At 69.1% G+C, this 54143-nt stretch carries 53 protein-coding genes, 2 tRNA genes and 1 other annotated feature (1 of these 56 running past the window's edge); of the genes, 28 read left to right on the top strand and 27 right to left on the bottom strand.

Annotated features, from left to right (window positions below; genetic code table 11):
* A protein-coding gene (gene aroA / locus Q8N19_RS11085) for a 3-phosphoshikimate 1-carboxyvinyltransferase (protein WP_305590695.1) crosses the window boundary here: on the bottom strand, nucleotides 1-955 show its 5' portion. It extends 392 nt beyond the left edge of the window; only the first 955 of its 1347 coding nucleotides appear in the window; its start codon is at nucleotides 953-955; the stop codon falls past the left edge of the window.
* Nucleotides 956-1074: 119 nt separating this feature from the next.
* On the opposite strand from aroA, the gene Q8N19_RS11080 reads away from it, so the two are divergent.
* The 6 genes from Q8N19_RS11080 (at nucleotide 1075) to Q8N19_RS11055 (ending at nucleotide 5246) form a co-directional block, all read left to right on the top strand.
* Entirely contained in the window at nucleotides 1075-1545 is a 471-nt protein-coding gene (locus tag Q8N19_RS11080) for a TIGR02300 family protein (protein ID WP_305590619.1), read from the top strand.
* Between the two features lie 105 nt (nucleotides 1546-1650).
* Nucleotides 1651-1726 (top strand) — tRNA-Ala (locus Q8N19_RS11075).
* 110 nt (nucleotides 1727-1836) lie between these two features.
* Nucleotides 1837-1889, top strand: a sequence feature (sul1 is cis-regulatory element that is thought to sense ions involved in sulfur or methionine metabolism; They are found in Alphaproteobacteria).
* A 64-nt stretch (nucleotides 1890-1953) separates the two neighbouring features.
* A complete protein-coding gene (locus Q8N19_RS11070) occupies nucleotides 1954-3432 on the top strand; it encodes a SulP family inorganic anion transporter (RefSeq protein ID WP_305590693.1) in 1479 nt (492 codons plus the stop codon).
* A 13-nt stretch (nucleotides 3433-3445) separates the two neighbouring features.
* Nucleotides 3446-4300, top strand: a complete 855-nt coding sequence (locus Q8N19_RS11065; RefSeq protein ID WP_305590617.1) for a universal stress protein — start codon at nucleotides 3446-3448, stop codon at nucleotides 4298-4300.
* A gap of 141 nt (nucleotides 4301-4441) precedes the next feature.
* The gene (locus tag Q8N19_RS11060; protein WP_305590615.1) at nucleotides 4442-4864 is read left to right on the top strand and encodes an Hsp20 family protein; all 423 of its coding nucleotides are present in this window, start codon (nucleotides 4442-4444) and stop codon (nucleotides 4862-4864) included.
* A gap of 124 nt (nucleotides 4865-4988) precedes the next feature.
* Nucleotides 4989-5246 carry a DUF1150 family protein gene (locus Q8N19_RS11055; RefSeq protein WP_305590613.1) on the top strand — a complete coding sequence of 86 codons (258 nt, stop codon included), beginning with the start codon at nucleotides 4989-4991 and terminating at the stop codon, nucleotides 5244-5246.
* A 31-nt stretch (nucleotides 5247-5277) separates the two neighbouring features.
* Here the strand turns inward: Q8N19_RS11055 and ptsN are convergent, their stop codons facing one another.
* From ptsN to Q8N19_RS11040, 3 genes are all read right to left on the bottom strand, one after another.
* A complete protein-coding gene (gene ptsN, locus Q8N19_RS11050; protein WP_305590611.1) occupies nucleotides 5278-5742 on the bottom strand; it encodes a PTS IIA-like nitrogen regulatory protein PtsN in 465 nt (154 codons plus the stop codon).
* Nucleotides 5743-5819: 77 nt separating this feature from the next.
* Entirely contained in the window at nucleotides 5820-6455 is a 636-nt protein-coding gene (hpf, locus tag Q8N19_RS11045) for a ribosome hibernation-promoting factor, HPF/YfiA family (RefSeq protein WP_305590609.1), read from the bottom strand.
* Nucleotides 6456-6496: 41 nt separating this feature from the next.
* Entirely contained in the window at nucleotides 6497-7087 is a 591-nt protein-coding gene (locus tag Q8N19_RS11040; RefSeq protein WP_305590607.1) for an exopolysaccharide biosynthesis protein, read from the bottom strand.
* A 44-nt stretch (nucleotides 7088-7131) separates the two neighbouring features.
* Between Q8N19_RS11040 and Q8N19_RS11035 the strand changes: the two genes are divergently transcribed.
* A complete protein-coding gene (locus Q8N19_RS11035) occupies nucleotides 7132-7302 on the top strand; it encodes a hypothetical protein (RefSeq protein ID WP_305590605.1) in 171 nt (56 codons plus the stop codon).
* A gap of 81 nt (nucleotides 7303-7383) precedes the next feature.
* Nucleotides 7384-8466 carry an aspartate-semialdehyde dehydrogenase gene (locus tag Q8N19_RS11030; protein ID WP_305590603.1) on the top strand — a complete coding sequence of 361 codons (1083 nt, stop codon included), beginning with the start codon at nucleotides 7384-7386 and terminating at the stop codon, nucleotides 8464-8466.
* Between the two features lie 52 nt (nucleotides 8467-8518).
* On the opposite strand, the gene rpoN is transcribed toward Q8N19_RS11030, so the two are convergent.
* On the bottom strand, nucleotides 8519-10021 hold the full coding sequence (rpoN, locus tag Q8N19_RS11025) for an RNA polymerase factor sigma-54 (protein ID WP_305590601.1): 1503 nt from the start codon (nucleotides 10019-10021) through the stop codon (nucleotides 8519-8521).
* Nucleotides 10022-10190: 169 nt separating this feature from the next.
* Here rpoN and Q8N19_RS11020 point away from each other — a divergent pair, with 169 nt between their 5' ends.
* Entirely contained in the window at nucleotides 10191-11474 is a 1284-nt protein-coding gene (locus Q8N19_RS11020) for an O-acetylhomoserine aminocarboxypropyltransferase (protein WP_305590599.1), read from the top strand.
* A gap of 261 nt (nucleotides 11475-11735) precedes the next feature.
* Here the strand turns inward: Q8N19_RS11020 and lptB are convergent, their stop codons facing one another.
* The 5 genes from lptB to Q8N19_RS10995 all read right to left on the bottom strand — a co-directional run bounded on the left by lptB (nucleotide 11736) and on the right by Q8N19_RS10995 (nucleotide 14558).
* A complete protein-coding gene (lptB, locus tag Q8N19_RS11015) occupies nucleotides 11736-12503 on the bottom strand; it encodes an LPS export ABC transporter ATP-binding protein (RefSeq protein ID WP_305590597.1) in 768 nt (255 codons plus the stop codon).
* 13 nt (nucleotides 12504-12516) lie between these two features.
* Nucleotides 12517-13095, bottom strand: a complete 579-nt coding sequence (locus Q8N19_RS11010; protein WP_305590595.1) for an LptA/OstA family protein — start codon at nucleotides 13093-13095, stop codon at nucleotides 12517-12519.
* Between the two features lie 20 nt (nucleotides 13096-13115).
* Nucleotides 13116-13745: an LPS export ABC transporter periplasmic protein LptC gene (gene lptC, locus Q8N19_RS11005; protein WP_305590593.1), complete on the bottom strand. Its 630-nt coding sequence runs from the start codon at nucleotides 13743-13745 to the stop codon at nucleotides 13116-13118.
* A gap of 7 nt (nucleotides 13746-13752) precedes the next feature.
* Nucleotides 13753-14370 (bottom strand): ribonuclease D, encoded by a 618-nt coding sequence (locus Q8N19_RS11000; RefSeq protein WP_305590591.1) that lies wholly within the window; start codon nucleotides 14368-14370, stop codon nucleotides 13753-13755.
* Between the two features lie 101 nt (nucleotides 14371-14471).
* Nucleotides 14472-14558: transfer RNA gene (locus Q8N19_RS10995), tRNA-Leu, on the bottom strand.
* 151 nt (nucleotides 14559-14709) lie between these two features.
* Between Q8N19_RS10995 and Q8N19_RS10990 the strand changes: the two genes are divergently transcribed.
* Nucleotides 14710-15690: a complex I NDUFA9 subunit family protein gene (locus Q8N19_RS10990; RefSeq protein ID WP_305590589.1), complete on the top strand. Its 981-nt coding sequence runs from the start codon at nucleotides 14710-14712 to the stop codon at nucleotides 15688-15690.
* Here the strand turns inward: Q8N19_RS10990 and Q8N19_RS10985 are convergent.
* On the bottom strand, nucleotides 15642-16817 hold the full coding sequence (locus tag Q8N19_RS10985) for a citrate synthase (RefSeq protein WP_305590587.1): 1176 nt from the start codon (nucleotides 16815-16817) through the stop codon (nucleotides 15642-15644). The genes Q8N19_RS10990 and Q8N19_RS10985 overlap by 49 nt on opposite strands.
* Before the next feature lie 88 nt (nucleotides 16818-16905).
* On the opposite strand from Q8N19_RS10985, the gene Q8N19_RS10980 reads away from it, so the two are divergent.
* The 4 genes from Q8N19_RS10980 to queG all read left to right on the top strand — a co-directional run bounded on the left by Q8N19_RS10980 (nucleotide 16906) and on the right by queG (nucleotide 20944).
* On the top strand, nucleotides 16906-18012 hold the full coding sequence (locus tag Q8N19_RS10980; protein WP_305590585.1) for a citrate synthase/methylcitrate synthase: 1107 nt from the start codon (nucleotides 16906-16908) through the stop codon (nucleotides 18010-18012).
* 70 nt (nucleotides 18013-18082) lie between these two features.
* On the top strand, nucleotides 18083-19027 hold the full coding sequence (locus Q8N19_RS10975) for a cation diffusion facilitator family transporter (RefSeq protein ID WP_305590583.1): 945 nt from the start codon (nucleotides 18083-18085) through the stop codon (nucleotides 19025-19027).
* A 116-nt stretch (nucleotides 19028-19143) separates the two neighbouring features.
* Nucleotides 19144-19830, top strand: a complete 687-nt coding sequence (locus Q8N19_RS10970) for a glutathione S-transferase family protein (protein WP_305590581.1) — start codon at nucleotides 19144-19146, stop codon at nucleotides 19828-19830.
* Nucleotides 19811-20944, top strand: coding sequence for a tRNA epoxyqueuosine(34) reductase QueG (gene queG / locus Q8N19_RS10965; RefSeq protein ID WP_305590579.1), 1134 nt, complete (start codon nucleotides 19811-19813; stop codon nucleotides 20942-20944). The genes Q8N19_RS10970 and queG overlap by 20 nt, the downstream gene beginning before the upstream one ends.
* Before the next feature lie 274 nt (nucleotides 20945-21218).
* Here queG and Q8N19_RS10960 read toward each other — a convergent pair whose 3' ends face one another.
* From Q8N19_RS10960 to rfbC, 3 genes are read right to left on the bottom strand one after another with little or no spacing between them, the layout of a single operon-like run.
* The gene (locus Q8N19_RS10960) at nucleotides 21219-22037 is read right to left on the bottom strand and encodes a crotonase/enoyl-CoA hydratase family protein (RefSeq protein ID WP_305590577.1); all 819 of its coding nucleotides are present in this window, start codon (nucleotides 22035-22037) and stop codon (nucleotides 21219-21221) included.
* A 59-nt stretch (nucleotides 22038-22096) separates the two neighbouring features.
* On the bottom strand, nucleotides 22097-22933 hold the full coding sequence (locus Q8N19_RS10955; RefSeq protein WP_305590575.1) for an acyl-CoA thioesterase II: 837 nt from the start codon (nucleotides 22931-22933) through the stop codon (nucleotides 22097-22099).
* Entirely contained in the window at nucleotides 22933-23490 is a 558-nt protein-coding gene (gene rfbC, locus Q8N19_RS10950; RefSeq protein ID WP_305590573.1) for a dTDP-4-dehydrorhamnose 3,5-epimerase, read from the bottom strand. Before rfbC ends, Q8N19_RS10955 begins: the two co-directional genes overlap by 1 nt.
* 36 nt (nucleotides 23491-23526) lie before the next feature.
* Here rfbC and Q8N19_RS10945 point away from each other — a divergent pair, with 36 nt between their 5' ends.
* Complete coding sequence (locus Q8N19_RS10945) at nucleotides 23527-24564, top strand: glycosyltransferase family 2 protein (protein WP_305590571.1); 1038 nt, start codon at nucleotides 23527-23529, stop codon at nucleotides 24562-24564.
* Here the strand turns inward: Q8N19_RS10945 and argE are convergent.
* On the bottom strand, nucleotides 24524-25702 hold the full coding sequence (argE, locus tag Q8N19_RS10940; RefSeq protein WP_305590569.1) for an acetylornithine deacetylase: 1179 nt from the start codon (nucleotides 25700-25702) through the stop codon (nucleotides 24524-24526). The two genes, Q8N19_RS10945 and argE, sit on opposite strands and share 41 nt — an antisense overlap.
* 203 nt (nucleotides 25703-25905) lie before the next feature.
* Here argE and Q8N19_RS10935 point away from each other — a divergent pair, with 203 nt between their 5' ends.
* Complete coding sequence (locus Q8N19_RS10935; protein ID WP_305590567.1) at nucleotides 25906-27624, top strand: ATP-binding protein; 1719 nt, start codon at nucleotides 25906-25908, stop codon at nucleotides 27622-27624.
* A 24-nt stretch (nucleotides 27625-27648) separates the two neighbouring features.
* Here the strand turns inward: Q8N19_RS10935 and Q8N19_RS10930 are convergent, their stop codons facing one another.
* The 4 genes from Q8N19_RS10930 to Q8N19_RS10915 all read right to left on the bottom strand — a co-directional run bounded on the left by Q8N19_RS10930 (nucleotide 27649) and on the right by Q8N19_RS10915 (nucleotide 32502).
* The gene (locus tag Q8N19_RS10930) at nucleotides 27649-28131 is read right to left on the bottom strand and encodes an FKBP-type peptidyl-prolyl cis-trans isomerase (RefSeq protein WP_305590565.1); all 483 of its coding nucleotides are present in this window, start codon (nucleotides 28129-28131) and stop codon (nucleotides 27649-27651) included.
* A gap of 38 nt (nucleotides 28132-28169) precedes the next feature.
* Nucleotides 28170-29378 carry a threonine ammonia-lyase gene (locus tag Q8N19_RS10925; RefSeq protein ID WP_305590563.1) on the bottom strand — a complete coding sequence of 403 codons (1209 nt, stop codon included), beginning with the start codon at nucleotides 29376-29378 and terminating at the stop codon, nucleotides 28170-28172.
* 83 nt (nucleotides 29379-29461) lie between these two features.
* Nucleotides 29462-30571: a GNAT family N-acetyltransferase gene (locus tag Q8N19_RS10920; RefSeq protein ID WP_305590561.1), complete on the bottom strand. Its 1110-nt coding sequence runs from the start codon at nucleotides 30569-30571 to the stop codon at nucleotides 29462-29464.
* A gap of 71 nt (nucleotides 30572-30642) precedes the next feature.
* The gene (locus tag Q8N19_RS10915) at nucleotides 30643-32502 is read right to left on the bottom strand and encodes a dipeptide ABC transporter ATP-binding protein (protein WP_305590559.1); all 1860 of its coding nucleotides are present in this window, start codon (nucleotides 32500-32502) and stop codon (nucleotides 30643-30645) included.
* Between the two features lie 107 nt (nucleotides 32503-32609).
* On the opposite strand from Q8N19_RS10915, the gene Q8N19_RS10910 reads away from it, so the two are divergent.
* Complete coding sequence (locus Q8N19_RS10910; RefSeq protein WP_305590557.1) at nucleotides 32610-33140, top strand: HAD family hydrolase; 531 nt, start codon at nucleotides 32610-32612, stop codon at nucleotides 33138-33140.
* Between the two features lie 245 nt (nucleotides 33141-33385).
* On the opposite strand, the gene Q8N19_RS10905 is transcribed toward Q8N19_RS10910, so the two are convergent.
* Entirely contained in the window at nucleotides 33386-35008 is a 1623-nt protein-coding gene (locus Q8N19_RS10905) for a cisplatin damage response ATP-dependent DNA ligase (protein ID WP_305590554.1), read from the bottom strand.
* A 92-nt stretch (nucleotides 35009-35100) separates the two neighbouring features.
* Here Q8N19_RS10905 and Q8N19_RS10900 point away from each other — a divergent pair, with 92 nt between their 5' ends.
* Nucleotides 35101-35367: a DUF3892 domain-containing protein gene (locus Q8N19_RS10900; protein ID WP_305590552.1), complete on the top strand. Its 267-nt coding sequence runs from the start codon at nucleotides 35101-35103 to the stop codon at nucleotides 35365-35367.
* Between the two features lie 11 nt (nucleotides 35368-35378).
* Here Q8N19_RS10900 and Q8N19_RS10895 read toward each other — a convergent pair whose 3' ends face one another.
* Nucleotides 35379-36389 (bottom strand): ligase-associated DNA damage response exonuclease, encoded by a 1011-nt coding sequence (locus Q8N19_RS10895; RefSeq protein ID WP_305590550.1) that lies wholly within the window; start codon nucleotides 36387-36389, stop codon nucleotides 35379-35381.
* A gap of 358 nt (nucleotides 36390-36747) precedes the next feature.
* Between Q8N19_RS10895 and Q8N19_RS10890 the strand changes: the two genes are divergently transcribed.
* The 3 genes from Q8N19_RS10890 (at nucleotide 36748) to Q8N19_RS10880 (ending at nucleotide 39611) form a co-directional block, all read left to right on the top strand.
* On the top strand, nucleotides 36748-37203 hold the full coding sequence (locus tag Q8N19_RS10890; protein WP_305590548.1) for a PaaI family thioesterase: 456 nt from the start codon (nucleotides 36748-36750) through the stop codon (nucleotides 37201-37203).
* On the top strand, nucleotides 37200-37625 hold the full coding sequence (locus Q8N19_RS10885; protein WP_305590547.1) for a PaaI family thioesterase: 426 nt from the start codon (nucleotides 37200-37202) through the stop codon (nucleotides 37623-37625). Before Q8N19_RS10890 ends, Q8N19_RS10885 begins: the two co-directional genes overlap by 4 nt.
* 303 nt (nucleotides 37626-37928) lie before the next feature.
* Nucleotides 37929-39611 (top strand): lysine--tRNA ligase, encoded by a 1683-nt coding sequence (locus Q8N19_RS10880; protein WP_305590691.1) that lies wholly within the window; start codon nucleotides 37929-37931, stop codon nucleotides 39609-39611.
* Nucleotides 39612-39759: 148 nt separating this feature from the next.
* Here Q8N19_RS10880 and Q8N19_RS10875 read toward each other — a convergent pair whose 3' ends face one another.
* The gene (locus Q8N19_RS10875) at nucleotides 39760-42216 is read right to left on the bottom strand and encodes a zinc-dependent metalloprotease (protein WP_305590545.1); all 2457 of its coding nucleotides are present in this window, start codon (nucleotides 42214-42216) and stop codon (nucleotides 39760-39762) included.
* Nucleotides 42217-42418: 202 nt separating this feature from the next.
* Between Q8N19_RS10875 and Q8N19_RS10870 the strand changes: the two genes are divergently transcribed.
* The 3 genes from Q8N19_RS10870 to Q8N19_RS10860 all read left to right on the top strand — a co-directional run bounded on the left by Q8N19_RS10870 (nucleotide 42419) and on the right by Q8N19_RS10860 (nucleotide 45209).
* Nucleotides 42419-42898, top strand: a complete 480-nt coding sequence (locus Q8N19_RS10870) for a MerR family DNA-binding transcriptional regulator (protein ID WP_293322234.1) — start codon at nucleotides 42419-42421, stop codon at nucleotides 42896-42898.
* 68 nt (nucleotides 42899-42966) lie between these two features.
* Entirely contained in the window at nucleotides 42967-44754 is a 1788-nt protein-coding gene (locus tag Q8N19_RS10865) for an acyl-CoA dehydrogenase C-terminal domain-containing protein (protein WP_305590543.1), read from the top strand.
* Nucleotides 44754-45209, top strand: a complete 456-nt coding sequence (locus Q8N19_RS10860) for an OsmC family protein (protein ID WP_305590541.1) — start codon at nucleotides 44754-44756, stop codon at nucleotides 45207-45209. Before Q8N19_RS10865 ends, Q8N19_RS10860 begins: the two co-directional genes overlap by 1 nt.
* A 75-nt stretch (nucleotides 45210-45284) precedes the next feature.
* Here the strand turns inward: Q8N19_RS10860 and Q8N19_RS10855 are convergent, their stop codons facing one another.
* The 3 genes from Q8N19_RS10855 to Q8N19_RS10845 all read right to left on the bottom strand — a co-directional run bounded on the left by Q8N19_RS10855 (nucleotide 45285) and on the right by Q8N19_RS10845 (nucleotide 47974).
* Nucleotides 45285-45746 (bottom strand): very short patch repair endonuclease, encoded by a 462-nt coding sequence (locus Q8N19_RS10855; RefSeq protein ID WP_305590539.1) that lies wholly within the window; start codon nucleotides 45744-45746, stop codon nucleotides 45285-45287.
* Nucleotides 45747-45766: 20 nt separating this feature from the next.
* On the bottom strand, nucleotides 45767-46756 hold the full coding sequence (gene cysK / locus Q8N19_RS10850) for a cysteine synthase A (protein ID WP_305590537.1): 990 nt from the start codon (nucleotides 46754-46756) through the stop codon (nucleotides 45767-45769).
* A gap of 75 nt (nucleotides 46757-46831) precedes the next feature.
* Nucleotides 46832-47974, bottom strand: coding sequence for a DNA cytosine methyltransferase (locus Q8N19_RS10845; RefSeq protein WP_305590535.1), 1143 nt, complete (start codon nucleotides 47972-47974; stop codon nucleotides 46832-46834).
* Between the two features lie 47 nt (nucleotides 47975-48021).
* On the opposite strand from Q8N19_RS10845, the gene Q8N19_RS10840 reads away from it, so the two are divergent.
* Nucleotides 48022-48525 (top strand): COG3650 family protein, encoded by a 504-nt coding sequence (locus Q8N19_RS10840; RefSeq protein ID WP_305590533.1) that lies wholly within the window; start codon nucleotides 48022-48024, stop codon nucleotides 48523-48525.
* Between the two features lie 20 nt (nucleotides 48526-48545).
* On the opposite strand, the gene Q8N19_RS10835 is transcribed toward Q8N19_RS10840, so the two are convergent.
* Nucleotides 48546-48677, bottom strand: coding sequence for a hypothetical protein (locus tag Q8N19_RS10835; RefSeq protein WP_305590532.1), 132 nt, complete (start codon nucleotides 48675-48677; stop codon nucleotides 48546-48548).
* A gap of 224 nt (nucleotides 48678-48901) precedes the next feature.
* Here Q8N19_RS10835 and Q8N19_RS10830 point away from each other — a divergent pair, with 224 nt between their 5' ends.
* The 3 genes from Q8N19_RS10830 to Q8N19_RS10820 all read left to right on the top strand — a co-directional run bounded on the left by Q8N19_RS10830 (nucleotide 48902) and on the right by Q8N19_RS10820 (nucleotide 53134).
* On the top strand, nucleotides 48902-50641 hold the full coding sequence (locus Q8N19_RS10830) for an amidohydrolase family protein (RefSeq protein ID WP_305590530.1): 1740 nt from the start codon (nucleotides 48902-48904) through the stop codon (nucleotides 50639-50641).
* 81 nt (nucleotides 50642-50722) lie between these two features.
* Entirely contained in the window at nucleotides 50723-52549 is a 1827-nt protein-coding gene (gene recQ, locus Q8N19_RS10825; protein ID WP_305590528.1) for a DNA helicase RecQ, read from the top strand.
* Nucleotides 52550-52609: 60 nt separating this feature from the next.
* Nucleotides 52610-53134: a tetratricopeptide repeat protein gene (locus tag Q8N19_RS10820; protein ID WP_305590526.1), complete on the top strand. Its 525-nt coding sequence runs from the start codon at nucleotides 52610-52612 to the stop codon at nucleotides 53132-53134.
* A 36-nt stretch (nucleotides 53135-53170) separates the two neighbouring features.
* Here Q8N19_RS10820 and Q8N19_RS10815 read toward each other — a convergent pair whose 3' ends face one another.
* Nucleotides 53171-53626, bottom strand: coding sequence for a hypothetical protein (locus tag Q8N19_RS10815; protein ID WP_305590524.1), 456 nt, complete (start codon nucleotides 53624-53626; stop codon nucleotides 53171-53173).
* Nucleotides 53627-54143 lie beyond the last annotated feature (517 nt).

Here is a 54143-nt window from a genome sequence, read left to right as displayed (position 1 = left end):
TCATGGCCGCCGCCCGCTCCGGGGGCGCCACGACGCCGCGCAGGGCCGAGTGTCGGGCGGTGACGTCACCCACCTGGTCGCCGCCCTCCTCGCGGACATTGGTGATGACCAGGTCGGCGCCCATTTCCTGCAGCGTCGTGAACAGAGCCGCGCGCAGGGGGTTGAGCAGCACGCCCTCCACCGTCACCTCCGAGCCCGGCGTGATCAGGGCCGCCACCAGCGGGAAGGCGGCCGAGGACGGATCACCCGGCACCACCACCTCTGTTCCGCTGAGCGCCTGGCCGCCGGGCACGATGATGCGCCGGGCGCCGTCGGCCATGGGCGCAATCTCCACCTGCGCCCCGAAGGCCCGCAGCATCCGCTCGGTATGGTCGCGGGTCGCCTCGGGCTCGATCACCTCGGCCCCGCCCGCAGCGTGTAGTCCGGCCAGCAGGACCGCGGACTTCACCTGGGCCGAGGGCTCAGGCAGACGATAGGCCGTGTGTTTCAACCCGCCGCCGCGCAGGGTGAGCGGCAGGCGCCCGCCCGACCGGGCGATCCAGCTCGCCCCCATCTCGCCGAGCGGCTTGAGCACCCGGTTCATGGGTCGGCCACGCAGGGAGGCGTCGCCGGTGAAGGTGGCGCTGAGGTCAAAGCCGGCCGCCGCCCCCATGATCAGCCGCACGCCGGTGCCGGCGTTGCCGCAGTCGATCACGTCGAGGGGCTCGGAGAAGCCGCCCCGACCTTCAACGCGCCAGCGACCTTCGCCCAGGCGTTCGACCCGCGCGCCGAAGGCGGCCATGGCGCCCGCCGTGCGTTTGACGTCCTCGCCCTCAAGCAGGCCGGTGATTTCCGTGGTTCCGCTGGCCATGGCGCCGAGGATCAGGGCGCGATGGGAAATGGACTTGTCGCCGGGAGCGCGCACACGGCCCCGCAGCGGGCCGCCGCGGGTCGCGGTCAGTCCAGCCGCCGTGATGGAAATGGACGCCTCCTAAAGGCCTTGGGTTTGTCCGAGGGGCTTTGCTTTTGACAGCCGCCCTGGCCCGTGGCAAGGGAGCCGGCTTCTGTCAAACCGCTCTTTAGGGGATCGCCCACGTGGCAAATCCAGAGTTGGGCGCCAAGCAGGTCTGCCCAAACTGCCAGGCCAAGTTCTACGACCTGACCAAGCGGCCGGCTGTGTGCCCCAAGTGCCATACCGAATTTGATCCGGATGAGGCGGTCAAGAACCGCCGGGTCCGCGGTCGCGCGCCGGCGCCTGAGCCCGAAGCCGAGGCCGAAGATCAGGTCAAGGCCCGTAGCGACGACGACGAGGACGAGGAAGAAGATCTCGGCGCGCCGGAAATCGACGAAATCGAAGACCCCGCCGTCGAAGACGACGAGGACGAGGACGCCGAACCCGTCGAACGAGTCGCCAAGAAGAAGTCCCCCGACGCCGATCTGGCCGGCTTCAGCGATGAAGACGACCTGGAGGACGACGACGACGAAGCCGTGCCCTTCCTCGAGGAAGAGGACGAGGATTTCGACGACGCCGACATCGAGGGAATCCCCGAACCGGACGAAGATTGAGGTCCCGGCGATCAGCCCTGAAAATGGTGCTTGATCGCCGCCAGACCTTTGACTAGGTTCCGCGCCTCTTCGGGAGGGCAAGCCCGCCCGAAGAACCCAGGACCTGGGGCTATAGCTCAGCTGGTAGAGCGCTTGAATGGCATTCAAGAGGTCAGCGGTTCGACTCCGCTTAGCTCCACCATGAAGGCCCGCAGTTGACGCTGCGGGCCTTCGCCTTTTCCCGGGCGCCGGTCTGGCGAAGGCGTCTGCTGGTTGCATTATTCGCCCAGGCAAGGCATAGCCGCCCCCATCGACGGACCCGGCTTGCCGGGTGGCTCGGCCGGGCGCCTATCCCCCGGACAACGAACGGCCCCCTGACGCACCTACCGCGCTGGGCCTGATGAACGACTGAAATCCGAACATATGAATCTGCTCGCTACTCTGAGGCGCGATTGGCTGTCCAATGTGCGCGGCGACGTCCTGGCCGGCATCGTGGTGGCCCTGGCCCTGATCCCGGAGGCCATCGGCTTTTCGGTGATCGCCGGGGTCGACCCCCGGGTCGGCCTCTACGCCTCATTCTCCATCGCCGTGATCATCGCCTTCACCGGCGGTCGCCCCGGCATGATCTCGGCCGCCACCGCGGCCATCGCCCTATTGATCGGCGACCTCGTCCGCGACCATGGGGTGGAATATCTGTTCGCCGCCACGGTGCTGATGGGGGTTCTGCAGATCGGCGCGGGTCTGGCCCGCCTGGGCGGACTGATGCGCTATGTGTCGCGCTCGGTGATCACAGGCTTCGTCAATGCGCTGGCCATCCTGATCTTCATGGCCCAACTGCCCGAGCTGATCGGCATGGGCTGGCAGACCTACGCCATGGTCGCGGCAGGGCTCGGGATCATCTATCTCTTTCCCCGTCTGACCCGGGCTATCCCCTCCCCCCTGGTGGCCATCGTGCTGCTCTCAGGCCTGGCCATCTATATGGGCCTGGATGTCCGTCGCGTGGGCGACCTGGGCGAACTGCCAACAGGCATCCCCTTCTTCCATCTGCCGCAGGTCCCGCTGACGCTTGAGACCCTGCAGATCATCTTCCCCTACGCCGCCACCATGGCCGTGGTCGGCCTGCTGGAAAGCCTGCTGACCGCCACCATCATCGATGACCTGACCGACACCGGCTCGGACAAGAACCGAGAGTGCCGCGGCCAGGGGATCGCCAATTTCGCCACCGGCTTCCTCGGCGGCATGGGCGGCTGCGCCATGATCGGCCAGTCCGTGATCAATGTGAAATCCGGCGGCCGCGGCCGGCTATCAGCCCTGGTTGCGGGGTCCTTCCTGCTGTTCCTGATCGTCGTGCTTGGACCCTGGGTGGCGCAGATCCCCATGGCCGCCCTGGTAGCGGTGATGATCATGGTCGCCATCGGCACCTTCAACTGGGGCTCGATCCGCAATCTGCGCAGCCATCCCTGGTCCTCGTCCGTGGTCATGGTCTCCACGGTGATCGTCGTGGTCGCCACCCATGACCTGGCCCGCGGGGTACTGGTGGGCGTGCTGCTCAGCGGCATCTTCTTCGCCCGCAAGGTGGCCCGGATCGTGGCCGTTCAGAGCACCCTCAGCGAAGACGGCCGAACCCGCACCTACAATGTCCAGGGGCAGATCTTCTTCGCCTCCGCCGACACATTCTCGGCCGCCTTCGACTTCAAGGAGGTGATCGAAAACGTGGTGATCGACGTCTCCCAGGCGCACTTCTGGGACATTTCCGCCGTGGGCGCCCTGGACCGGGCGGTGCTCAAGTTCCGCCGGGAGGGCGCGCAGGTGGAGGTGATCGGCCTGAACGCCGCCAGCGCCACCATGGTCGATCGCTTCGGCCGGCACGACAAGGACGGCGCCGAGATGCAACTCGGCGCCCACTGAGGAGGAACAGCCCATGCCCAAACTGCTTTGCGCTATCGACGCCTCGACCTACGGCCCCAGCCTCTGTGACCATGCCGCCTGGTTCGCCACCCGCCTGGGCGCCAGCGTGGACGTTCTCCACGTCCTCGACCGCGATGAGACCGCCGCCGGGGCCGGTCTCGACCTGTCCGGCAGCGTCGGCCTGGGCGCCAGCGAGGTTCTGCTGGAACAGCTGACCAAGGCCGACGAGGCCAGGGCCCAGGCCGCCCAGGCCCACGGCCGGGCCATGCTGGAGGGCGCCGCCCGGCGCCTGACAGAGGCCGGGGTGGCCGAGGTGGGGCTGATTCACCGGCATGGCGAAGTCGCCCAGACCATCATCGAGCTGGAGGCCGATTTCGACCTGGTGATCATCGGCAAGCGTGGCGAGGGCCGCAATTTCGAGGAGGGCCGCCTGGGCGCCAAGGTCGAGCGGGTGGTGCGCGGCAGTGTGCGGCCAGTCCTGGTGGCGCCCCGGGTCTTCATGCCCATCACCCGCGCCGTGGTCGCCTTTGACGGCGGCGCCAGCGCCACCAAGGCCCTCACCCATGTGCTGGCAAGCCAGGCCTTCGCCGGCCTGGAGGTCATCGTGGTGATCGTCGGAGATCCTGGTCCCCAGCGGAACGCCCGCGTTCAGACCGCCGAGGGCCTGCTGGCGGGTCGGGCGGAGGCTGTGATCAAGACCCTGGCTGGCGATGTCGAAGGCGCGCTCAAGGGCGAGCTCCGCCAGGGCCAGGGGGACCTATTGGTCATGGGCGCCTATGGGCAGTCGCGCATCCGCGAGCTGTTCGTCGGCTCCACCACGACGGCCATGGTGCGGACCGGCAAGGTTCCGGTGCTCCTGTTCCGCTGAGACGGCCCCTGATCCTCAGGGAGGGGCCAGATATTGAAACCTCTGCCCTCCATCGCCAGATAATCGTCAACCGGAAGACTCGCGCCGACCTGTTGGGCGGGCCTTCCGGGGAGTCGCTTTCTGATGAGGACTCGAGGACAGATGAGCCGGACGATCGTATTCGACAGCCCGTTTCTGCTCGGTTTTGAGCACACCCGCGCCCGGATCGAGCGCGCCGCCAAGGCCGCCGCCGAAGCCTATCCCCCCTACAATGTGGAGGACTGCGGCGAAGGGCGGTTGCGGATCACGCTTGCCGTGGCCGGCTTCAAGCCGGATCAGCTGCACGTCAATGTGGAGGATCGGCAACTCGTGATCGCCGGCGCCCGCAAGGATGACGGCGGCAAGGACGAGGACGCCTATCTGCATCGCGGCATCGCCGCCCGGGGCTTCCTGCGCACCTTCGTGCTGGCCGATGGCATGGTGGTCGAGGGCGCTGTCCTGGAGCACGGCCTGCTGCACATCGACCTGGCCCGGCCCGAACCCGAGACCGTCGTCAAGCGCATCCCCATCCGGACGGTCGGTTGAACCCCGATCACCGCTATCGTCCCTCATCCTTTCGGCCGGCCCTCCGGGGCGGCCGAGCAGACGTCAGGCGTCCGGCTGAACCGGCGTGCGCCCGGCGCGTTGCGAACCTGTGGAGGTGGTCATCATGACACCGATCTTATCGACTGAAGCTTTCGCCGCCCTGGGCGCACCGGACCTCGTCTATGTCCGCCCGGTGAAGGCCGCTGAAATCCTGGCCACCGTCCCCGTCCAGGGGGAGGCCATGCATCTGGACCTGGACCCGGACCAGACCTTCTATGCGGTCCACCGAGCCGACGGCGAGCGCCTGGCGGTCCTGACCGACCGCAACGCCGCCATGGCCGCGGCCCTGGCGCACGAGCTTGCGCCCGTCTCGGTCCACTGATGAGCTGACCGCCTAAGCGCCCTCCTTCGGCTCAGGCCGCGGAGGGCGCGGACTCCTGAACTAGCAGGGCGTGCAGGGCGTCCGGCGTGCGGGCCTGGCGGAGATGTTCACGCAGGTCGGCGTTGCGCAGCATGCGCGAGACCCGCGCCAGGGCGCGAAGATGCTCGGTTCCCGCTTCCGGCGGGGCCAGCAGGGCGAAGATGAGGTCGGCGGGCTGGTCGTCGATGGATTCGAACGCCACCGGCTGTTCAACCCGCAGAAACACCCCGCGAATCCGGTCCAGACCCTCGATCCGGGCATGGGGCACGGCGACGCCGTGGCCGATCCCGGTGGAGCCGGCCTGCTCACGCTCGCTCAGCGCGTCGAGAACCGTGCTCGCTTCCAGCCCGAAGTTGCGCGCCGCCAGCTCGGCCAGGTGGGCCAGGATCTGGCGCTTGTCGGTCGCGCTCACACGCAGCGCAATGGCGCCGCGATCCAGAATATCGCCGATCTGCATGCTTGCTTCGGAAGGCCTGTTCTACGGGTCCGAGGCCGCACGGGTCTCGGCGAGGGTCGGGGGTCGACGGGCCGCTGTCAGGCGGCGCCGTTGGAGCCCGTACCGTTCACCGGCCTCGTACGCTCGGGATCAATCCAGCCGATATTCCCATCGGGCCGGCGATATACCACGGACAAACCGCCATGCGCGGCGTTCCTGAACACGATTGTTTGAGCGCCGGTCATATCCAGCTCAAGCACCGCCATGGAAACCGTCATTTCACGGATCGGACGCTCGGTCTCGGCGATGACCATGGCCGCCGGCGCGCCCTCAGAGCCCTGATGGGCATCATCGTCCCAATCGGGCTCATCCTCGCCCTCGGGCGTGCGAAGCACGAAATAGGAGGCGGTCTCGGCCTGTTTGGCGAGCGCCTGCTGATGGTGATCCTTCAGCCGACGCTTATAGCGGCGGACCCGGGTCTCGATCTTCTGCAGGGCGGAATCGAAGGCCGTATGGGCGTCGGTTCCGGTGCCGTGGCTCTGGAGCTGTTGCCCCGAGGCCAGGGTCAGGGCGCAATCCACCTTGAAGGTGTAGCCCTCGCGGCTGACGACAACATCGGCCCCACCGCCCGCGCGGTCGATATATTTGCCAATGCTGTTGGTGAGTTCGTCGGTGACCCGCAGACGCAGGGCCTCTCCGACATCGACGTGTTTGCCGGTGACTTGGACTTGCATAGGTTCAAGAACGCGCCTGTCTCGGGTTGGTGTCAAGTGCGTCAAAGACTGCTCATGGCCACGATGAAAAGCCTGTGGATAACCCCGGCGGCGAGCGCCAGGACCCCCAGGCTCACCGCTGTAGCCACATAGCCCGCCAGGGCGAAAACTCCGTCCCGCTGGAGCAGGGCCACAGCGAACAGGCTGATCGCCGTGGCCGGCAGCAGATTGCCCAACGGCAGGGGCAGCATCAGCACGAAGGCCAGGACCGTGCAGCAGACGCCGATGAGGCGATCGCCGACCGGGCCGAACAGGAAGGTCAGCCGGGCGCTGGAGACCCGCTCCACCTGTTCAACCCTCGGGACCAGTTTCAGGAATGCGCCGCGCAGGACGCCCATGTCCAGCCGTTGAGCCCGCAACCCAGCCGGCATCCAGGGACTGGTCACCCCGAGCGCCAGCTGGGGCGCAAAAAGCAGCAGGGGCGCGCCCAGGAAGGTGGAAGATCCCGGCGGCAGCGGCAGCAGATTGGGCGCGGCGAACAGGAACAGCAGCGCCCCGAACGCCCGGCGGCCAAAGCGGCCGATGAGGGCCCCGAAGTCCTCGGTCTCATGGGACAGGTCACAGAGATCCCGGAGCATCGCCGAGAGGCTCATGCGCCGTTCCTGGTCAGGAATGCCCGTCGTCATGGGTCCCGGGTATGGGCGCGCGGCTCAAGCGGCGCAATCAGCCATGGGGCCAGACGCTTTACAGCGCCGCCGTCTGGGCCTATCGGGGGCGCATGCTGCATCATGCCGCCATGACCATGATTATTAAAACCACTGCGCTTGCGGGCGCAGGGGTCTGGTCGTGGCTGCCCGCAGCCGACTGACGATCCCTGCTTGACCCCGCCGGAAGGATGGGGTCGGCCAAGGAAAGCCAGCCTCCCTCCGGCCAGACCCCGGAGGCTCCCATGCCGCAGTCCCTCGCAACGTCCCTGGTCCGCCCGGCGCCCGCCAAGACCGACATGGCCCGTCCCCTGACCGTGGCCATTGTCGGCGCCACTGGCGCCGTGGGCGCCGAGCTGATCGGCTGCCTGGAGCGCCGGGACTTTCCCGTAAAGGCGCTGCGGCTGCTGGCCTCGCCCCGTTCGGCAGGAACGGTCCTGAGCTTTCGGGGGGCGCCGGTGACCGTCCAGGCCCTGGATGAAGCCAGTTTCGACGGCGTCGACCTCGCCTTCTTCTCCGCCGGCGCCACCCTGTCGCGCCGCTATGGTCCGCTTGCGGTCGCCGCCGGGGCCTGGGTGGTGGACAATTCCTCGGCCTTCCGCATGGACCCCGACACCCCCCTGGTGACGCCGGAGGTCAATGGCTGGCGGCTCGGCGAGATGGACGGCCGGCTGGTGGCCAATCCCAATTGCGTGGCGGCCATCGCCGCGGTGGTGCTGGCGCCGCTGCACGCGAGACGGCTGATCGTCCGGCTGATCGGCTCCACCTATCAGGCCGCCTCGGGCGCCGGGGCTGCGGCCATGGCCGAACTGCGGGACGCCACCGCAGCAGCCCTGGCCGGCCAGGCCTATGCGCCCCAGGTGCTCGCCCACCCCTACGCCTTCAACCTGTTCAGCCACGACGCCGGGATCGATCCGGAGACGGGATATAATGGCGAGGAACTGAAGGTGATGGCCGAGCTGCGCCGCCTGCTGGGCGCCGCCGACCTGCCGGCCAGCTTCACCTGTATCCGGGTGCCGACCCTGCGGGCCCACGCCATGGCCCTGACCGTACGGTTCGCCGAGCCGGTGAGCGTGGCCGAGGCCCGGGCATGGCTCTCGGCCGCAGACGGGGTCCGGGTGGTGGACGACCAGGCCGCCAACCACTTCCCCATGCCCGCCGAAGCGCAGGGCCAGGATGATGTGCTGGTGGGCCGCATCCGTACCGATCTGTCCGACCCGTCCGGCCGCAGCCTGTCCCTGTTCGTGGCGGGCGATCAGCTGCTGAAGGGGGCGGCGCTCAACGCCGTGCAGATCGCTGAAGCTCTGAGGTCGTCGGGGCGGCTCTAGAGCGCGTTCCGATAAGTGGGAACCGGTTATCGGATCAAAACGCGCTCAGGCTCTAGACCGCTTCCTTCATCGCCCGCCGGCGCTCCACCGAGGAGGGAATCCGCATGGCTTCCCGGTACTTGGCGACCGTCCGGCGGGCGATATCGACGCCGCCGGCCTTGAGGATTTCGACGATCTGGTCGTCGGAATGGACGCCGGCGCCCTGGGCTTCGGCGTCGATGAGCTGGCGGATCTTATGGCGCACGCTCTCGGCCGAATGGGCCTCGCCGCCGGAGGACGAGGCGATCGAGGAGGTGAAGAAGAACTTCAGCTCGAACAGGCCCCGGGGGGTGGCGATATACTTGTTCGACGTCACCCGGCTGACCGTGGATTCGTGCATGCCGATGGCCTCGGCGACGGTCTTCAGGTTCAGGGGCCGCAGGTGCTCCACCCCATAGGCCAGGAAGCCGTCCTGCTGGCGGACGATCTCGCTGGACACCTTGAGGATGGTCTTGGCCCGCTGGTCGAGGCTGCGGACCAGCCAGTTGGCCGTGGCCAGACAGTCGGCGACGAAGGTCTTTTCCTGGTCCGACCGCGCGCCGCCGGAAACCTTGGCGTGATAGCGCTGGTCCACCAGCAGGCGCGGCAGAGTGTCGCTGTTCAGCTCCACCAGCCACAGGCCCCCCGGGCCCTCGCGCACGAAGACATCGGGCGAGACCGGCTGGCTCGGCTCGCCGCCGAAGGCCGCGCCCGGCCGCGGCGTCAGGGCGCGCAGCTCGGCGAGCATGTCGCGCAGGTCCTCGTCATCGACGCCGCAGGCGCGCTTCAGACCCGCCATGTCCCGGCGGGCCAGCAGGTCGAGATTGTCCAGCAGCGCCGACATGGCAGGGTCGCAGCGATCACGCTCGACCAGTTGAAGCCGAAGGCATTCGGCGACATCGCGCGCAAAGACGCCGGTGGGCTCCAGGCCCTGCAGACGGGTGAGGACTCCCTCGACCAGGGCGAGCTCGCAGCCCAGGCGCTCGGTGGTCTCGGTCAGGTCGAGGCGCAGATAGCCGCCCTCGTCCACTCCGTCGATGAGCACCGCGGCGACCGCAGCCTGCGGCGGCGTGAAGCCCAGCAGGGCGGCCTGGTCCGTCAGATATTCGGCGAGGCTCTTTTCATGGGCGGCCAGGCCGTCAAGGCCATCCCCGTCGCCTTCGAAGGTTCTGCCCTTGCCGGCCTTGGACCAGTCGATGGCGCCGCCGGCTTCACCAGCCTCGCTCCCGTCGCCGGTGGCCCGCTCACCAGGCGAGACGTCGTCATGGGCGGCGTCCAGGTCGCTCTGGGCCGAACCGGCGGCCACCTCGTCCAGGGCCGCCTCGGCGCGGGCCTCGCCAGCGCCGTCGGCGATCTGCGGGGCGGGCTCTGCCTCCCCCTCGTCCCGGGCCAGCAGAGGGTTCCGCTCAAGCTCGCCCTCGACATAGGCCTCCAGCTCAAGGTTCGACAGCTGCAGCAGCTTGATGGCCTGCTGCAGCTGGGGGGTGATGACCAGCCCCTGCCCCTGACGGATCTCGAGTCGCGCGCTGAGCGCCAAGGTTCAGCCCTCCTGGCCTGCTTCTTGCTGGCAAGGCTAGACGGCCATCCCACACCGATTGGTTAACTCCGCGCGGGCCTGCGACGATTCAGGTCGGCGGTTTCGGCGTAGCCCCTCGGCATGCTAGGCGCAGACCCTCAGAACACGAGTTTCATAAGGGAAGACGCCAATGTCCGATTCTGCGCCCCTGCGCCCCGAAACCCTGGTCATTCACGCAGGCGCGACGCCTGATCCGGTGACCAAGGCGAGGGTCACGCCGATCTACCAGACCACCTCCTACGTGTTCGACGATTCCGATCACGCCGCGGCCCTGTTCAATCTCGAGGCGGCCGGCAACATCTATTCCCGCCTGGGCAACCCCACATCGGGTGTGCTGGAGGCCCGCCTGGCCACCCTGGAGGGCGGGGTCGCGGCGCTTGCCGTGGCCAGCGGTCATGCGGCCCAGCTGCTGGTCTTCCACACCCTGATGGAGCCCGGCTGCAATATCGTCGCCTCGCGCAAGCTCTATGGCGGGTCGATCACCCAGCTCAGCCAGAGCTTCAAGCGCATGGGCTGGGGCGTCACCTTCGTCGAGGAGCTGGAGCCGCAAGCCTTCGCCCAGGCGATCAACGACAAGACCCGGGCGGTCTTCATCGAGTCCATCGCCAATCCAGGCGGCGTGGTCATGGATATCGCCGGCATCGCCGACGTCGCCCATGCCGCGGGCGTGCCCCTGGTGGTCGATAATACGCTCGCCACCCCCTATCTCTGCCGGCCGCTGGATCACGGGGCCGACATCGTCGTCCACTCCCTGACCAAGTTCCTGGGCGGCCATGGCAACTCCATCGGCGGGGCCATCATCGACGGCGGCAAGTTCGACTGGACCAGCGGCCGCTGGCCCAATCTCAGCGCCCCCAATCCCCGCTATCACGGCAAGGTCTTCACCGAGGCCTTCGGTCCGGCCGCCTTCGTCGTCGCCTGCCGGGCGCTCGGCCTGCGCGACCTGGGGCCGGCCATCTCGCCGTTTAACGCCTTCATGATCCTCACCGGCATCGAGACCCTGGCCCTGCGGATGGAACGCCACTGCGCCAATGCCCAGACCGTCGCCGAGTGGCTGAAGGCCCACCCCAAGGTCGCCTGGGTCTCCTATGCGGGTCTGGCCGGCGATCCCAGCCATGAGCGGGCCAAGCGCTACGCGCCGAAGGGCGCCGGTGCGGTCTTCACCTTCGGCCTCAAGGACGGCTACGCCGCCGGCGTCAGGCTGGTGAGCGCGGTCAAGCTGTTCTCCCACCTAGCCAATATCGGCGACACCCGCAGCCTGATCATCCACCCGGCCTCGACCACCCACCGCCAGCTTGAAGAGGCCGATCAGATCGCCGCCGGCGCCGGGCCTGACGTGATCCGCCTCTCGGTGGGTCTGGAGCATGTGGACGACATCATCGCCGACCTGGACCAGGCCCTGGCCGGCCTCTGAGGTCCGCAAGCCGCCACCCCGCAACCGTCACCCTCGGGCTTGACCCGAGGGTCCATGCGCACAGCCGCTCGCCGGTGGTCATGGAGGGTCGGATCAAGTCCGACCATGACGGGAGAGGGGTTGTGCGACCGCCCTCGTCCTTCGAGGCCCTGCTGTCGCAGGGCGCCTCAGGATGAGGACGGAGTGAGACGCCCGCACCCACCTCCCTCAACCTGAGGTGTGAGCGAAGCGAGCCTCGAAGGACGCAAGGCCTGACCGCGGTCAGCCCCCGAAGCTGTCGCCCAGATAGACCCGGCGGACCTCGGCGTTGTCGATGATCTCAGACGGTGAGCCTTCGAACAGCAGCTCGCCCGCATGGATGATTGCGGCGCGGTCGATGATGTCGAGGGTCTCGCGGACATTGTGGTCGGTGATCAGGATGCCGATCCCCCGACCCTTCAGATAGGAGATGACCTCGCGGATGTCGGCGATGGCCAGGGGGTCGATGCCGGCGAAGGGCTCGTCCAGCAGCATGAAGGACGGCTCGCTGGCCAGAGCCCGGGCGATCTCCACGCGGCGGCGTTCACCGCCGGACAGGGAGATGGCCGGGGCGTCGCGCAGATGCTCGATGTGCAGCTCTTCCAGCAGCTGGTTCACCGTGGCGCGGGCCCGGGCGCCGTCGCGCTCGCGCAGCTCGACCACGGCCATGACGTTCTGGGCCACGGTCATGCCGCGGAAGATCGAGGTCTCCTGCGGCAGATAGCCCAGACCCATCCGGGCGCGCTGGTACATGGGCTGGGCGGTGATGTTCTCGCCGTCCAGATAGATGGCCCCGTAGTCGGCGGCGATCAGGCCGGTGATCATGTAGAAGCAGGTGGTCTTGCCCGCCCCGTTGGGACCGAGCAGGCCCACCACTTCGCCCCGGGCCAGGCGCAGGGAGACGCCCTTGACCACCGGACGGCCGCGATAGGACTTGCCGATATTGTCGACCACCAGGCCTTCGCCTGGCGCAAGGCCCTGCGCGCCGGCCGCCTGGGGTTTGTCGAGCACCTGGTCGGCCCCCTTAGCGCTTGGCCGCAGGCTGGCCCTGCGTCTGATTGGGATAGAAGACCCCGCGAACGCGGCCTGGCGTACCAGCGCCCCGGGCGCTGGTCTCCATCCGGGCCTGACCGGTGGCCACCTGGATCACCAGGCGCTCGCCACGCAGCACGTTCTGGCCCTGGGCGGCGACCACGTCGCCGGTCATGGTGATGGTGTCGCTGGCCGCGTCATAGACCGCCGCATTGGCCCGCACCCGCTGGGCGGGCGTCACGTAGTAGACCGAGCCCTGGGCGTCCAAGCCCTGGAGCGCGCCGCAGGAGGACTCCGCGCCCGTGCGCGCCGGACGGGCGGCGGCGTAACGAATGGTCAGCACGTCAGCCCGCAACCGGGAATTGTCCTGCAGGGCTTCAGCCGACCCACGCCAGATGGCCAGGCAGCGGGCGTTGATCACCTCCAGCTCATCGGCGGTGATGTCCACAGGCGCATTGGAGCCCGCCGCCAATTGGGCGTTCGCCGGGGTGGCCGGCGCCGCGAGCAGGGCGGCCGCCAGCATCAGGGCCGACAGGGGCGTCCGCTGGCTGGCTGCAGGGAGAAATGTCATCTCAAGACGCCTCTTTCGCATCATCGCGGCGAGTTCGGAGTGATGGTGCCGCTCACGCCGCCCTTGAAGACCATGCGCTCGCCCTTGTCGTACACGCCATAGGACTTTGCACGAATTTCTCCAAGGGGGCCGGCGCCGGTGATCAGGCCCTCGCCCTCGAGTACGCCGGTGGTGGTGTCGAACACCGCGCTGCCGGTGTCGAAGGCCGCATCCGGGTCGTTCAGGCTCACATCCCCCTGCAACCGCAGGAGGCCGTCGCCCTCGTGGAAGACGCCGGACTGGGCCGACAGGCGCATGGGGCTCAGACCCTCGCCATCCAGCACCATGGCCGGACGGTCCAGCACGACGCGCTGATAGTCATCCTCGTCGCGCACGGCGCTGTTGGCCGTGATGACGAAGGAGCGGCCCTGGGCGTCGCGGCCCATGAACCGCGGATTGACCAGCCGGATCGGCGCGTCGGACTCCTCCGGCTCGGCCGGGGCGCCGGCCAGGCTGTTATAGGTCACCAGTCCCGCGAGGCTGAGAACGATCACTGCGATGATCGCCGGCAACACCACCCTCAGCCGCAGAATCAGCTGCGAGCGACGTCGCCAGCGCCCCATGGCCAGGGCCGAGGCCGGCCCGCGGGCCTCATATGCCAGGGCGCTCACCAGGGCCTCATGTGTGGGCGAAGATGTCGGAGTCTTCCCATCCGGCCACGTCCAGCAGGGCCCGATGCGGCAGGAACTCGAAACAGGCCCGCGCCAGGCCATCGCGGCCCTCCCGGGCCAGCATGCCGTCGAGGCGGGCGCGAACAGCGTGCAGGTGCAGAACGTCGGAGGCGGCATAGGCCACCTGATCGTCGGAGAGGGTGGCCGCGCCCCAATCCGAGCTCTGCTGGGCCTTGGACAGGTCGACGCCCACCATCTCGCGGGTCACATCCTTTAGCCCATGCCGGTCGGTATAGGTCCGGGCCAGCTTGGAGGCGATCTTGGTGCAGTAGACGGGCGCGGTCATCACCCCCAGATGGAGATGGAACATGGCGATGTCGAATCGCCCGAAGTGGAAAATCTTGGTGATCGCGGGATTGGACAGCAGGGCCTTCAGGTTCGGCGCGTCATAGGTCGCCCGGTCCAGCTGGACCAGATGGGCGTCCCCGTCGCCTGCCGAGATCTGCACCACACAGAGCGGGTCGCGCCCCAGACGCAGGCCCATGGTCTCTGAATCAACCGCCACCGACTCGACGCCATCGAACAGGCCTGCCGGCAGGTCGCCCTTGTGAAGATGATTGGCCAAGACCGCTTGCTCCGCAGATGGCGCGGGCCTCGCCGCGCGGCTTTGGGATGTCCTGCGGGGGAGCAAAGGACGGCCACCCCCGCGGAGACCTGAGAAAGGGGTGGTGCCCAGGAGAGGACTCGAACCTCCACGGCCGTTAAGCCACTGGCACCTGAAGCCAGCGCGTCTACCAATTCCGCCACCTGGGCCCGGTCCGTCGGATCGGGAGGCGGGACTACTAGGGAAAAGCCAGACGGGCGTCAACGGACCTTTTCATCGGAAATTGAAGTCGCATTGCAGCAGGGGTCCGCATCGTCTATCCGGGCGGCTCGGGAAGTTTGCAAATCAACGGGCCGGGCCATGCAGGATCTCGTCACCGTCTTCGGCGGATCGGGCTTTGTGGGAAGTCAGGTGGTGCGGGCTCTGGCCCGGGCCGGGCATCGGGTGCGGGTGGCTGTGCGCCAGCCCGCCCGGGCCTATGACCTTCTGCTGCTTGGCGATGTGGGCCAGATCCAGGTGGTCCAGGCCAATATCCGCGACAAGGACTCCGTGGCCCGGGCGCTGGACGGGGCCAGCGCCTGCGTCAACCTGGTCGGCGTTCTCTATGAGAGCGGCCGTCAGAAGTTCGCCAGCCTACATGCCGAAGGCGCGCGCAACGTGGCCGAGGCGGCCAAGGCCGCCGGCGTCGCCCGTATGGTCCAGGTCTCGGCCATCGGCGCGGACGCGGGCAGCCCTTCGGTCTACGCCCGCACCAAGGCGGCCGGCGAAGCCGCCGTGCGCGAGGCCCTGCCTCAGGCGGTGATCCTACGGCCGTCCATCGTGTTCGGGCCGGAGGACGATTTCTTCAACCGCTTCGCCGCCATGGCCGTGCTGTCGCCGGCCCTGCCGCTGATCGGCGGCGGCAAGACGAAGTTCCAGCCGGTCTTTGTCGGCGACGTGGCCCGGGCCGTGGCCGCGGCCCTGGTCAATCCCGCCAGCGCGGGCCAGACCTATGAGCTTGGCGGTCCCGCCATCCTCACCTTCCGTCAGCTTCTGGAACTGGTGCTGAGCGAGACCCAGCGTCGCCGATTCCTGCTGCCCCTGCCCTTCGGCGTCGCCAGCCTGATCGGCCAGGTGGGCAATCTCGTGGCCCTGACCCCGATCGCCCCACCGCTGACCACCGACCAGGTGGCGCAGCTGAAGGTGGACAATGTCGCCAACCCGGCCCTGCCGGGCCTGGCCGAGTTGGGGGTCGAGGCCACCGCCGTGGAGTCTGTGGTGGGGTCCTATCTCTATCGCTACCGCAAGGGCGGTCAGTTCGCCGAGCCGCCGGAACTCGATATCGGCGCCACCCCGGCGTAGCGGGCGCGCGGCCGGATCAGGCCGCCGGTCTGCACCTGTTCGATGGCGTGGGCGATCCATCCCGCGCAGCGGGCGACCGCGAACAGGGCGAAGGGCGCGTCCTTCGGCAATCCCAGAACTTCCGAGAGCGCCACCAGGGCGAAATCCACATTGGGCCGCTGGCCGGTGGCGCCGGCCACCGCGACCCTCAGCGCCGCGAGGTCCGCCGGCGGCTCGAACCGGGCCAGCAGGGCCTCGGCGCGGGGATCGCCTTCCGGATAGAGGGCGTGGCCGAAGCCCGGCAGGCTGCGGTCCTGGGCCAGCCGCGCGGCGATGGCGGCGGCCGGCCCCAACTGCGCGGCCTCTGACGCCAGGGCGCGCATGGCGTCGCCAGCTCCCCCGTGCCGCGGCCCCGACAGGGCCGAGAGGCCCGCCAGCGCCGCGGCCGACAGGGACGCGCCGGTGGAAGCCGCCACCCGGGCGGCGAAGGTCGAGGCGTTCAGCTCATGGTCGGCCAGCAGCACCAGGGCCCGGCGGATCAGGTCGGCGCCGCCATCCCCCCGGGCGCAGCCCCAGGCCTGGCCCAGGCGCTCGTGGATGGCGCCGCTGGCCGGCGCCCCGGCCACAGCATCGGTGAGCACATCCAGCAGGGTGGCGGCCTCCACCGCCAGCGCCAGGGGATGGCGGCCGAGCGCCGGCGGATCGATCCCGGCCCGCTGGGCCAGGGCCGTAAAGGCCCGGGCCCGCATGTCGGAGCCGGTCGGCGACGCGCCCCGGGCGGTGCGCTTCAGGGCCGCCCCGTCGCCACCTCGCAACAGGCGGGCCACCGCCTCCAGGGTCTGGCTCTCGGCCAGTTCGGCGGCGTCGCGGCCGCGATAATAGAGGGTCCCGCCGATGACGGTGGTGATGGCCGAGTCCAGCACCGGCTCCCCCCAGGCGATGGCCCCGGCGGCCACCGCGGCGGCCTTGCGGCCCCGGACCTTTCGTTCCGCCAGGGCCGCCACATCGGCGGCGCGGTAGAGGCTGCGGCGGGGGTCGGCGGGATCTGGCCGGGCGGTCAGGCGCCCTCGGCTGGCATAGGCATAGAGGGTCTGGCTGCGGACATTGAGCCGGGCGCAGGCCTCGTCCGCGGCGATCCAGTCGGTCATGAGGTCTACATTGATTATATTGATCAAGATTGACGGTGGAGCCTGCCGGTCGAAATCCTCGCGCGCAAGTCGAAACCGGAGCCTCCCCATGAACGCCCATGCTTCTGCGCCCCCCGAAGGCCTCGAAGGCGTCGTCGCCGCCCGCACCGTCCTGTCGGAGGTGGACGGCCAGGCCGGCCGCCTGATCATCCGCGGCCGCTCCCTGGACGACCTGGCCGGCCACGCCACGTTTGAGGACCTCACCGCCCTGCTGTTCGGCGGTTTCTTCGAGGATCTGCCGTCTGATCTGGGCGCCGCCCTCGGCCAGGCCCGCGTCGAGGTGTTCGCCCAGGTGGCGCACCTGGATGAGGGTCTGGCCGCCCTTGAGCCGGTGGAGGCGGTCCGCGCCCTGATCGCCCGTCTCCCCGACGGGGATGATCTGGCCACCGCCCTCAGGCTGATCGCCGCGCCGGCGGTCTTCACCCCGGCCGTGGTCCGCGTCCAGGCCGGCCAGAGCCCCATCGCCCCGGATCCGGCGAAGCCCCATGCCGCGGACATCCTGCGCATGCTGACCGGCCAGACCCCCACCGCCGCCCAGGTCGCAGGCCTGGACGCCTATCTGGTGACCGTCTCCGACCATGGCCTGAACGCCTCGACCTTCGCCGCCCGGGTGGTGGCCTCGACCCGGGCCGGCCTGACCTCGGCGGTCCTGGCCGGGATCAGCGCGCTCAAAGGCCCGTTGCACGGGGGCGCGCCGGGGCCGGTGATCGAGATGCTGGACGGAATCGGCCAGCCGGAGAATGCGCGGGCCTGGATCGAGGCGGCCCTGGCCCGGGGCGAGCGGCTGATGGGCTTTGGCCACCGCATCTACCGGGTCCGCGACCCTCGGGCCGATGCGCTGAAGGGGCCGGTGAGGGCCCTGGCCCAGGACGCCGGCGCCCGCCCCGGCCGCGTGGCCTTCGCTGAGGCCGTCGAGGCCGCGGCCCTGGATATTCTCAAGACCCACAAGCCCGACCGGCCGCTGGACACCAATGTGGAGTTCTACACCGCCCTCCTGCTGGAAGCCCTGGACTTCCCGCCCCAGGCCTTCACCTGCGTCTTCGCCATGGGCCGGGTGGTGGGATGGCTGGCCCATGCCCGTGAGCAGCTGGCCGGCGGTCGGCTGGTGCGGCCCCAGTCGGTCTATGTGGGCCCAGAGCCTCGCAAGGCGGCCTGATCGACCACCGGCGTCGGCGGGGGCGGATTCTCCCGCTGGCGCCGGCTGAGCCAGGGGCTAGGATCGGGGGATGACCGCATCCGCCTCCACCCCGGCGCTGGCCCCGGCCCAGGCCGCCGCCCTGACCCGCAGGATCACCCTGCTGTCGGTGGCCGTCGCCCTGGTCCTGGTCGCCCTGAAGACCGGCGCCTGGGTGGCCAGCGGATCTGTAGCGGTGCTGGCCTCCCTGGCGGATTCCGGCCTCGATCTGATCGCCTCCCTGATCACCTTCTTCGCCGTCCGTTACGCGGTAGCCCCGCCCGACGCCGAGCACCGCTTCGGGCACGGCAAGGCCGAAGCCTTCGCCAGCCTGATGCAGGCGGGCCTGGTCTTCGCCTCGGCCGCCCTGGTGGGCCGGGAGGCCATAGCCAGCCTTCTGGACCCCCAGCCGATCACCCACGGGGGCTGGGCCATGGCCGTCATGGCCGCCTCGATCGCGCTCACCGGCCTTCTGGTGGCCGCCCAGACCCGGGTGCTGCGCCAGACCCGGTCCGTGGCCGTCTCCGGCGACCGGGCGCACTATTTCTCGGACCTCGCCTCCAATCTCGCCGCCCTCCTGGGCGTGGCCGGCGCCGCCTTGCTGGGCTTTGTCAGCCTGGATGGGGTCGCGAGTCTCATCGTCGCGGCCCTGCTGGTCTGGGCGGCCATCGGCGTCTTCCGCGAGGCCGCCCACCAGCTGATGGATCACGAACTGCCGGAGGATCAGCGGGCGCTGATCGTTCGGCTGATGACGCAGGACGACCGCCTGACCGACATCCACCAGCTGCGCACCCGCGCCTCAGGCCCCTATGTCCACATCCAGATGCACGCCGACCTGGATCCGGACCTGACCCTGGACGCCGCCCACCAGGTCATCGTCGAGGCCGAGAATCGCCTTCTGAAGCACTTCCCGGCCGCCGACATCCTGATCCATGCCGACCCGAGGGGCCGGGCCGAGCCCCACGGTGGCGCGTTTGCAGAAACCGCCGCGACTTGAAGCCGCAGAGTCACCCAGATGGGGCGGCGCCGCAGGCTTCGTAAACGCGCCCTTAAGGCCCCCCAGGCCTTATCGAGACCTGATCAAACTGTCCGCATTCGCGGCGAAATGCCGGCATGAGCGTCCAACGCACCCTTTACCACTTTCCGCTCGACCCGGCCTCGCGGCAGGTCCGTCTGGCGCTCGGCGAAAAGCGCCTGGCGTTCGAGGACGTGGTCGTCCGCTACTGGGAGCAGCCTGACGACCTGTCGGCGCTGAACCCGTCTGGCCTGACGCCGGTGCTGGTGGAGGACGGGCCCGACGGCCGGCTGGTTCTGTGTGAGAGCCGCGCCATCCTCGACTACCTGGAGGAGCGCCACCCTGAACCCGCCCTCTTGGGCCGCGAAGCCGTCGATCGGGCCGAGGCCCGCCGGCTGCTGCAATGGTTCGACCGCAAGTTCGACTATGAGGTCGGCTCCTTCCTGCTGCATGAGAAGATGGAAAAGCGCCTCCTGCGCATGGGGGCGCCGGACCTGGCCGCCCTGCGTCGCGGACGCGAGGCGCTGCGTATCCATCTGACCTATCTGGCGAGCCTGCTGGCCGAGCGCGACTGGCTGGCCGGGCGGCGCCTCAGCCTGGCCGATTTCGCCGGCGCGGCGCATCTGTCGGTGATCGACTATTTCGGCGACGTGCCCTGGCGCGACTTTCCGGTCGTCAAGACGTGGTACATGACAGTAAAGTCCCGGCCCTGCTTCCGGCCGCTCCTCGCCGATCGCTGGCCGGGGCTCGCGCCCGCGGCCCATTATGACGATCTCGATTTCTGAACCCCCTGAAGCGCTGATCCGCCGCCAAGCCCTCGCCCTGGGCTTCGACGACTGCCGCCTGGCCCGGGCCGACCAGCCCTGGATCGCTGGCGAGCGCCTGGCCGCCTTTGTGGAAGACGGCCGGCATGGGGAGATGGCCTGGCTGGAGACGACCCTGGAGCGTCGCTCCCACCCTCAGGCCATGTGGGCGGACGCCCGCTCCGCCGTGATGCTGGGGGTCAATTACGGCCCGGAACACGATCCGCGCGCCATACTGGATCACCCCGATCGCGGCGCCATCTCGGTCTATGCGCAAGGGTCGGACTATCACGACCTGATCAAGAAGCGGCTCAAACAGCTGGCGACCTGGATGGTCCAGACCTTCGGCGCCGAGGTGAAGGTGTTCGTCGACACCGCCCCCCTGCTGGAAAAGCCCCTGGCCGAAGCCTCGGGCCTGGGCTGGCAAGGCAAGCACACCAACCTCGTCTCGCGCCAGTTCGGCTCCTGGCTGTTCATCGGCTCGGTGCTCACCTCGCTGGAGCTGACGCCCGATCCCCCCGGCGAGGACGCCTGCGGCTCCTGCCGGGCCTGTCAGGATGTGTGCCCGACCGACGCCTTCCCCGCGCCCTATCAGCTCGATGCGCGGCGCTGCATCTCTTACCTGACCATCGAACTGTCGGGACCAATCCCGGCCGAGTTCCGCGCCATGCTCGGCAACCGCATCTATGGCTGCGACGACTGCCTGGCCGTCTGCCCCTGGAACAAGTTCGCCCAGGGCGCCCGGGAGACGAAGCTGCAGGCCCGCGAGGCCCTGAAGGCCCCGCGCCTGCAAGACCTGGCTGCCCTGGACGACGCCGCCTTCCGCGCCCTCTTCACTCAGAGCGCGGTCAAGCGCCTGGGCCGCGACCGGTTCGTGCGCAACGTCCTCTACGCCCTAGGCAACAGCGGAGATCCCGCCCTGGTTGAGGTGGTGCGCGAGCGGCTGAGCGATGCGGCGCCCGTCGTCAGGGGCGCCGCGGTCTGGGCGCTCTCGCAGCTCTTGCCGCCCGACGCCTTTGCGGGCGAGCGGGCGCTGGCCCTGCCGGGGGAGCCGGACGAGGCGGTCCGCGCCGAGTGGGGGCAGACGCCTGTCTAACGCCTAGGGCGTAGCGTGAGGGCTCATGCCCACCACCCCACCGCCGTCATGCTCGGGCTTGACCCGAGCATCCATGAACACTGATCCGGCCACGGTGTGCATGGGCCCTCGGATCAAGTCCGAGGGCGACGAGAGGGGTGATGCCCTCCGTCCGTCGCGGCTCGCTTCGCTCGCACCTCAGGATGAGGGAGGCTGGTGAGGCGCCTCAGTCCGTCCTCATCCTGAGGCGCCCGAAGGGCCTCGAAGGACGAGGACGGCCGCAATGAGCACGCCCTCAGTCGGCGTAGACCGCCGGGCGCTTCTCCATGTTCGACATCACCGCCTCCTTCTGGTTGGGCGATCCGATGACCGCGCCCTGCTCGGCGCTCTCGGCCAGCAGGATGTCGTGCTGGCTGGCCGGTGTCTCGGCCAGTTCGATCAGCCGCTTGGCGCCGCGGATGGCGTGGGGGCTCTTGCCGGCGATGTCGGCGGCGAAGGCGAGCGCCTCGGCCAAGGGATCGGCGCAGACCCGGGTGGCGAAGCCGAGCCGATGGGCCTCCTCGCCGTCGAAGATGCGGCCCGAATAGGTCAGCTCGCGGATCACGTCGCCCCGGGCCAGATGGCGCATCAGCACAAGGCCACCCATGTCGGGCACCAGGCCCCACTTGATCTCCATCACCGCCATCCGGGCGTCAGCCGTCACGAAGCGCATGTCCGGAGCCAGGGCCAGCTGGAAGCCGCCGCCAAAGGCCACCCCATGGATGGCCGCGATCACCGGAACCGGCTGTTCGCGCCAGACCATGACGGCGTGCTGGGCCCGGTTGGAGCCGCCAGGGGTGCGGTTGGGGGTCAAAAGGGTCCCGCCATCGGCCGCCCCGCGGTTGCGCTCGCCAGAGGCCATGGCGGCGAAGGAGCCCATGTCGAGGCCGGCGCAGAAGGCGCGCCCTTCGCCCGACAGCACCACGGCGCGAACGCCCTTGGTGGTCTTCAGCGCCTCGCCCGTCTCGATCAGGGCCGAGAACATGGCGTCGTCCAGGGCGTTCATCTTGTCGGTGCGGACCATGCGCACGTCGGCGACGCCGTTCTTGATCTCCACCTTCACCCGGTCGTTCATGAGCATCCTCCCGCTTGGCTCCCGGCTTCGCCGCCGGTGTCACGAAAGACTGTCACGGATCAACCCGGCGGGCGATGGCGGATCAGCGCCTCCTGCGTGGCCGAGGCCACCAGACGGCCCTGGCGGTCGAAGATCGAGCCCCGGTTGAAGCCTCGCCCGCCCGAGGCCGAGGGGCTGTCCTGGACATAGAGGTGCCAGTCGGAGAAGTCGCTGGCCCGGTGGAACCACAGGGCGTGGTCGAGGCTCGCCACCTGCAGGTGGCCGTGGGGGACCGGATGGGGCCGCAGGCTCGCATCCAGCAGGCTCATGTCCGAGCCATAGGCCAAGGCGCACTGGTTGACCGCCACATCGGTCCCCACCGACTTTCGGGCCTTGAACCAGACATTATAGAGCGGGGCCATGGGCTCGGTCTGGTCCCGGCGCTGCGGGTCGATGGGGCGGACCTCCACAGGCCAGTCCCGGTCCCGGGGCGGAATCCCATCGGCCTCGCGCAGCTGCTCCTCGTTCAGCAGGTCCTCCGGCGCCGGCACGACGGGCAGCTGATCCTGGTGTTCGAAGCCGTCCTCAGGGACCTGAAAAGAGGCCGCCAGATTGAAGATCTGCTTGCCGTTCTGAATGGCGGTCACCCGGCGCACCGAGAACGAGCCGCCGTCGCGGGCCCGGTCCACCTGAAACAGGATCGGGATCGACGGGTCGCCGGGCCGGATGAAATAGGCGTGCATGGAGTGGCACAGCCGGTCTTCGATGGTGCGATAGGCCGCGGTCAGGGCCTGGGCCACCACCTGGCCGCCATAGATGCGCTGGCCCTGCCGGGCCGGCGTCAGGCCGCGATAGAGGTCGAGCTCGATCTGTTCGAGGTTGAGGATTTCCAGCAGTTCGTTCTGCGGTTCGCTCATCAGAAATGGGCCTCCGGCATGTCTTTCAGGCGGGGCAGGATCTTGTCCTTGTCCGAGGTGATGGCCCCGTCCGCCGTCACCGGCCAATCGATGCCCAGGTCCGGATCGTTCCAGATCACCCCGCCTTCGCAGTCCGGCGCATAGAGGCCGTCCACCTTGTAGAACAGCTCGCAATCGTCGGTGAGGGTGCAGTAGCCGTGGGCGAAGCCGCGGGGGACCAGAAGCTGCTCGCCGCCCTCGGCCGTCAGTTCGGCCCCAACCCACTGGCCGAAGGTCGCCGAGCCCGGCCGCACATCGACGGCGACGTCATAGATGGCGCCCCGCAGGACCCGCACCAGCTTGGCCTGGGCGTGGGGCGCGGTCTGGAAGTGCAGCCCCCGCACCGTGCCCTTTTTCGCGTTGAAGGCCTGGTTGTCCTGCACGAAGTCGCAGGCGAGGCCGGCCTCGCGCAGAGTCTTGCGGCTCCAGGTCTCGGCGAACCAGCCCCGCGCATCGCCATGACGCTTGGGCGTGATAAGCAGAACCTCGGGCAGGGCGAGCGGGGTGATGGCGGTCATGAAACTCTACGTATCGATATTGGAGCGCGCCCCGGCATGAACGAGCCTTTCGGCGAAGACAAGGCGCCCCCTGCGCTCAGCGTCGTCATCGTCGCCTATAACAGCGCCGCCAGCCTGCCGGCCTGCGTCGCCGCCCTGGCCGCCCAGACCTTCGGCGACCACGAGTTGCTGATCGTCAACAACGCCTCGCCTCAGGGCGAGGCCCATGGGGCGGCTAAGGGTCACCCCTTCGCCCGGGTGATCGAGGCCGGGGCCAATCTCGGCTTCGCCGCCGGCGTGAACCTGGGGGCGCGCGAGGCCCGGGGCCTCTGGCTGGTCCTGCTCAATCCTGACGCCTACCCTGATCCCGATTGGCTGGAGCAGCTTGTGGCCGCCGCCGCCCGTCATCCTCAGGTTCTGTCCTTCACGTCCCGCCAGGTGATGGCCCGCGACCGGTCCTTGCTGGACGGCCTGGGCGACGTCATGTCGGGGCCGGCCATCCCCTATCGGGGGGGCTATCTGAACCCGGATCCGGGCGATGCGCCCGAAGGGGAGGTCTTCTCCCCCTGCGGCGCGGCGATGATGGTGGATCGCGCCCTGTTCCTCAGCCTTGGCGGCCTGGATGAGAGTTTCTTCTGCTATTGCGAGGACGTGGACTTCGGCTACCGCCTGCAGCTGGCCGGCGAGCCCACCCTGCTGGTCCCGGCGGCCGTCATCGCCCATGAGGGCTCGGCCACGTCCGGGGGGCCGAAGTCGGAATTCGCCGTCTTCCACGGCACGCGCAACCGTTTCTGGGTGCTGGTCAAGAACACCCCGGCCCTGCTGCTGCCAGTGATCCTGCCGCTCCATCTGCTGGCCTTCGCCGTGGTCAGCCTGCGGCCGCAGAACCGCCCGCTGCTGGGCGTAACCTGGCGGGGGTTCAAGGCCGCCGTCTCCGGGCTGGGGCCGGTCTGGACAAGCCGTCGACGGACTCAGGCGCAGCGCCGCGTCTCGGCCCTGCAGATCGCCCGCGCCATGACCTGGAATCCCAATGACCTGCGCGGCCGCCGGGCGGTCATTCGCCCGCTGCGGCCCAGTCGACGAGGCGCGCCATGAAGGCTCCGCCCCGCTCCATCTGAGAGACCTCGACGAATTCGTCGGGCTGGTGGGCCTGGTCGATGGAGCCCGGGCCGCAGATGACGGTGGAGAAGCCCGCCTCCTGGAACTGGCCGGCCTCGGCGGCGAAGGCCACCACCCGGGCCGGGCCGTTGTCGCCGGCCAGCCGGCGGGCGAAGGCCTCGGCCGCCCCGTCGGTTTCCGGCGCGAGCGGCGGGGTGTGCGAGCGCTGGATCACCTCGACGCCGGTGTCGGGGAAGCGGGCCTTGAGCGCAGCGTCGGCGGCCGCGCAGGCCGCAAAGAAGGGGGCCAGCACCGCCTGAGGATCGAGGCCCGGCGGGCTGCGCAGGTCAAAGAGGAAGACACACTCCCGGGCCAGGATGTTCACCGCCGTGCCGCCGTTCACCTGGCCGACCGTGAGCGTCGCGTGTTTGGGCGTAAACGGCGAGGCCGGATCGGCATCGCGCTCCAGCTGTTCGGCCAGATCACACAGCTGCCCCATCAGCCGGATCGCCACCATATTGGCCGAGGCGCCCAGCTGGGTCTGGCTGGAGTGGGCCTCATGCCCGCGCACCGTCACCCGGAAGGTGTTGATCCCCTTGTGGCCGCTGACGGCCTCCATATTGGTAGGCTCGCCGACCACCACCAGCGCGGGCCTCGGCAGCTCGCTGGCGATGATGCGGATCATGTCCGGCGCGCCGATACAGCCCACCTCCTCGTCATAGGAGAAGGCCAGGTGGACCGGCTTCTTCGGCTGGGTGGCCAGGATGTCGGGGACGGCGGCCAGGGACAGGGCCAGGAAGCCCTTCATGTCGCAGGTCCCCCGCCCATAGAGCCGCCCGTCCCGCGACGTCACCTGAAACGGATCAGAGGTCCAGGGCTGACCGTCCACCGGCACCACGTCGGTATGGCCCGACAGCACCACCCCGCCCGGAATGTCCGGACCGATGGTGGCGATCAGATTGCTCTTGGTCCCTTCAGCGTTAGGCACCCGGCGGTGCCCGACCCCGTGGCCGTCGAGATAGGCCTCGACCCATTCGATCAGGGCCAGGTTGGAGAGACGCGAGGTGGTGTCGAAAGCCACCAGGCGCTCGAGGATCTCGAGCGCGCGGGGCGTGAGGGTCTGGGAGGATGACATGGGTCCAAGCCTAGACCTCCGGGCGCGGGGGCTCCAGACGTCTTCGGCGCTGGCTGATTTACCCGGATCGGGCGCCAAACTGGTAGGCGGCCTATCCCATGGGTCCGGGGGCTGCCCGCTTTTCACACAGCGTTAAGAGCCGTTCACCAATATGACTCGCGTCCTGCGGGCGACCGGTCGGGACGCAATCCAGGATCGCTGTCATGAGCACTGAGTCTCCTCCGGCTCCCCGATGGGTCGATGTGGCGAGATTTCGCAAGCGCGACGCCCGGGTGATCCTGCCTCTGACTCTGCTGGCGGCCATCGGCAGCCTGCTCTGGCTGCCCTTCGCCTTTTCCGCCGCCTGGTTTGTCACCAACTTCGTCCTCCAGTTGTTCAACCAACTCCTCTGCCGCCGGCTGCTGGCGGTCCCGGCGCCGGGGCCTTCGGCCGAGCAGGGTCTGGCGGCCTTCACCCTGATCGAGACCCTGGGCTATGGGGCCATGCCGCTGGCCTTGCTGATGACCGGGGATCAGACCGCCGCGGTCGCCGCCATGGCCATGATCGGCGCGGTCGCCCTGAGCGGCGCGGCCGAACTGCCGGCGTCCCGCCTGATCAGCGGCGCGGCGCTCACCACCGTCGGCGCAATGGCCCTGGCAGGGCTGTTGCTGAGCCCAGCCGCCACCCCCTGGCCCGCAGTCGCCGTGGCCGCCATCGCGGTCGGCGCCATGTTCGCCTATGTGCTGGAAGCCGCCCTGCACCGGGAGGCCATCGAAGGCGCCCTGGCCGAGGCCCTGGACCGCGCCCGGGATGGCGAACGGGCGGCGGAAACGGCCAACGCCGCCAAGAGCGCCTTCCTGGCCACCATGAGCCACGAGATCCGCACCCCCCTGAACGGCGTGCTGGGCATGAGCCAGGTGATGAGCCGCGACACCCTCAGCGCCCCGCAGCGGGAACGGCTGGAGGTGATCCGCCAGTCCGGCGAGGCCCTGACCGCGCTCCTGAATAATGTGCTGGACCTGTCGAAGATCGAGGCCGGCCAGATGGAGGTGGAATCCATCCCCTTCGATCTCAATGAGATCCTAGAGTCGGCCCGGGCCACCTTCGCCACCCTGGCCCTGGACAAGGGCCTGCAGCTGGAGATGGCCGTCGACGACAGCGCCCGAGGGGTCTTTCAGGGCGATCCCACCCGCCTGCGCCAGGTGCTGTTCAACCTTTTGTCCAACGCCGTGAAATTCACCGACGAAGGCAGGGTCATCCTGGGCGCCGAGGCCGTCTCCGGGCGGCTTAAACTCTGGGTGAGCGACACGGGTCCGGGCATGAGCCAGGCCGAGCTCGGCCGCCTGTTCGTCCGCTTCGCCCAGCTGGATTCCTCAACCCCCCGAAGGCACGGGGGGACCGGTCTCGGCCTAGCCATTTCTCACGAGCTGTGCGGACTGATGGGCGGGGCGCTGGAGGCGACCAGCGCGCCGGGCCAGGGCTCGACCTTCTCTCTCTCGGCGCCCCTGGTCCGGCTCGGCGACGCCGCGCCCGCGCCGAACGACGGCCCCGCCCCTCCGGCTGGCGGCCTGAACGGGCTTCGGGTGCTGGCGGCGGAGGACAATGAGGTCAATCAGGTGGTGCTAAAGGCCCTGCTGGCGCCGCTCGGGGTCGAGCCGGTCATGGTCGCCGACGGCGCCGCGGCCGTCGCGGCCTGGGAGGCCGGCGAATGGGACCTGGTCCTGATGGATGTGCGCATGCCGGTGATGGACGGGCTGGCGGCCACGGCGGCCATCCGCGCCCGGGAACGGAGCCAGGGCCGGCGACGGACCCCGATCATCGGCCTGTCGGCCGACGCCATGGATCACCAGGTGAACGAACTCCTGGCCGCCGGCATGGACAGCCATGTGAGCAAGCCCATCGACGTCACCCGCCTCTATGGGGTGCTCGAGGCCGCCCTCTAGAGCCTATTTTCGACGCGCGCGGGCCTAGCCCCGCTGGACCCGGCCGGGGCCGGGCAGCACGTCGATCAGTTCGATGCGGAAGATGAGCACGCTGTTGGGGGGGATCGGCCCCTGGCCGGACTCCCCGTAACCCATCTCCGGCGGCACAGTGATGATCCACTCGTCGCCCGGCCGCATCAGCGGCAGCACTTCCAGCCAGGCCGGGATCAGGCCGGCCAGGGGCATGGCCGCGGGCACGCCGCGCTCATAGGAGGAGTCGAACACCTCTCCGTCGGCCAGCTTGCCCTCATAGTGGACCTTGACCTCGTCACCCAGGCTCGGCTTCAGACCCTCGGCAGGCCCTGAACGCACGACCTCGTACTGGACGCCAGAGGGCAGGGTCTCGACCCCGTCGCGCTCGGCGTTCTGCTCCATGTAGATCTTGGCCTCGGACGCCGCCTCCCCCCCTTGCGGAGAGCAGGCGACCAGGGCGAGGGCCGCGGCCAGGGCGAACAGGGGGGCAAGCATCAAGGGCATCCTTGAGAGGAGGGCGTGGCGGAAATAGGTCAGACGGCGCGGGGCGGATAGCCCCGCTCGCGCAGGGCGTCCATGATTTCCTGGGTGTGCTTGGCGTCGCGGGTCTCGATCATGATGTCGAACTCCGCCCCCTTGGCCGGCACGTCCAGCGCCAGGCGGTTATGGGCCACCTCGACGATGTTGGCGCCCATCTGACCGATGATGGCCGAGACATTGGCCAGCAGACCCGGCCGGTCGTCGCCGATGATCCGCAGGGAGACCAGGCGTTGCTCGCGCACCAGTTCCCGGGTCAGGACCGACGCCAACAGGCGGGTGTCGATATTGCCGCCGGTGATGATCAGGCCGGCCTTCTTGCCGCGGAACCGCTCGGGATAGGCCAGCAGACCGGCGAGGGCGGCGGCGCCCGCCCCTTCGGCCACGGTCTTCTCCACATTGCAGTACAGCGCCACGGCGCGCTCGAAGAAGGGCTCCTCGACCAGCAGGACTTCGTCGATCAGCGGCCGGGCGACGCCATAGCTGACATCCCCCACCTGCTTGACGGCGATGCCCTCGGCGATGGTCGCCCCGCCCGTGCCGCTGGCCCCGTTCACGCCGCGCATCCGGGCGGTGAAGGAGGGATACATGGCCGGCTCCAGACCGACGACCTGGATGCCGGGTTTCAGGTGCTTGGCCGCCGTGGCGCAGCCGGCGATCAGCCCGCCACCGCCGATGGGGATGGGCAGGACATCGAGGTCCGGCACGTCCTCCAGCATTTCCAGGGCCACCGTCCCCTGGCCGGCCATGACGTCCAGGTCGTTGAACGGATGGACGAAGACCAGGTCGCGCTCTTCGCAGATCTGCTTGGCCTTGCCCGACGCCTCGTCATAGCCGTCGCCCTCAAGCACCACCTCGGCCCCGAAGGCGCGGGTCTGCTGCACCTTCACGAAGGGGGTGGAGCGGGGCATGACGATGGTCACGGGAATGCCCAGGCGGGCGGCGTGATAGGCCAGACCCTGGCTGTGATTGCCCGCCGAGGCGGCGATCACGCCGCGATTCTTTTCAGCGTCGGTCAGCTGCAGCAGCTTGTTGAGCGCCCCGCGCTCCTTATAGGCGGCGGTGAACTGCAGGTTCTCGAACTTCACCCACACCTCGGCCCCGGTAATCTCCGACAGCGTCTTCGACAGGCGGCACGGGGTGCGCTCGATATGGCCGTTCAGCCGGTCGGCTGCGGCGCGGATGTCGTCGATGGAAAGCGTCATGGGGATCGGAGGTCCGGGGAGGCCGCCCGAAACCGCGGGCGGAAAGGCCGGCAACCTATCGGGCCAAGGCGCCCTTCGCAATGTCAGGCCGAGCGCAGGCCCCGCAGGCGGTCGACCCGGCGCATGGCCTTGCCCGGCAGTTCCGACATGCCCCCCAGGGGCAGGGATTCGGCGGCCCTGCGCAGGCTGTAGGCGGCCTGCCGCAGCAGGGTGGCCGGGGAGAGCACGCCGACAAAGCCGTGGCCGACGCTCACCTGGGCGTTGGCCAGCTCGCGCTTGAACCGGTAGTCGCCCGCCCCGAGGTCCAGGCGATGATAGGGGGTGGTCTCCATCCAGCGCAGGATGTCCTGAAACAGCAGCAGGCCCGGCGAATAGCGGTCGAAGGCTGGATCATGGGCGATCAGCCAGCCGTGGATGGTGCGGGCGCCGCGCAGATGCAGATGAACCGCCGCCAGCTTGCCGCCGATGTGCAGGGAAAACAGCGCGCCGCCGAACTCCGGGTCACGGCTCTCGAACAGGTCGGAGATCAGCCGCCGGGTCCAGCCGGGCTGGAAGATGTCGAACTGGCCGGTGGCCTTGAGCTGGGCCCGCTTCCAGGCGATCAGCTGGTCGAAGTCGCTCGACGCACGGCTGAAGGGGGTGAAGACCACCTCGCCCGCCTCCCGCTGCGCCTTGCGGCGCTTCTTGTCGCAATCCTTGAGCAGGCCGACGCCGGCGGCGCGGCGCTCGGCGGCGTAGGCCTCGTAGCTGGGGCCGATATCGGCCACCTGCGAGAGGGATTCCCCGTGCGAGAAGCCCTGGAAAGGGCCGCTGGCGTCCAGCATGTGGCAGAAGTCGAGGCGCTGGACCCCCAGGGCGGCGACGATGTCGCGGGCGCCGATCTCCAGTCCCGGCGCGGCCACCAGGCCCTGATAGTCGCAGAGCGGCGCGCCCACGGGCAGGGCTGTGGCGCCCCCCACATGAACGGCCATGAAGCCCAGATCCTGGGTCCCGTCGCCCACCACCGCGACCCTTACGCCGCGGGTGGCGGTGGCCGCCCGGGCCTGGGCTCGCTCCACCGCCCGCGCCCAGTGGGGCGACAGGAAGGGGCTGTCATAGGTGATGTCCTGCTGAGCCTGCAGCTCACTCCAGCGGTCCAGGCGCGCCGGCGTCAGGTCCTGGGGACGGACCACCTCGATCTGCAGGGCGGACATGGACGGGGCTACTCGACAGGGTTGCGGTCGAGTCATGCTACGCGCCGAAGGGTTTCCGACGGGTTGCCGGCTCAGGCGGCGCCGCGCTTTTCCCAGTCCACGTCGAATTCCGACACCAGATGCCCCGGCGCCACCTCGTTCAGGCGAGGCACATAGATCGGCGCCAGGGGATCGACGCTGACCCGCGAGGGCAGGAAACGAAGGGCCGCGGCGGGATCCATGGGGCTGGGGGGCTCGCCCGTCAGCTTCAGCCGCTGGCGGTTGCGCTCCCGTTCGGGATCGGGGATGGGAGCGGCCGACAGGAGGGCGCGGGTATAGGGGTGCTGGGGATCGGCATAGAGCTTGTCCCGGTCGGCCAGCTCCATCACCCGGCCGAGGAACAGCACCATCACCCGGTGGCTGATCTCCCGGACCACGGCCAGGTCGTGGCTGATGAAGATCATGGCGAGACCCATCTCCTTCTGCAGGTCGATGAGCAGATCGATGATCTGGGCGCGGATCGAGACGTCCAGGGCCGAGACCGCCTCGTCGCAGATGACCAGCTTGGGCTTGAGGATCATGGCCCGGGCGATGCCAACCCGCTGGTTCTGGCCGCCCGACAGTTCATGCGGATAGCGGTTGATCAGCTCGGGCGACAGGCCGGCCCTGGCCATCATGCCGGCCACCTCGGCGTCCCGGGCGTCGCGGTTCAGCTGCGGGGCGAAGATCTTCAGGGGTTCGGCGATGGAGTCGCCGATGGTCATGCGCGGGTCGAGGCTGGCCAGCGGGTCCTGGAAGACGATCTGCAGGTCCTTGCGGGCCGCCCGCATCTCCGCCTTCTGGGCGTGGGTGATGTCGCGGCCCATCAGGGTGACGACCCCGTCGGTGGGCTTGACCAGATTCAGCACGGCGCGGGACAGGGTTGACTTGCCGCAGCCGCTCTCGCCCACCACGCCCAGGGTCTCGCCCTGGCGGACATCGAAGGAAACGCCGTCCACGGCCCGCAGCTGGCGCATGCCGCCCAGCAGCCCCTGGCGGATGGGGAACCAGACCTTGATATCCTTGGCCTCGACGATCACCGGGGCGTCGGCGGCCACGGGCGTGACGGTGGGCCGGCCGCCGCGGTCGGCGCGGTCGAGGCGCGGGATCGCATCCAGCAGGTCGCGGGTGTACTGGACCTTGGGCGTGGCGAAGAGCTCGCGCACCGGCCCCTCCTCCACATACTGTCCGTCCTTCATCACACAGACCCGGTCGGCGAGGCGGGCGATGACCCCCATGTCGTGGGTGATCAGCACCATGGCCGTGCCGGTTTCGCGGCCAAGCTCTGCCATCAGGTCGAGGATCTCGGCCTGGACCGTGACGTCCAGCGCCGTGGTCGGCTCGTCGGCGATCAGCAGTTCGGGACCACCGGCCATGGCCGCGGCCACCATCACTCGCTGGCGCATGCCGCCGGACAGCTCGTGGGGATACTGGCGCAGGCGCCGGGCGGCGTCGGGAATGCGCACATGGTCCAGCCACTGGCGGGCGCGGGCCATGGCGTCGCTGGCCGACAGGCCCAGATGCAGTCGCAGGGGCTCGGCGATCTGCTCGCCGATCCGCACATGCGGCGTCAGGGCCGTCAGCGGGTCCTGGAAGATCATGGTCATCTTCGAGCCGCGCAGACGGTTCAGCGCCCGGGGTTTCAGGCCCAGGATCTCCTTCCCCTGGAAGCGCACTGAGCCGGTGGCCCTGCCGTTCTGGGCCAGCAGCCCCATGACCGTCATGAAGGTCTGGCTCTTGCCCGAGCCGCTTTCGCCCACCACGCCCAGGGTCTCACCCCGGGCCACCTGCAGGCTGACCCCACGCACGGCCTGGACGGCGCCGTCATGGGTGTCGAAGGTGACCTTCAGATCATCGATCGCCAGGACGGGTGTGGCGGACGCCGACACGGACGCGGACTTGGGCTCGGACAAGGGGGCGGACTCCAGATCGTTTCGCCTGTGACCATAGACCGCCGCCGCCCGCTTGTGAAACAACCGCCGCCGGGGCGCCGTCGCCCCGCGAGCCTTCAGGGGAGACTATGGCCGCCGACGCCGAAAAACGCGCCAGACCCGCCCTCTTCCTGGACCGGGACGGGGTGCTGAACGTCGATCATGGGTATGTCTACCGCTGGGCGGACTTCACCTGGATCGACGGCGCCAAGGCCGTGATCGCCGCCTTCAACCGGGCCGGCTGGTGGGTCTTTGTGGTCACCAATCAGTCCGGCGTCGGGCGGGGCTATTACACTGAGGCCGACATGCACGCCCTGCACGGCGCCATGGCCGAGGACCTGGCGAAGGACGGAGCGCGGATCGACGCCTTCTACCACTGCCCGCATCATCCCGAGGCGGTGGTCGAGACCTATCGGCATCCCGATCCCCCCGACCGGAAGCCTAATCCCGGCATGCTTCTGCGGGCCATGGCCGACTGGCCGGTGGACCGCGCCGCCTCCTTCATGATCGGCGACAAGCTCGGCGACATGCAGGCCGCCGCCCGCGCCGGCGTCGAGGGCCTGCTCTTCGAAGGCGGCGACCTGCGCGCCTTCCTGAAGGCCGAGGGCCGGCTGCCGTGACCAGCTCACCAACCCGTCACCCTCGGACTTGACCCGAGGGTCCATGCACTCCGCGTCCAATCCGGTGTTCATGGATGGTCGGGTCAAGCCCGACCATGACGGGGAAAGCTGTGCGACCGCCCTCGTCCTTCGAGGCCCTTCGGGCGCCTCAGGATGAGGACAGACTGAGACGGTTCAGCCTGCACAAACCTCCCTCATCCTGTGGTGCGAGCGAAGCGAGCCTCGAAGGACGCACAGCCTCGCCCCTACCGCCGCTCCATCTGGTCGAGCATCCGCTCCAGGGTGGAGAGCTCGTCGGCCTCGCCAGGGGGCTTGTCCCAGCGCAGGCGGCTGATGCGGGGAAACCGCATGGCCACGCCGGACTTGTGCCGGGGGGAGCGCTGCAGACCCTCGAAGGCCACCTCGAAGACCAGGCCTATATGCGGCTCGGCGCGGACCGAACGGACCGGGCCGAAACGCTCGATCGTGTTGTCGCGGACGAACTTGTCGATCTCTTTCAGCTCGGCGTCGGTGAAGCCGAAATAGGCCTTGCCCACCGGGGTCAACACCCGCTCGCCCTCGGACGCGATCGTCCACACCCCGAAGGTGTAGTCGGAATAGAAGCTGGAGCGCTTGCCGTGCCCGCGCTGGGCGTACATCAGCACCGCATCGATCAGGAACGGGTCGCGCTTCCACTTGAACCACGGCCCCTTGGGGCGGCCGGCCTCATAGATCGAGGTCAGGTGCTTGAGCATCAGCCCCTCGGCGATCTGCGGATCGCCCGCCGGCGGATCGGCTCGCAGGTCGGCCAGCTCGCTCCAGCTCTCGAAGGGCTGCAGGGGGGACAGATCGATGCGCGGATCGGCCAGCTGCGCCACCAGCGCCTCCAGGCGGACGCGCCGCTCGGTGAAGGCCAGGGTCCGCAGGTCCTCGCCCTCCAGGGCCAGGATGTCGTAGGCGCGGATGGCGGCCGGATAGGTCCGCAGCATCTTGGCGTCGACGGTCTTGCGGTTCAGCCGCTGCTGCAGATCGCCGAACGGGGCGACGACGCCGTCGCGGCGCACCAGCAGCTCGCCGTCCAGGGCGCCCTCGAAATCCAGCGCCTCGACCACGTCGGGAAAGACAGCCGAGATGTCGTCGCCGGTGCGGCTGTAGAGCCGCTTCACGCCCGCCTCGCTGACGGCTTGGATGCGGATGCCGTCCCACTTCCACTCCGCCGCATAGGCCGCCGGGTCGAGGCGGCCAAAATCCACGGCCTCATCGATGGCCTGGGCCAGCATCACCGGCCGGAACCGCCCCGGCACATCGGGGGAGGGCCGCGCCCCGTGACCCTCCAGCCAGGCGAACAGGTCCTCATAGGGCGCGTGCAGGGCGTGCCAGACCTCTTCGACCTCGGCGATCGCCACCCCGCCCAGATCGGCGCAGGCCTGTTTGGCCAGGCGCGAGGAAACGCCGACCCGCAGGCCCCCCGTCATCAGCTTGAGCAGCGCCCAGCGGGCGGTGGGGTCTGTCAGCGCATCCAGCCAGCCCTCGATCAGCCGCTGGACCTCGGCCCGACTGGCGCCGGCCAGGGCGTCCACTACTTCGGAAAGCTCCGGCTCGCGGTTGGCGCCGGGGCGGGTGGGCCAGACCAGGGCCACGGTCTCGGCCAGGTCCCCCACATAGTCGTAGGACCAGCGGAACAGGACGGCGTCCATCCGCTCTTCCACCGCCTTGCGGATGAAGGCCGGCTTGGCGGCGGAAAAGGAGAGGTCGCCGGTCAGGGCCGCCAGCGCCCACCCGCGGTCGGGATCGGGGGTTGTGGCCAGATAGTCCCGCACGAGCGTCAGCTTGGCGTTACGCGAGGCGGTCAGGGACAGACGGTCGAGCAGATCGGCGAAGGCGCGCATCAGAGGCCCGGCCCCGGCTGGCGCGCCGCAGCGGTTCGGCTATAGCGGAGGTGACCGCGCCGACTGGCGCGCAAGCCCGGGAGCCCCTGACCATGGCCGACGCCCGCGTGACCTGCATCACGAGACAGCCCCGGAAGAACCCCCACGAGGGGATCACCCATCTGGGCGGCAACGGCTGGAAGCGCAGCAAGGCCGAGGTGATCGCCGCCATCGAGGGGGGCCGCGACACCTTCTATCTCCAGGTCGGCGGCGAGCGGGCCGAGATCAACATACTCAATGGGCCGAACGGCAAGTACCTGCGGGCCTATGCCAAAAGCCAGTGGAACGACAGCCTGCTGACCCTGCCGCCCTGCATCTGAGGACGGCCGCCTCACGCCTCGTCCTCTTCCTCATAGCCGACCAGGGCCAGCGCCCGGGCCGGAATGCCCGCAAGCTCGGACCAGCGGGCCAGGGCCTCCTCCCGGCCATGGGTGATCCACAGCTCGCCAGGGCGGATCTCATCCACCGTGGCGGTCAGTTCGTCCCAGTCGGCGTGGTCGGAGATGATCAGCGGCAGCTCCACGCCCCGCTGGCGGGCCCGGGCGCGGACCCGCATCCAGCCTGAGGCGAAGGCCAGGACCGGGTCGTTGAACCGCCGCCCCCAGCGATCGACCAGCGCCGAGGGCGGGCCGATCACGATGGCGCCGGCGAAGTCCTGCTTCTTGTCGACGGTGGCCGGCAGCAGGGGGCCAAGGTCCACCCCGTGGTCCTCATAGAGGCGGTTCAGGCGTTCCAGCGCGCCGTGGACATAGATCGGCTTGTCCCAGCCGCCCTCGCGCAGCAGGCGGATGACCCGCTGGGCCTTGCCGAGCGCATAGGCGCCGACCATGTGCGTCCGCTCGGGAAACTGGGCCACCGAGCGCAGCAGCCGGGCGATCTCGCCGGCGTCGTCCGGGTGACGGAAGACCGGCAGGCCGAAGGTGGCCTCGGTGATGAAGACGTCGCAGGGGACGGGCTCGAAGGCCGCGCAGGTGGGATCTCGCCGTCGCTTGTAGTCGCCGGATACCACCATGGTCAGGCCCTTCCAGCGGACCACCGCCTGGGCCGAGCCCAGAACGTGGCCGGCCGGGACCAGAGTCACCTCCACATCGTCCCGGGCCACCGTCTCGCCATAGGGGGCGGGCTGGCGGGTGGCGGTGAAATCCGCGCCGTAGCGTTCGCCCATGATGGCCAGGGTTTCCGGCGTCGCCAGCACCGCCCCGTGGCCTGAGCGGGCGTGGTCGGCATGGCCGTGGGTCACCACGGCGCGCCCCACCGGCCGGACCGGGTCGATGTAGAAGTCGCCGGGCGGGCAATAGAGCCCTTCGGGGCGGGGACAGAGCAGGTCCTGCGGTCTGATCATCGCCTCTCCAGATGGTGAGCCCGGCCCGCCGCCGCCAGATTACGAAACGTCCACTTCATTACACAGTATTCATATTATGAAATCGAGCTCATGACCAAGACTTAACGAGTATTCCGAAGAGCGAGAAACTATACACGGGTCATCGGAACGCGGCCGACGCGCTCCACCCACACAAACCTGAAGAGACCCGCCATGATCCGCTCCAACCTCCTCGCCTTCGCCAACATCGCCCTGGCCGCCACCCCTGTCCTGGCCATCGCCATCGCCGCCTACAGCAACACCCTGCCGCTGTTCTAAGACGCTCGGGCGGCGCCGTTTTCGTTGACCGCCCCGAGGGCAAGCCGCTAGGCCCTCAGGGATGGTCAAGCCGCCCGATTTCATCACCGCCATGACCGGGCGCCTGGACGAGCAGGCGGCCCGGCACATGGTCACCCGCACTCCGCAAACCGAGGCCCTGGGCTTCCAGTTCGTCTCCATCAGTGAAGCCCGCGGCGCCATCCGGGTTCCCTGGCGCGCCGACCTGGTGGGGGACCCCGAGACCGGGGTCATCGCCTCCGGCGTCGTCACCACCCTGCTCGACCATGTCTGCGGCCTGTCGATCCGCGCAGCCAATGCGGTCCCCCAGGGCACGCTGGATCTGCGCATCGACTATATGCGGCCGGCCAGGCCCCAGGCCGACCTGATCGCCGACGGCCACTGCTACAAGCTGACCCGCACCATCGCCTTTGTCCGGGCGCTGGCCCATGACGGCGACCCCGACGATCCGGTGGCGACAGCCCAGGCGGCCTTCGCCCTGATCGGAGGCGGCGCATGAGCACCGAGACCACACCGGCCGAGCGGCTGGCCGCCTTCCTGGCGCGCACCCCCTATATCGCCTTCCTCGGCATGCGGGCCGAGCTGGCCGGGGACGAGATGACCGCCATCCTGCCCTTCTCGCCGCACCTGATCGGCAACACACTGCTGCCGGCCCTGCATGGCGGCGTGCTGGGCGCCTTCATGGAGATGACGGCGCTGGCCCAACTGGCGGTGATCACCGGCGGCCCCCGGCCCGCCAAGACCATCGACGTGACCATCGACTATCTGCGGCCGGGCCGGGCCATGGACACCTATGCCCGGGCGGAGATCAAGAAGGCCGGCCGCCGGATTTCATCGGTCCACGTCGAGGCCTGGCAGGAAGCCCGCGCCAAGCCCGTCGCCGCCATCCGCGGCCACTTCCAGACGCCCACCGAGGGCTGACGGCGCGGAGCGCCGGTTAGAAGGTCACCACAAAGGGCACAATGGGCACGAAGACACCGCGCCCTTGGTGATCTTCGTGCCCTTCGTGGTTTTCTCTAACGGCCTGAGACGCAACCCCTCCCCCTCCGCCGTCATGGCCCGGCTTGACCGGGCCATCCATGAGCACCGAGCAGGCCAGGTGTGCACGGGCCCTCGGGTCAAGCCCGAGGGAAGCGGGGCAGGTGGGCCGTACAGCTCACGACGCAAGGCCCGTCAGGCAAATGCCGCTTGAGGCAGGCGGTCATGCGCGCTACCGCCTGCGCCATGCTTCAGGGACTTTCACATGCGGCCCAAGGGGCCAAGAGCTGGCCGTTCGAACAGGCGCGCGCCCTGCTGGCGCGGATCCTGCGCCTGCGGCTGTCCGACGCCGAGCGGGATCTGGCCGTTACGCTCATCAATGCCGGCAAGGCCGACGAGGCCGTGGCTGCGCTGGAGCCCCTGCAGCGGTCGGTCATCTTCGAGACCGGCTATGGCCCGTCGGGCCTGCCCCATGTGGGCACCTTCGGCGAGGTGGCGCGGACCACCATGGTTCGCACCGCCTTCCGGGCGCTGACCGACGACGCCGTCCCCACCCGGCTGATCGCCTTCTCCGACGACATGGACGGGATGCGCAAGGTCCCGCCGGGCCTGCCCAACCAGGAGATGCTGCAGGAGGACCTGGAAAAGTCCCTCAGCGTGGTCCGCGACCCGTTCGGGACCCATGAGAGCTTTGCGGCCCACAACAACGCCCGCCTGCGCGCCTTCCTCGATGGGTTCGGCTTCGACTACGAATTCATGTCGTCGACGGAGGCCTATCGCTCGGGCCGGTTCGACGCCACCCTGCTGGTCGCCCTGGAGCGCTTCGACGCCATCCAGAAGATCATGCTGCCGACGCTGGGCGAAGAGCGCCGCGCCACCTACTCCCCCTTCCTGCCGGTGAGCCCCAGGACCGGCAAGGTGCTGCAGGTCCCGACGCTCGAACGCCATGTGGACCGCGGAACCATCATCTTCGCCGACGAGGACGGCGAGCGGGTCGAAGTCCCGGTCACTGGCGGCCATGTGAAGATGCAGTGGAAACCCGACTGGGCCCTGCGCTGGGTCGCCCTTGGCGTCGACTATGAGATGGCCGGCAAGGACCTGATCGACTCGGTCAAGGTCTCCAGCCAGGTCTGCAAGGTGCTGGGCGGAACTCCGCCGGAGGGCTTCAACTACGAGCTGTTCCTCGACGAGGGCGGCCAGAAGATCTCCAAGACCAAGGGCAACGGCTTTTCGATGGAGGAGTGGCTGCGCTACGCCACCCCCGAAAGCCTGGCCTACTACATGTTCCAGTCGCCGAAGTCGGCCAAGCGGCTGCACTTCGACGTGGCCCCCAAGGCCACCGACGAGTACCTGCAGCAGCTGGAATCCTTCAACCGCAAGAAGGCCGAGGGCGCCAACGACCCGCAGATCGACAACCCGGTCTGGCACGTCCACCGAGGCGATCCCCCGGCCGAGGGCGCGGCGATCTCGTTCGCCCTGATGCTGAACCTGGTCTCGGCGGCCAACGCCTCGACCAAGGAGATTCTCTGGGGCTTCATCAGCCGCTACATCCCCGGCGCGACGCCGGCCGATCATCCGCTGCTCGACCGCCTGGCCGGCTATGCGATCAACTATTACGAGGACTTCGTGAAGCCCGCGAAGACCTTCCGCGCCCCCACCGACCAGGAGCGCGCGGCGATTCTGGACCTGGCCGCCCGCCTGCGCGCCCTGCCCGCCGGCGCCGACGCCGAGGCGATCCAGAACGAGGTGTTCGAGGCCGGCAAGGCCGGGGGCTTCGAGCCCCTGCGGGCCTGGTTCACGGCGCTGTACGAAGTCCTGCTCGGCCAGAGCCAGGGGCCGCGCTTCGGCTCCTTCGTGGCCATCTTCGGGGTCGAGCGTACCCTGGAGCTGATCGACAAGGCCCTGGCCGGCGACCTGGTCGCTGGCTGAGCCTTGCTGAGCCTTGCTGAGCAAGGGAGCCCGACTCATTGCCGCGTCGCCCTCGGGCTTGACCCGAGGGCCCATGCACACGGCCCTTCGCCGGTGTTCATGGATGGCCCGGCGGGGCCGGGCCATGACGGCGAAGTGGAGGCCGGTCCTAGTCCATATCCAGCCAGCCGGCCGAGCCGATGGGCATGCCCGGCGGCGTCTCGGGACGGATCTCCTTGGCCGCAGCCAGTCGGCGAAGCTCCGCGGGATCCTCGATCAGGGCCACCAGCCGCGCGCGGTGGGCCCGCGTCGCGGCATCGCCGCCCCGGGCGCCCGACAGCCGCGCCGCGATGGCCTCAAGGGCCGCGCTCGCCTGGGCGGTGACGCCGGGCGCAGCGCCCGGGTCCTGGGCCAGCCGGCCGAGGTCCAGCACGGCCCGGGCCTGGGTCCGCTGGGCGATGGGGATGAGGGCTGGATCGGCGGGATCAGCGAGCACCTTGGCCGTCAGGGCGTCCAGCGCCTCGCCGGCCCCGGGCAGGGAGGGATCGCGGCGGTTCTGCTCGATCAGCCGGGCCAGGCGCTGGTCGTTCAATAATACGTCCAGGGGCAGGCCTGCGGCCACCTCGGCGGCGGCCAGGGGATCGAAGATCGGCCCGGCCAGGGTCGGGAAGAGCTCGATCTCGGTCTGCCGGTCGGTGCGGCCGGTGAGGCCGGCCGACATCAGGGGCATGAGCCCGCGCGGCGTCTCCAGGGTGGCGGGATCCAGGGCCGCCAGCAGGGCCGACAGGGCCGCGCGCTGGGCCTGGGCTGGAACTGAGGCCGCGGACTCCTTGCCATCGCCAATCACGGAATAGGCGAAATCCACCCCGCCCAGCAGCTTGCCGGCCGCCTCAACCTGATAGCGATGCATCAGATAGATAGGCACGTACTTGCGCCGCAGGGCGGCCACCGGCTCGCCGGGATAGAGGGCGCCCAGGCCGAAGCTTGAAAGCGCGGCCTTGCGCACAGCCAGCATCCGCTCGAGCTCGGCGGCCGGATCTGGACCATCGTCCCACAGGCTGCCCCAGGGCTGGCCGACGTCCAGGCCCCGGGAATCAGCGTCGGTGATGTAGCGCAGGCCGTCCGGTGATGTGGCGTTCTGGTGCAGCAGGACCTGGGCTTGGGGCTCGGGCCCATAGACCGCCGCCACGCTGAACTTGTCCCAGTCGCCGATCCCTACCGCATAGGCGTCCGACAGGTCCGGCCGGCCCTCGGTCAGCAGGATGCGCGGCGCCGGATAGTCCATCACCGAGGTGCGGCCTTGGGTGGAGCCGGCGAAATTGTGGGCGAAACCGATGGAATGGCCCACTTCATGGGCGCCCAGCTGGCGCAGGCGGGCGAGCGCCACCTCGGCCGGGTCATTGGCCCCGCCAGAGCCGGTCATGCGCGCCCCCACCAGGCCCTCGAAGATCAGCATGTCCTGGCGCACCCGCAGGGCGCCGAGCACCACTGAACCTTTAAGGATTTCGCCCGTGCGCGGATCGATGATGGTCTGGCCGTAGGACCAGCCGCGGGTCGCCCGGTCAGCCCAGTTGATCATGCTGTAGCGTACGTCCAAGGGGTCGGCGCCAGGGGGCAGCAACTCCACCCGGTAGGCGTCCTTGAAACCGGCCGCCTCGAAGGCGTCGGCCCACCAGGCCGCCCCTTCCATCAGGGCGTTGCGGATCGCTTCCGGCGCGGCGGGGTCCATATAGAAGACGATCGGCTTCTTCACCGGCGAGACCGCCGCGGTGGGATCAGTCTTCTCCAGGCGGAAGCGCAGGGCGTACTGCTTGACGATGGGCTCACCGAGCGGGGCGGCGAAGTCGAGGAACTGCAGCGCATTGCCGCCGCTGCGGGGGTCAAACACCCGCGGCTCGTAGCCGGGCTCGGGCAGCTTGACGAAGGAGTGTCGCACCTTGAGCGTCATCCGCTTGGCGTCCGGGGTGATGTTGGCCACCTCCCGGCCAGGCGTCTCGGAGACGAAGGTCTGGATGGCCTCCAGCTCGACATTCTCCGGAAAGGCCTTGGCCTCACCGGGATCAGTGAGACTGAGATCCTTCGACAGGCTCCAGCCGCTCTCCCCCGACCCCTTCAGGGCGTCGACCACCCCCAGGGCGTCCTGGGTCAGGAAGCTGGATACGTCGATCAGGATGCGGCCCTGAGGGTCCACCGACAGGATCTCGCCGGCCCAGACCATGGAGGGCGCAAAGGCGTCCCGCGCGGAGGCCTGTTCCACTGCAGGGGCGCCCACCGCGCGGAAGCGGGGGTTTTCGTACTCCGCCACCACCTTGGCCCCGACCCGGCGGAAGGCCAGCAGCCGTGAGGGGCCGAGCCTGGCCTTATCCAGGCCGATGGGCGCCGAGCCCAGGCCCGTGCGCAGGCTGGCCACATGGATGTAGCGGCCGCTCACCCCCTCGGCGTCCGGCGGCGGCAGCAGCATCAGCACCCGGCCGCGCTCGGCGTCGGCATAGATGGGGATCAGCCCCTCGGTTCGGGTCAGCCCCGCCGTGACCTCGCCCATCGGTCGCGGCGCGGCCTGAGCGGCCAGCGGACAGGACAAAAGCGCGGCCACAGCGGCGGCCGCCAGCAAGGTGTTGCGGATCATGATGACGCCCCCGGTTTGACTGCCGGCAAACTAGGGCTGGCCTGCGCGGCCCGTCCACGAGAGAGGGCGAAACCTGGGGCTGAATCGGTCTGGCGCCTCGTCTTCGCGCAGGGGGCTTGCCTTGACGTTGACGTAAGATGCCACTTACGCTGTCAGCCAGAAACAAGCCGCCAAAAACCAGGCTCAACCGGAGACGCCACACATGCCCACCGACCTGCGCCGCCCCCAACGCACCTATACGATCCGCCAGCTCTGCCTGGAGTTCAAATGCACCCCGCGCGCCCTGCGCTTCTATGAGGACAAGGGCCTGCTGACCCCGGCCCGCGACGGGATGAACCGGGTCTATTCCTACAAGGACCGCGCCCGCCTGAAGCTGATCCTGCAGGGAAAGCGGGTGGGCCTGTCCCTGGCGGAGATCGGGGAGATCCTCGACCTCTACGACCTGGACGACGGCGGCGCGGCCCAGATGGCCAAGTCCCTGCGCAAGTTCAAGGAGCGCATCGTCGCCCTGGAGAGCCAGCGCGAAGACATCGACCGGGCGATCAGCGAGCTGAAGAACGGCTGCAACAACCTGGAACAGAAGCTCATCGCCACCCGCCCCGACCTGCTGCCCCGGGCGGCCGACTATGACCAGATGCTGCGCCAGCGCCTCGACGGCCTGGAGCATGTGGGCGCCAAATAAGGCCTCATCCCTCGACCATCCTATCCTGACCGGGCCGGGCGACCGGCCCGGCCGACACCGGAGTCCCCATGCCCTATCAGCCCCCCGTCCGCGACCACCTCTTCCTGCTGCGCGATGTCCTGCAGATCGAGCGCTATGGGGATCTGCCGGGCTTCTCCGAAGCCTCCATGGACCTGGTCGCCCAGATCATCGAGGAAGGCGCCAGGTTCACCGGCGAGGTCCTGGCCCCGCTCAACGCCATCGGCGACAAGCAGGGCTGCACCTGGCATCCCGACAACACGGTCACCACGCCTGAGGGCTTCAAGGCCGCCTATAAGGGCCTGGTCGACGGCGGCTGGCCAGCCATCGGGGCCGACAAGGCCTATGGCGGCCAGGGGCTGGCCCATGTGGTCAACCTGTCCTTCTCGGAAATGTCGTCCTCGGCCAACATGGCGTTTTCCATGTATCCGGGCCTGACGCACGGGGCCTATTCGGCCATCCACACTGGCGGATCCCAGGACCAGAAGGACCTCTATCTGCCCAAGCTCGCTTCGGGCGAATGGTGCGGCACCATGAACCTGACCGAGCCCCACTGCGGCACTGATCTGGGCCTCCTGCGCACTAAGGCGGTCCCGCAGGCCGACGGCTCCTATCGCATCACCGGCCAGAAGATCTGGATCTCCGGCGGCGAGCACGACATGGCCGACAACATCGTCCACCTGGTCCTGGCCAGGATCGAGGGCGCGCCCGCCGGCACCCGCGGCATCAGCCTGTTCATCGTGCCGAAGTTCATCCCGGACGCCGAAGGCAAGCCCGGCGCGCGCAACACCGTCTTCTGCGCCGGCCTGGAAGAGAAGATGGGCATCCACGGCAACGCCACCTGCGTCATCCAGCACGAGGAGTCGGTGGGCTGGCTGGTGGGCGAGGAGAACCAGGGCCTGCGCCTGATGTTCGTGATGATGAACGAGGCCCGCATCGGGGTCGGCCTGCAAGGGGTCGCCCAGGCCGAGGCCGCCTATCAGGCCGCCGCCGCCTTCGCCAAGGACCGCCTGCAGGGCCGCTCCCTGACGGGTCCGAAGAACCCCGACGGCCCCGCCGACCCGATCATCGTCCATCCTGACGTGCGCCGCATGCTGATGGACTCCAAGGCGGTCATCGAGGCCGGACGCGCCTTCCTGTTCTGGACCGCCCTGCACGGGGATCTGGCCCATGGCAGCCCCGATGAGGCCGTCCGTCAGAAGGGTTCTGACTACATGGCGCTGATGACCCCGGTGGTGAAGGGCTTCCTCACCGACCGCGGCTTCAAGGTCTGTTCCGACGCCATGCAGGTGCATGGCGGCTCCGGCTTCACCGAACACTTCCCCGCCAGCCAGTACATGCGCGATTGCCGCATCGCGCTCATCTATGAGGGCACCAACGGGGTTCAGGCCCTGGACCTGGTGGGCCGCAAGCTGGCCGCCGAGGGCGGCCGCGGCGTCATGGGCTTCTTCGCCGAGATCGACGCCTATGTGGGGGCCCATGAGAACGATCCAGCGCTCGCCCCGATCATCGAGGGCCTGTCCCACGCCAAGGAAGAACTGCAGGACGCCACCATGTGGCTGATGGCCAATGGCCTGGCCAATCCCGACCATGCCGGCGCGGCCTCCACCGACTACATGCACCTCTTCGGGCTGACGGCGCTCGCCTATATGTGGGCGATGATGGCCCGGGCCGCCCAGGACAAGATCACCGCCGGCGACACCGATCCCTATTATGCGACCCGCCTGACGCTCGCCCGCTACTATGTGGAGCGCATCCTGCCCGAGACCAGCGCCCATCTGACCAAGCTGAAGACCGGGGCCGACACCTTGATGAGCCTGCCGGCCGAAGCCTTCTGATGGCGACCTACCGCGCCAGCGTCACCTGGCGGCTGTCGGCGGGGGAGGACTTTCCCGCCGGCCGCTACAGCCGCGGCCACGAACTAGGCTTCGACCGGGGCACAGCCGTGCCGGGCACCGCCTCGTCTCATGTGGTGGGCAACAAGTGGTCGGTGGAGGGCGCGGTCGATCCCGAGCAGATGCTGGTGGCCTCCCTATCGTCCTGCCACATGCTCACCTTCCTGCACCGGGCGCGGCTGGCGGGCTTCGCCGTGGCGTCCTATGCCGACGCAGCTGAAGGCGTGATGAGCGAGATCAGCCCGGGTCGACAGGCTGTGACCAAGGTCACCCTGCATCCCACCATCGAATGGGCCGGCGCCGCCCCAGACGCCGAGACCCTGGCGCGTCTGCACCACGAGGCTCACGAGGAGTGCTTCATCGCCAATTCGGTGAAGACCGAGGTGGTGGTCGCCTGAGGGGCGCAACCACCTCAAACTCCGTCACCCTCGGGCTCGACCCGAGGGTCCATACGCACAGTCGTTCGCCGGTATTCATGGATGGTCGGGTCGAGCCCGACCATGACGGCGGATATGCGCGAGAGGCGCAGAATTGAGTAGCGCAGCCAGCCGACCCCTCAACGCCGCCTCGTCCTTCATCTCGCACTCCCAGACCACCTCGACCCGCCAGCCGGCCTCGATCAGGGCCGCGCCGACCGTGGCGTCTCGGGTCCGGTTGCGGGCGACCTTGCCCAGCCAGTAGTCGCGGTTGGCCTTCGGGACCCGAGCCCCTCTGGCGCAGTCGTGGCCATGCCAGAAGCAACCATGGGCGAAGAGCACGAGCCTGCGGCCCGGCAGGACGATGTCGGGCGAGCCAGGCAGGTCTCGGCGATTGAGGCGATAGCGGGCGCCGAGCCTCGTCAGCAGGCGGCGCAGGGTGCGCTCCGGCGTGGTGCCGGAGCCCTTGACCTGGCGCATGACGGCCGAGCGCTTGGCCGCGTCATAGACGTCGGTCACGCCCGGCCGCTCCGCAGTTCCTACAGCCCTTCGAAGAGGGCGGTGGAGAGGTAGCGCTCGGCGAAGCTCGGGATGATGACGACGATGGTCTTGCCGACCATATCGTCCCGGCTGGCCACATGGAAGGCCGCGGTCAGGGCGGCGCCCGACGAGATGCCCACCGGAATCCCCTCTTCCCGGGCCACACGGCGGGCCATGGCGAAGCTGTCGTCATTGGAGACCTGGACCACCTCGTCGATGACGCTGCGGTCGAGGATGGAGGGGACGAAACCCGCCCCAATGCCCTGGATCTTGTGCGGACCAGGCTGCCCGCCGGACAGGACCGGCGAGGCCTCGGGCTCAACGGCGATCATCTTCAGGGTGGGTTTGCGGGCCTTCAGCACCTGGCCGACGCCGGAAATGGTGCCGCCGGTGCCGACGCCGGAGATCACGGCGTCCACCTTGCCGTCGGTGTCGTTCCAGATCTCCTCAGCCGTCGAGACCCGGTGGACCAGAGGGTTGGCCCCGTTGTCGAACTGCTGAGGCATGACGGCGCCCGGCGTCGCCTCGACGATCTCCCGGGCGCGCGCAACCGCGCCGGCCATGCCGCGCTCAGCGGGAGTAAGTTCGAGCTTGGCGCCCATCAGGGCCAGCATCTTGCGCCGTTCGATGGACATGCTCTCGGGCATGACCAGGGTCAGGGGATAGCCCTTGGCCGCGGCCACGAAGGCCAGCGCGATGCCGGTATTTCCGCTGGTGGGTTCGACGATGGTGGAGCCCGCCTTCAGGATCCCCTGGGCCTCCAGGGACTCGATCATCGCCACGCCGATGCGGTCCTTGACCGAGGCGATGGGATTGAAGAACTCGAGCTTGGCCAGCACCTCGCCCTTGGGCTTGAGCGCCGCGGTCAGCCGCGGCAGGCGCACCAGGGGGGTATCGCCCATGGTGTCGATGATCGAGTTGTAAACCCGCCCCCGGCCCGCCCGGCGGAGGCCTTCGGCGTCGTAGGTCTTGTCGGAATTGGCGTCCATGGACCTGCCTTCAAAATTCGCGTGTCGTGCCCTTTGAACGCGAACTTAGGGGTTCAGGTCGCAATTGTAAGCCGGTCATTCGGCGGCGATGACAGGGCGATCGGCGCCGATCAGCGGCTGGAGCAGGTTTTCCGAAAGCCAGGCCACCACCGGAACCGCCACCCCGTCGCCGGTCACATGCAGGGCGCCATTGGCCGAGGGGGGCAGGACATAGGTGTCCGGCAGACCCATCAACCGGGCCGACTCCCGCGGGGAGATCAGCCGTGAACGCAGGCCGCCCTCGTCGCCGACCAGCAGCATCTGCCGCGACGAGCCGCCGGCCGGCGTACGCAGGCAGCCCGCCAGGCCATCGAGACGCACCTCGGCCCGCTGCACCCGCACGCCATTCTCGGTCCGGATCCGGCGATATGCCGCGCCCACCGCCTGGCCCTTGGCGGCCCGCTCGGCGTCGAACCGGCGACGATGCAGGGGCGACATCTGGTCGAGCAGCGCTTGCGTCTGGGCCGGCGTCCGCCACGCGACCGCCCCCTCATCCTCCAGGAGGCTGGAAAGCTCGGTGTTGCGGGCGGGCGGCGCGGGCAGGCGCCACCAGACCCAGCGCGCTGCCAGCTCGGCTGGCAGGCGGCCTTGCGCCTCGGTCAGGGCGCGGCTGTGGAACGGGCTGTCGCCGATCAGGGACCCGGGCGGCGCAGACCGGGTGGCCACCACGAAGACCCTGGGCCGCGACTGGGGCACGAAGCGGGCGGCGTCGATCTCCAGGGCGCCAAAGTGATAGCCCTCGTCAGCCAGGGCCTGGCACAGGGCCTGGAAGTCGGCCCCGCCATGCGAGGTGAGCAGGCCGACAACATTCTCGATGACGATGGTCTTCGGCGCCCGGCCCTCGGCGTTCAGCCCCTGGACCAGCTGCCAGAAGCCGAAGAAGGCCGATGACCGCCCGCCGGCCAGCCCCGCACGGGCGCCGGCCAGACTGAAGTCCTGGCAGGGCGAGGAGGCCCAGGCGAGATCGGCCTGTCCGGGAAGGTCGGACGCCTCCAGCTTCCAGACATCGCCCTCCCGGAAATGGACCTCAGCGTCGGGGAAGTTGGCGCGATAGGCGCGGGCCTTGACCGGATCGAAGTCGTTGGCGAAGGCGCAGTCCCACGCCTCTCCTAAGCCAAGCCTGGCCATGCCGCCGCCGGCGAAGAATTCATAGAAGGTGGGGCGACGGTTTCGACTCATGGGCGGGGAGTCTAACCTGTCCCGGCCCTCGGGAAAGGACCCCAGTCATGCGCCATCCATTCGCCGTCCGCTCCATGCCTGGCCGCCTCAGCGGAGCGGCCCTCGTGCTCGCCCTGGGCCTGGCCGCCTGCCAGCCCCAGGCGCCCGATGGCGGCGAGGCGGAGGCGCCGGCCGACGCGCCGCCCGCAGAACCCGCCCCAACGCCGACGCCGACGCCGCCGGTGGCGGCCGGCCCCTATGACGGGGAGATGCGGGCGGTGGGGACCGAGCCCTTCTGGGGCCTGCGGATCAGGGACACGGAGATCACCCTGGAACGCCCGGACTTCCCATCGAGCCAGGGCCCGAACCCCGGCTTCGTCCTGGAAGAGGGCCGCGCGGTCTGGCGCACCCGCACCGCCGACGGCGGCGATCTGATGGTGACGATCTGGGAGGCCGCCTGTTCCGACGGCATGTCCGACCTGACCTATGCCTATCAGGCCCGCGTGCAGAGCGGAGATGAGACGCTGGAAGGCTGCGCCGGCAAGGAAGGCGCCATGCCCCGGGAGGGGTAGGCAAACCCTTGAGTCGCGCCTCAGTCGAGATCCAGGGTCGCGATCTGCGGCGCCTTGTCGGCGGCCGCTGGCGAAGCCCCCGGGGTGGGCAACAGGAAGCCCACGGTCACGGCCGCCAGGGCCAGAACGATAAAGACGACTCTCAGGGCCACGGCTCTGCACTCCTCAGGACGGGTCGGCCCGCCGCTTGCCAGCCGGCAGAAACGGCTGTGGCCGAACGCGGTTCCGCTGGACCCGCATTCCCGCGGGCCAGATCCCGCCGATCTGGCGAGAAATAGGGCGGCGGCGCTCAGCACGCTTGACGTCAGCGGTTCCGCGGGGAGCTAATCGGCGCAAGGACGGGCGAAAGACCTGTCCACGCCAGGGAGGCGGCGAATTGGAACGGGCATATGACCTCGTCGTGCGCGGCGGGACTCTGGCCGATGGCACCGGCGCGCCGGTCTATGAGGCGGATATCGCGATCAAGGACGGGCGCATCGTCGCCCTGGGTGAAGTCCGCGGCGCAGGCGCCGAAGAGATCGACGCCCGGGGCCGGCTGGTCACCCCGGGCTTTGTCGACATCCACACCCATTATGACGGCCAGGCCACCTGGGACGCGCACATGCAGCCCTCGTCCTGGCATGGGGTCACCACCGTGGTCATGGGCAATTGCGGGGTCGGCTTCGCGCCCTGCCGGCCCGAAGACCACGACCGGCTGATCCGGCTGATGGAGGGGGTGGAAGACATCCCCTTCCCCGTCCTCACCCAGGGCCTGGCCTGGAACTGGGAGAGTTTTCCCGACTATCTCGACGCCCTGTCGCAGCGGCGGTTCGATGTGGACATCGGCGCCCAGCTGCCCCACGCGGCCCTGCGGGTCTATGTGATGGGCGAGCGCGGCGCGGCCCGGGAGGCGGCGACGGGCGCCGACATCGCCGCCATGGCCGAGTTGGCGCACCAGGCGATGGCCGCCGGCGCCCTGGGCTTCTCCACCTCTCGGACCCTGAACCACCGCACCAGTGACGGACAGCCGACGCCCACCCTGACGGCCGGCGAGGACGAGCTCACCGGCATCGCCATGGGCCTGGCCCGCGCCGGCAAGGGGGTGCTGCAGGTGGTCTCTGACTTCGCCGACCCCGAGGCCGAGTTCGCCATGCTGCGGCGGATCGTCGAGGCTTCAGGTCGGCCCCTGTCCTTCTCGCTCACCCAGCACGCCAAGGCGCCCCAGGCCTGGCGGCTGCTGCTGGACGCCCTGACCGACGCCACCGGCGCTGGCCTGCCCATGAAGGCGCAGGTCTGCGGCCGGCCGGTGGGCATCCTGTTTGGCTTCGAGCTGACCCTCAATCCCTTCAGCCAGCAGCCGACCTATCAAGGCCTGGCCCATCTGCCCCTGGCCGAGCGGGTAGCCCGGCTGGCCGACCCGCAGGTTCGCGCCGCCCTGTTGGCCGAGGCCGAGGCGGGGACCCCGGGCTTCGCCGCCGCCGCGGCCCGCAACTGGGGCAATATGTATCTGATGGGCGAGGTCCCGGACTATGAGCCGCGGCCCAGCCAGACCCTGGCGGCCCTGGCCCAGAAGGCTGGAACCAGCCCTGAGGCCCTGGCGCTCGACCACCTGTTGTCCAACGGCGGGCGGGGCATGCTCTACCTGCCCTTCCTCAACTATGCGGAGGGCTCGCTTGCCCCCAGCTACGAGATGCTGGGCCATCCCGATGCGGTGCCGGGCCTGTCGGACGGCGGCGCCCATGTGGGGATGATCTGCGACGGCTCCTTCCCCACCTCCAACCTCACCCACTGGACCCGTGACCGGACCCGGGGGCCGCGATTTGACCTGGAAGCCATGGTGCGGATGCAGACCCGCGACACCGCCCGGGCGGTCGGCCTCTATGACCGGGGCATGCTGGCGGTCGGCTACCGGGCCGATCTCAACATCATCGACTATGAGAACCTCGCCCTGGAGGCGCCCAGTGTCGCCTATGACCTGCCGGCCGGCGGCCGCCGGTTGATCCAGCGCGCCCGGGGCTATGTGGCCACCATCGTCGCCGGCCAGATCACCCAGCGGGACGGAGAGCCCACCGGCGCCCTGCCCGGCCGGCTGCTGCGCGGCGCCCAGGCGCAGCCGGTGGCCATGGCCGCGGAGTAGGGGCGCCATAGGGGGGAAGGGGCCGGCTCAAACACGGTTTTCCCTTCGACCGGCCCGCCGACGCACGCCATAAGGCGGCCCATGACCGCTTCGCTCGACGAGGCGCGGGAGGTCCTGCGCCGCACCTTCGGACACGCTGATTTCCGGGGCCTTCAGGGCGAGGTGATCACCGAGGCCCTGGCCGGGCGCAGCGCGCTCGCCGTCCTGCCCACTGGCGGCGGCAAGAGCCTTTGTTATCAGATCCCGAGCATGCTGCGGCCCGGGCTCGGCCTCGTGGTCTCGCCGCTGATCGCCCTGATGACCGACCAGGTCGCCGCCCTGCAGCAGTCGGGCGTGGCGGCGGCCCGGCTGGATTCGGCCATCGAACCGGAGGAGCGGGCGCAGACCTGGCGTCGGGTCGAGGCCGGCGAGCTCGACCTGCTCTATGTGTCGCCCGAGGGCCTGATGGCCCCGCACATGATGGAGCGGCTGCGGCGCACCCCGCTGGCGCTGATCGCCATCGACGAGGCCCACTGCGTCAGCCAGTGGGGCCACGACTTCCGCCCCGACTACCGCACGCTGGGGCGCCTCGCCGACATCTTCCCCGACGTGCCGCGCCTGGCGGTCACCGCCACCGCTGACGCCCGCACCCGGGACGACATCCGCGCCGAGCTGCGCCTGGAAGACGCCCAGGAGTTTGTGGCCAGCTTCGCGAGGCCCGAGCTCGCCCTGTTCGCCGAGCGCAAGTCCGGCCCAGCCCAGAAGCGGGTGCTGGAACTGGTGGCCGAGCGGCGGGGCAGGTCAGGGGTGGTCTATGCCGGCTCCCGGGACGGCACCGAACGCCTGGCCGAGGCCCTGCGCCAGGCCGGCGTCGACGCCCAGGCCTATCATGCGGGCCTGGACAAGCATGTCCGCGCCCACCGGCTCGAAGCCTTTCTCGAGGCCGAGGATGCTGTGATGGTGGCGACCATCGCCTTTGGCATGGGGGTGGACAAGCCCGACGTCCGCTTCGTCATCCACGCCGATCCGCCGGGCTCCATCGAGGCCTATTGGCAGGAGATCGGCCGGGCCGGCCGCGACGGCGACCCCGCCGAGGGCATCACCCTCTACGGCGCCTCAGACCTCGCCTGGGCCCTGCGGCGCATCGATGGCCGGGAGATGGACGAGGCGGTCAAGCAGGTGCAGGTGCGAAAGGTGCGCCAGCTCTACGCCATGCTGGAGGGCGCCGGCTGCCGGGCCGCCGCGGTCCGCCGCTATTTCGGCGAGGAGGGGGTGGAGGCCTGCGGCCAGTGCGATGTGTGCCTGAACCCCCCGGAAACCCAGGACGCCACCCAGGCCGCCCAGAAGGCGCTGTCAGCCGTCCACCGGATGGGCGGACGGTTTGGCCGCGGCCGGCTGGTGGACCACCTGCTGGGCAAGACCAAGGACCCGTCCGACTTCGAGGCCGGCCTCTCCACCTTCGGGGTCGGCCAGGAGCTGGCCGCGCCGGGCTGGCGCGACCTGATCGACCAGCTGCTGTTCGAGGGCCTGCTGCGGGAAGACCCCAACGACAACCGCCCGCTTATCGCGCTGGGCGAAGCCGAGGGCGTGCGCGCCGTCTATCGGGGCGAGCGGCCGGTGCGGATGCGCAAGGCCGCCCCCGGCGCCGAGCGGCAAGCTCCGGGCCGCCGCCGCGCCAGCGCCAGCGACCTGGCCCTGCCGCCGGCCGACCAGGGCCTGTTCGAAGCCCTGCGCGCCTGGCGCCGCGAGGAAGCCGGCCGCCAGCACGTGCCCCCCTATGTCATCTTCCATGACCGGACGCTCGCCGAGATCGCCCAGGCGAGGCCCGCCGCCGAACGGGCGCTCGGCGCCATCTCCGGCGTCGGCGAAGGCAAGCTCGCCCGCTACGGCGAGGCGGTCCTGGCGGTGGTCCGGGGGTTTGAGGGGTGAAGTGGGTTGGCGGAGTCGGCTATGGGTGGAAAGCAGACCTGTGTCGCGTATCCTCCTCCCATGATGAACCTCATCCGGGGACTGCGGCTGCGATGGGATATCCGTCGCGGCGGCGCGTATGAAAAGGGATGGAGCGCTTTCGAGGCGGGCGACTTGGCTGGCGCGGCGGCAGTTTGGACCCCCTTGGCCCGGCGAGGCAATGCATCAGCGATGTACGGTCTCGGTCTCATTGCTGAGCGAGGGTACCCGAGCTCGCCCCGTGACGTTCAGCAAGCGTTTCTGTGGATGAAGGAAGCCGCAGGAGAAGGGTTGGGGGTCGCCTACACAGCCCTCGGGCGCATGTACGAGATTGGGAATGGTCCGGTTCCGCAGGATCCCGCGGAAGCCGCCCGATACTACAGGTATGCCGCGTTAGCAGGAGAGCCGTACGCGCAGGTCTATCTCGGCCGGCTGTACGAACACGGGGACGGAGTGCCGAAGGACATTGAGGAGGCGTTCCGTTGGTACCGCAAGGCTGCTGATCAGGGTGACGAAGAAGCGCTTGCCATCTTGCGCACCATCGGAGGATCAAAGCTGGAGCAGTAAGCTGCGCCAACTCTGCAGTGGTTTGGAGGCGGACCTCTAGCCCTCCTGCCAGAACGTCAATTCGTAGTCGAGGTAGTCGAGGCCAGGCTCATCGGTGAACTGCACGACGAACTGACGCTCGGGGAAGTCTGCCGCTAGCTTAGCCCTGTGCGTCTCCTGCAGCACACGACCGATATAGCGAAGCTGTGCTTCATTTGGCTTCGAGGCGTTCACATGGAGGTCGGCAATATGGAAATGGTTCATGCTGGCCTCAATGGCCCGACGGTCGCCGCCCGTGGCCTGCTCCCATTGCCTTAGGGCGTCGGCCGTTGCGCCCGCTCTGAGGACGTAGCCGTCAATGACAACGAATCTGGGCCAGAAGACGAGGCTGTAGCCGACAGCCAGTTCATAGCTTCCCATCATTTCAATCCAGGCGTCCGGCCCAACGCCTTCGCCATTGTTCCAGTTGGGAAGCTCGGCGATCAGGTCCTGGAAACTGTTCTCATCGCCCATCGGGCCACCCTGCCGCTGGAGCAGTAAGTCCGCAACGGATGGTGAGCGGACGTTACGCTTCTTCTTCGTCGCTACCCCAGATGCGCGGGCTCAGATCGGCTTGCGCGGGATTGCCATTCAGGAAGAGGCTACGTCGCTGACCTTCCGGCATTCCCCCCAGCTGATCCGCGCGAGTTTGGGCGTGTGCGATATCTGAAAAACCTTCGAACCAGACTAAGTCGTCCACGCCAAACTTGGAGACCCATTCCATATCCAGGAGCGATACCGAGACCCCTACGTAGGACCTAGCCAGTCCCTTGCTGGTAGCGATGTAAACGTAAGCTGAGGTCGGGCTGTCCATAATGGCAACATGCCGCTGACACGGGATGCCCGCAACGGGTCCAGGCTGTGTGAAAACGCCGCGAATTTAGCTAGAATCGGCCATCGTTCGGAGGGCTGGTCATGGGGCGTTTCGTTGAGGGTGAGGATCGGCGCCAGTCGTTCCTGTTGCCGGCTTCGCTGGACGATTACGTGGCCG

Origin of the sequence: Phenylobacterium sp., assembly GCF_030693405.1 — a bacterium.
Classification (GTDB): Bacteria; Pseudomonadota; Alphaproteobacteria; order Caulobacterales; family Caulobacteraceae; genus Phenylobacterium.
Note: the sequence above shows the minus strand (reverse complement) of the source record. Positions and strands in the feature narration are given on the sequence as shown.

What these genes read in the sequence shown, in the direction of transcription:
- Q8N19_RS10990 (WP_305590589.1), top strand. Translation starts at nt 14,710, where the DNA reads ATGCAGGATCTCGTCACCGTCTTCGGCGGATCGGGCTTTGTGGGAAGT.
- Q8N19_RS10960 (WP_305590577.1), bottom strand. Translation starts at nt 22,037, where the DNA reads ATGAACGACCGGGTGAAGGTGGAGATCAAGAACGGCGTCGCCGACGTG.
- Q8N19_RS10880 (WP_305590691.1), top strand. Translation starts at nt 37,929, where the DNA reads ATGCTTCAGGGACTTTCACATGCGGCCCAAGGGGCCAAGAGCTGGCCG.
- Q8N19_RS10870 (WP_293322234.1), top strand. Translation starts at nt 42,419, where the DNA reads ATGCCCACCGACCTGCGCCGCCCCCAACGCACCTATACGATCCGCCAG.
- Q8N19_RS10905 (WP_305590554.1), bottom strand. Translation starts at nt 35,008, where the DNA reads ATGCGCGCCTTCGCCGATCTGCTCGACCGTCTGTCCCTGACCGCCTCG.
- Q8N19_RS11030 (WP_305590603.1), top strand. Translation starts at nt 7,384, where the DNA reads ATGCCGCAGTCCCTCGCAACGTCCCTGGTCCGCCCGGCGCCCGCCAAG.
- argE (WP_305590569.1), bottom strand. Translation starts at nt 25,702, where the DNA reads ATGTCATCCTCCCAGACCCTCACGCCCCGCGCGCTCGAGATCCTCGAG.
- Q8N19_RS10985 (WP_305590587.1), bottom strand. Translation starts at nt 16,817, where the DNA reads ATGACCGACTGGATCGCCGCGGACGAGGCCTGCGCCCGGCTCAATGTC.
- Q8N19_RS10955 (WP_305590575.1), bottom strand. Translation starts at nt 22,933, where the DNA reads ATGAGCGAACCGCAGAACGAACTGCTGGAAATCCTCAACCTCGAACAG.
- Q8N19_RS10970 (WP_305590581.1), top strand. Translation starts at nt 19,144, where the DNA reads ATGAGCGTCCAACGCACCCTTTACCACTTTCCGCTCGACCCGGCCTCG.
- Q8N19_RS10815 (WP_305590524.1), bottom strand. Translation starts at nt 53,626, where the DNA reads ATGGGCGATGAGAACAGTTTCCAGGACCTGATCGCCGAGCTTCCCAAC.
- Q8N19_RS10935 (WP_305590567.1), top strand. Translation starts at nt 25,906, where the DNA reads ATGAGCACTGAGTCTCCTCCGGCTCCCCGATGGGTCGATGTGGCGAGA.
- Q8N19_RS11055 (WP_305590613.1), top strand. Translation starts at nt 4,989, where the DNA reads ATGACACCGATCTTATCGACTGAAGCTTTCGCCGCCCTGGGCGCACCG.
- cysK (WP_305590537.1), bottom strand. Translation starts at nt 46,756, where the DNA reads ATGGACGCCAATTCCGACAAGACCTACGACGCCGAAGGCCTCCGCCGG.
- Q8N19_RS10885 (WP_305590547.1), top strand. Translation starts at nt 37,200, where the DNA reads ATGAGCACCGAGACCACACCGGCCGAGCGGCTGGCCGCCTTCCTGGCG.
- Q8N19_RS10975 (WP_305590583.1), top strand. Translation starts at nt 18,083, where the DNA reads ATGACCGCATCCGCCTCCACCCCGGCGCTGGCCCCGGCCCAGGCCGCC.
- Q8N19_RS10980 (WP_305590585.1), top strand. Translation starts at nt 16,906, where the DNA reads ATGAACGCCCATGCTTCTGCGCCCCCCGAAGGCCTCGAAGGCGTCGTC.
- Q8N19_RS11020 (WP_305590599.1), top strand. Translation starts at nt 10,191, where the DNA reads ATGTCCGATTCTGCGCCCCTGCGCCCCGAAACCCTGGTCATTCACGCA.
- Q8N19_RS10895 (WP_305590550.1), bottom strand. Translation starts at nt 36,389, where the DNA reads ATGATCAGACCGCAGGACCTGCTCTGTCCCCGCCCCGAAGGGCTCTAT.
- Q8N19_RS10860 (WP_305590541.1), top strand. Translation starts at nt 44,754, where the DNA reads ATGGCGACCTACCGCGCCAGCGTCACCTGGCGGCTGTCGGCGGGGGAG.
- Q8N19_RS10910 (WP_305590557.1), top strand. Translation starts at nt 32,610, where the DNA reads ATGGCCGCCGACGCCGAAAAACGCGCCAGACCCGCCCTCTTCCTGGAC.
- Q8N19_RS11060 (WP_305590615.1), top strand. Translation starts at nt 4,442, where the DNA reads ATGAGCCGGACGATCGTATTCGACAGCCCGTTTCTGCTCGGTTTTGAG.
- Q8N19_RS10865 (WP_305590543.1), top strand. Translation starts at nt 42,967, where the DNA reads ATGCCCTATCAGCCCCCCGTCCGCGACCACCTCTTCCTGCTGCGCGAT.
- Q8N19_RS11065 (WP_305590617.1), top strand. Translation starts at nt 3,446, where the DNA reads ATGCCCAAACTGCTTTGCGCTATCGACGCCTCGACCTACGGCCCCAGC.
- hpf (WP_305590609.1), bottom strand. Translation starts at nt 6,455, where the DNA reads ATGCAAGTCCAAGTCACCGGCAAACACGTCGATGTCGGAGAGGCCCTG.
- ptsN (WP_305590611.1), bottom strand. Translation starts at nt 5,742, where the DNA reads ATGCAGATCGGCGATATTCTGGATCGCGGCGCCATTGCGCTGCGTGTG.
- recQ (WP_305590528.1), top strand. Translation starts at nt 50,723, where the DNA reads ATGACCGCTTCGCTCGACGAGGCGCGGGAGGTCCTGCGCCGCACCTTC.
- Q8N19_RS10945 (WP_305590571.1), top strand. Translation starts at nt 23,527, where the DNA reads ATGAACGAGCCTTTCGGCGAAGACAAGGCGCCCCCTGCGCTCAGCGTC.
- Q8N19_RS10925 (WP_305590563.1), bottom strand. Translation starts at nt 29,378, where the DNA reads ATGACGCTTTCCATCGACGACATCCGCGCCGCAGCCGACCGGCTGAAC.
- Q8N19_RS10900 (WP_305590552.1), top strand. Translation starts at nt 35,101, where the DNA reads ATGGCCGACGCCCGCGTGACCTGCATCACGAGACAGCCCCGGAAGAAC.
- rfbC (WP_305590573.1), bottom strand. Translation starts at nt 23,490, where the DNA reads ATGACCGCCATCACCCCGCTCGCCCTGCCCGAGGTTCTGCTTATCACG.
- queG (WP_305590579.1), top strand. Translation starts at nt 19,811, where the DNA reads ATGACGATCTCGATTTCTGAACCCCCTGAAGCGCTGATCCGCCGCCAA.
- Q8N19_RS10920 (WP_305590561.1), bottom strand. Translation starts at nt 30,571, where the DNA reads ATGTCCGCCCTGCAGATCGAGGTGGTCCGTCCCCAGGACCTGACGCCG.
- Q8N19_RS11040 (WP_305590607.1), bottom strand. Translation starts at nt 7,087, where the DNA reads ATGAGCCTCTCGGCGATGCTCCGGGATCTCTGTGACCTGTCCCATGAG.
- Q8N19_RS11010 (WP_305590595.1), bottom strand. Translation starts at nt 13,095, where the DNA reads ATGACATTTCTCCCTGCAGCCAGCCAGCGGACGCCCCTGTCGGCCCTG.
- Q8N19_RS10840 (WP_305590533.1), top strand. Translation starts at nt 48,022, where the DNA reads ATGCGCCATCCATTCGCCGTCCGCTCCATGCCTGGCCGCCTCAGCGGA.
- Q8N19_RS10875 (WP_305590545.1), bottom strand. Translation starts at nt 42,216, where the DNA reads ATGATCCGCAACACCTTGCTGGCGGCCGCCGCTGTGGCCGCGCTTTTG.
- Q8N19_RS10820 (WP_305590526.1), top strand. Translation starts at nt 52,610, where the DNA reads ATGATGAACCTCATCCGGGGACTGCGGCTGCGATGGGATATCCGTCGC.
- Q8N19_RS10845 (WP_305590535.1), bottom strand. Translation starts at nt 47,974, where the DNA reads ATGAGTCGAAACCGTCGCCCCACCTTCTATGAATTCTTCGCCGGCGGC.
- Q8N19_RS11035 (WP_305590605.1), top strand. Translation starts at nt 7,132, where the DNA reads ATGGGCGCGCGGCTCAAGCGGCGCAATCAGCCATGGGGCCAGACGCTT.
- Q8N19_RS10930 (WP_305590565.1), bottom strand. Translation starts at nt 28,131, where the DNA reads ATGCTTGCCCCCCTGTTCGCCCTGGCCGCGGCCCTCGCCCTGGTCGCC.
- Q8N19_RS10890 (WP_305590548.1), top strand. Translation starts at nt 36,748, where the DNA reads ATGGTCAAGCCGCCCGATTTCATCACCGCCATGACCGGGCGCCTGGAC.